The sequence below is a fragment of the Pseudooceanicola nanhaiensis DSM 18065 genome (assembly GCF_000688295.1).
Lineage (GTDB): Bacteria > Pseudomonadota > Alphaproteobacteria > Rhodobacterales > Rhodobacteraceae > Pseudooceanicola > Pseudooceanicola nanhaiensis.
On the sequence record NZ_JHZF01000019.1, the window covers coordinates 55956 to 111529 of the forward strand.

Below are 55574 nucleotides of genomic sequence, written 5' to 3' on the forward strand. Positions count from 1 at the left end.
ATGTCCAGCACCTCGCGGCCGGTCGCATTCATCAGCGCGGCAGCGGCGGCGCGGGCGCAGTCGGCGCGCGTGACGTAACTCGCCCGTCCGTCCCCTGCCGCGGCAATGAGCTGCCCCATGCCGATCGCCTGCGGTCCGCTCATAAGCAACATATCCGTATAAAGGTTGTTGCGAAGGATCGTGTAGCTGGCGCCGCTTTGCTCGATCAGCGTCTCGGTGTCCTGATGATCCTTGCTGAAAGTGATGGGGCTTTCGGGTACCGGGCTGGCAAGCGAGGTATAGACGATGTGGTCGATACCCGCCTCGCGTGCGGCGGCGATCGCATTGGAATGAGCCGCGAGCCGTTTGCCCGGCTCCAGATCGTCGGTGGAGATGATCAGGATCCGCTTGCCGCCCGCGATGGCCGGACCCAGTGTTTCGGGCGCGTTGAAATCGCCTTGGCGAACATCCACCCCTTTGTCCCTAAACTCGGCGAGTTTGTCGGCGTTGCGCGTGACCGCGATGATCGGATCGGCGCCCGCCTCGATCAGTTGATCGATTACCTGGCGTCCAAGCTGGCCGGAGGCGCCTGTGACGATAAATGGTCCGTTCTGAAAGCTTGCCATGGGCGTATTCCTGTTCCTTGAGAGAGAGTCAGCCGTGGATGTGAACCTGCGCGGGGTTGGCCAGCTTGCCGCGGGCGAAGTCCCAGCTCGTTGTCAGGATTTTGATCATGACGTCGACCTCTGACCTACCGCGCGGCGCATAGGCCATGACGGCATTTGCCGGGATGTGTCCGGCCGACGCCATCGGGTGCGGTTCGCCCCAGCCCTTGGCGATGAGTTCCTCGACCGCCGCCAGCGGCAGCATCATGTGCGACGAACCGTCATAGGAGGGATGCACATGGGCAAATTCGCGTCCGATCATGAAGGCTTCACGCGGGCCGCAGGCATGCGCCACCGGCAAGACCAGTGCTTCGGCGCCAGGCACCGAGATGCCCGACCGACAGCGCTCGACGAAGGGCAGGGCGAAGGCCTTCTCCTTGAAAAATGCGTGGATCTCTGCCGAGGAGTTCTGCGACACCTGCTCATGCGGGGCGCAATCGGTGGTGTCGGGGCGCGGGCCCTGCCGCAGGGGAAGTTCGAAGGTCATGGTTGGTCCTATCCAAATCTGAACGCGCTTTCGACCGCGCCCAAGACGTGATCCTCGAGGGACTTTTCCCCTCGATCCGCAAGCGCGGCCCCGGCCACGACGTGCAACGGGATCAGATGTTCCTCGCGCGGATTGGCGTCGCGTGCGCCGGGCGCCTGCTCCCACTCGGCCAGCATGGCATGGCGCACTGCGGGGTCTTCATGGGTCACCGCACTCGTGAGCCATCGGTCAAAGTCTCCGCCGTACACCGGGCCGTCCGGTCCGCCCCTCATCGCCCGCATCATCTTGCCCATGTTGTGATAGGTATTGCCGGATCCGATGATCAGCACCCCTTCGTCGCGCAAGGGCGCCAACGCGCGACCGACGGCAAGATGCGCCTCGGGGTCGAGATCGTCGCGCAGGCTCAATTGGACGGTGGGGATGTCGGCCTCAGGAAAAGCCACCTTTAGTGGAACGAATACCCCGTGATCGAAGCCACGCGCGGCATCGGCCCCGGTTTGGAACCCCGCGTCTTCTAAAAGTGCGCGTACGCGGGTCGCCAGCGCGGGCTCGCCCGGCGCGGGCCAGGCCAGCTGATAGGTATGCTGCGGAAATCCCTGATAGTCGAACAGCAGAGGCGGGGCGGGGTTGGTCTGCAAGGTAAAGATCCGCTCTTCCCAATGGCCCGAGATCACGAGCAGCGCCTTGGGCCTTGCCGGCAGGCTCGCAGGCAAGTCCTCAAGGAATCTGCGGTGGCGATCCCAGGCGTCAGGCGGGTTCCAGTCCATGAAGAAACAGGGGCCACCCCCATGGGGAACAAACACTGTCGGCTGTTTTTCAGTCATGTTGTCGTCCTTTTGTACCCCAAAGTCCGAGGCTATGGGCGGCGCCGTGGCAACTCCGCAGCAGATCAGGTTGGCGCTGCCGGAACTGCCGGTGCATAGGCCGACTTGACCGCACGCACGCGATTGGCGGTCAGCCACGAGACGATCAGGAGTACCCAGGTCGCCAGAGCCGGCGGCCAACCCGGATCGCCTGCGCCCACATGGGCCCCGAAGGCGAGCACCAGATGCCAGAACATTGCCGCATAGGCCCAATCTGCCAGCACCGCCGAAGGGCGCCAGAGGATCACAACCGCACCGACGATCTTCAAAATTGCGAGTGGCCAGATGATGTATGTGGGATAGCCCAACACCTCGCGATACATGCCCGCGACCATGTCGTGGGATGAGATGTAGAAGGCCGCCGCACCCAGATAGACCAGCGCCACAAGGCCGGTCGCGATCCAGTAGACATATTTTGCCACGTTGTCACTCACTGCCGCTCTCCCGGTTTTCGACGGTTGTTAGGCTGTCGGTTTCCATGTAGTATCATTAGGTGCCTTACTTCATCAGTTAAAGTAGGCACTTAAAAGTAACTTACTTTCGTGGGCTGCGAGGGCTATCCACAATGAAAAGCGTCCAACTAGCTTCCTGCCCGATGGAGGCGCTGCTGCGTGTCATCACGGGACCTTGGACGATCTATATCCTTTGGGTTCTGTCCGAACAGGGTCCACAGCGTTTCGGCGCGACCAAACGGCTGGTGCCTGGAATTTCCACCCGGGTCCTGACTGAGAGGCTGAGAATGCTGGAACATGCCGGCGTGGTCTGGCGCGAGCAGGCCATGACCATCCCGCCCGCTGTCACATACGGGCTGACTGAACGCGGCGCGGAGCTGCGCGGTGTGCTGGACACCCTTGGATCCATTGCACGCCGCTGGGAGGCGGAGGGTGCTTTCGACGGGACGGCACGCTCGGCGGAATGATGACGTCCGTCCTGTTCGCGGAATAATCCCGCGCCAGAAAGCGCCGCGAACGGAGCACGGCCCGAAGCTCATGACGAATTGAAAGCCGCGTTGGGTATGCCTGACAGGCGGCACTCACTCCGAACGATCCGCCCAGGTTTGCGGCTTGCCGCCACATAAAAATCAATCTACTGTACCGACTAGACGGTACAGTCAAGTTTGAAATCCCGCAATGCTGCACAGGACAGGAAGAACGAGATGCGCGAGAGAAAAATGGCCGAGGTTTTGTTCGGCGCGCGCGAGGTCTTCTTCCGGTGCGGTTATGAAGGCGCCACCGTCGATGCCATTGCCGCCGAAGGGAAAGTGTCGAAGGCAACAATGTATTCGTATTTCCCGACCAAGGAGCAGCTGTTTCTAAGCGTCGTGGAATCCGAATGCGGTCGGCTTGCGGAAGAGATCCTCCGACCCTTGTCCGCAGGTCCCGAGCCGCGCGCCCAGTTGGAAAAACTTGCCCTGCGCATGATCGATCTCGTTCTGGACGAAACCTACATCCGCCTTCTGCGGACGTGTATCGGTGCCACCGAGATGCTTCCCGAGGTCGGGGAGGTGTATTTTCGTGCCGGACCGAAACGGGCACGCGAACTCATCAGTAAAGTTCTGGAACGCCTTTCCCGGGAAGGCGCGCTTGAGATCGACAATCCCCCGCGTGTTGCGGATCACTTCATACATCTTTGCGTTTCTGGACTGTTGATGCCACGCCTGCTGGCGGTGCAAAGAACAGTCGAGCGGGACAAGCATGCGGCCGATGCAGTCACTGCATTCCTGCGACTCTACGGGAGCGGACATAGAGTAGAGCTCTGAACTGACCTTGCTTTCCGACAACGGGGCAATGCTCCAAATCTCTCAATAAAATTGCCGAATGGACGGTGAATAATGACCATACAATCCAGAATGCAGGCAAAGAATGCGTCTCCAAGGATCCTCGGCGCTGCGCGGGCAATTGCGCACAGAGAGGGCGCGGGAAAGATTACGATCGACGCCGTCGCGCGTGAGGCCGATCTCAGTAAAGGCGGGGTCTTATACAATTTTCCGACTAAGAGAGCGCTTCTTGCCGGGCTGCTTGATGAGATGCTCGCAGAACATCGCGAACGCCTGGCATCAGTCCCGGAAGATCGCAGATCCCGCACCTTGCGCGGGCACCTGGAAGCGATCGTGCAAGCCAGAGCCGTCGATGACGACCTCTCGATGGCGATTCTCGCGGCTGCCGCGTCAGATCCGCGGCTGCTCGATCCGCTACGGGTTGAACTGACCGGCGACCTTGAGCGTATCCTGTCCGACACACAAGACACTTCGTGTGCTATGGTTGTCGTCCTAGCGATCCAGGGACTTCGGTTCCAGAAACTTCTGGGCCTTCCCGACGGTGGCGCGGGTCTCAGGGGGCGCGTCATCGAGCAATTGAGGGCCATGATTAATGAACTCGAATAGAGAGACACGAAGTTTGAAGCGGATCGTTTTTGTTATTGCGGTAGCGGCCGTGTCGGCCGTTGCCGTGCCGTTTGTTTCGCCGTTCCTGACCGATGTGCTGGCCCAGACCGCGACGAACACCGTGGAGGCAGAAGTCGACACAAGGCCTGCAGCGAGCGTGGAGCGACCAGTCACGGTCGAAGTGACCCGTGCGCTCAATCGCGTCGTAAGTCAGTCTCGCACCTTTGCAGGCCGCGTTGAACCTGCTCGAACGGTGGACCTTGCGTTTCAGATACCCGGGCAGATCATTCGCCTTGAGGTTGAGCCCGGCGACACGATTCGCGAGGGCGAGGTGATCGCGGAGCTCGACCAAATCGATTTCGAACTCGCCGTCGACCGGGCTCAGGCGTCCTACGACCTGGCGAATTCCGAACTCGCGCGCGCCTCGGACCTCGCCGATCGTGGCGTGGCGTCCGACGCGCGCCTCGACACGGCCCGCGCGCAGTTCTTCCAGGCAGAAGTCGCGCTCCGCGAGGCCGAGCGGCGCCTGTCCCAAACGAAAATCGTCGCGCCATTCGACGCGATTGTGGCGCGCACCTTCGTTGAAGAATATGTCAACGTCACGTCGACCGCGCCTGTCGCGCGTCTACAGGATGTCAGCGAGATGCGGCTCGTGATCTCCCTGCCAGAGGAACTTGCGGCCATTGCGCGGTCGGCACCCGATGCCTTCGAGATCGTTGCAACTTTTCCGGCTGTTCCGGGTTACACCGCGCCTCTGGTGCTTCGCTCGTTTGCGACCGATGCCGACCGGACGGCGCAGACCTACGACGTGGAATTTGCGATCACGGGTGATATCGACCCGCGTCTTTTGCCCGGAATGACCGCGGATGTGCGCATCTCCATCGCCGCTGAGGAAGATCGCCGGCGCTCCGTGATCGTTCCGGTTTCGGCGGTGGACACGACCAGCCGAACCGAACCGTCCATCTGGATCTACGAAGAAACGTCCGGCCAGGTCGAGCGTCGGACGGTCCGTCTGGGCCTTCCGATCGACAACGAGATCGTCGTTCAGGATGGCGTGGAGGCCAATGAATTGGTTGTTTCCGGCGGCTGGTGGCGGCTCAGGGACAATCAGACCGTGACAGTTTCTGGGCTCTGACCCCGGTTTTCGGCAGGACAAGAATAAAAACATGGCACTCAGCATCACACGAGCGAGCATCGAGCGTCCTGTGGCGGTCTGGCTCACCATCATCTTCTGCGTTCTCGGCGGCTATTGGGGGCTGAATACGGTCGGCCGCCTTGAAGACCCGAGCTTCACCCTCAAGACCGCACTCATCTTCGTGCCGTATCCCGGCGCCACGGCAATGGAGGTTGAAGAGGAGGTCGCAGACGTCGTCGAAAACGCGCTGCAGCAGATGAAGCAGCTCGACCGGGTGGAATCGAAATCGATGCCGGGCATGGCGCAGATCACCGTCGAGATCGAGATGACCTATGGCCCGGACGAGATCCCGCAGGTTTGGGACGAGATGCGCCGCCGCATCAGTGATATCGAGGGGGATCTTCCGGCAGGGGCGCAACCGCCCATCATCAATGACGATTTCGGCGACGTCTATGGCATGTTCTATGCGGTGACGACCGAAGGTCTGAGCCCATCGGAGCAAAGGGACTTGGCCACGACGCTGCGGCTCGGGCTGGTCACTGTCGATGGCGTCGCCAAGGCCGAGGTTCAAGGCCTCTCCGAAGAGGTGATCACCCTCTCGATCCCGTCTGCACGCCTCGAGAAACTGGGCCTTCCGCCGACCCAGATCCTGGGAATTCTCGCAGACGAAAACCAGGTGTTCTTCAACGGCGAGATCACCGAGGGCCCCGCCCGCATCGGCCTGTCCGTTCCGCCGGGCTATATCAGCCCCGAAGGCATAGAGGAGTTGCGGCTGGGCACGGCCGGAAATGTCGGCCAGATCGCCGTCAGCGACATCGCCACCGTCACACGGGAGGCGGCCGAACAGCCCAGCCAGATCATCCGGCAGAACGGCAAGGCGGCCTTCACCCTTGGCGTTTCCGCGTTGACGGACCGAAACGTGGTCGCTGTCGGCCAGGAGGTTTCAGCGCGGCTGGAACGGCTCAAGTCGGAGCTTCCCGAAAGTGTCGAGATCATTCCGATCTACGAGCAGCATGTCGTGGTGGACGAAGCCGTTTCAAGCTTTCTCGTCAGTCTCGGACAGTCGGTCGCGATCGTGGTCGGTGCCCTGATGCTGACCATGGGGTGGCGCGCCGGCCTCGTGGTGGGCGCGACCCTCGGACTTACCGTTTTCTCCACGCTGTTCTTCATGTCGGTGTTCGGGATACAGATGGAACGGATCAGCCTTGGCGCCCTGATCATCGCGATGGGTATGCTGGTCGACAACGCCATCGTCATCACCGAAGGCATGGTGATCGGCATGGCGCGTGGCAAAAGCGCGGAAGACGCGGCGGCCGAGACGGAATCCTCGACGTCCATTCCCTTGCTGGGGGCAACCGTTATCGGGATCATGGCGTTTTCCGGTATCGGGCTGTCGCCCGATGCGACGGGCGAGTTCCTGTTTTCGCTTTTCGCCGTGATCGCCATTTCGCTGCTATCAAGCTGGGTTCTGGCAGTCACGGTCACGCCGTATCTTGGCAAGCTGCTGCTCAAGGCCCCCAAGAACACCTCGGACGATCCCTACAAGGGCCCGTTCTACGGGATTTACCGCGGGGTTGTGTGGACGGCGCTGCGCGCCCGCATCCCGGTCGTTCTGACGATCATCGGGATCACCGTCTGGTCGGTCATGGCTTTCGCCCAGGTCAAGCAGGCCTTCTTCCCCGCCTCGAACACGCCTATTTTCTACGTCGAGTTCCAGATGCCGCAGGGAACCGATATCAACACGACCGACGAAGAGATGCTGCGGCTTGAGCGGATACTTCTGGATGAGGATGCTGTGACCGGGGTAACGGCCCTCGTAGGGCGGGGGGCAAGCCGCTTCATGCTGACATACAATCCGGAACAGGCGGATGCCAGCTATGGCCAGCTCATCGTCCGGGTTGCGGACGCCGCAACGATCCCGGCGATCGCGAGCAGGCTCAACCGGGATTTGCCAGCCGAATTCCCCCACGCTCTGATCCGTGTCGAAGAAATCGTGTTCGGACCGCCGGCCGGTGCCGATGTTGCAGTTCGTTTCTCGGGCCCCGATCCGGTCGTCCTGCGCCAGCTCGCGGATGATGCGATCAGGATATACGAGGAGGCAGGAACCATCACCAATCCGCGCACCAATTGGCGGCAGCGTGAAATCCTTGTCGAACCCGTCGTCGACGAGGCACGAATGCGGCTGGCCGGCGCGACGCGCGGAGCGATTTCGGATACCATCCGCTATGGAACGTCCGGACTGCGCGTTGGCGACCTGCGCGAGGACGACGTGTTGATCCCGATCCAACTCCGGCTTCCCGAGAACGAACGCGACGGGGTCGACCGCCTTCGTGACCTGTCGGTATGGTCCGACGGGGCAGGGGCCTATGTCCCCATGGCCAACCTCGTCGAAAGGTTCGATCCCCGTCTTGTCGAGGCACTCCTTCACCGGCGCGACCGGGAGCGGACGATCACCGCCCTCGGCGGTGCCCGCAGCGATCTCACCGCGGATGAGGCATTCCGAAGCGTCCGCACCGAGATCGAATCCATCCCGCTTCCCGACGGTTCTGCAATGGAATGGGGCGGCGAATTCGAAAGTGCGCAGATGGCTCAGGAGTCGCTTGGCAAGCAGCTTCCCCTAGGCTTTCTGGTCATGTTGACGATTTCGATTTTGATGTTCAACAAAGTCCGCCAACCGCTCATCCTGTGGCTCGTGGTGCCAATGTCCGTGACGGGCATGGTCCTGGGGTTGCTGTTCACCGGGCTGCCCTTCACATTTACGGCCCTGCTCGGCTTCCTGTCGCTTTCGGGAATGTTGATGAAGAACGCAATCGTTCTCATCGAAGAGATCGACTTTCTACGTGCACAGGGTGTGCCCGATTACAAGGCGGTGATCGACGGCTCAGTCAGCCGTCTTCGCCCTGTGGTGCTCGCCGCCGGCACGACGATCTTTGGCATGATTCCGCTTCTGCCCGATGCGTTTTTCGCCTCGATGGCGGTGACAATCATGGGAGGTCTCGCTTTTGCCTCGGTCTTGACGCTCGTCGCGGTTCCGGTGCTCTATGCGCTCCTTTTCAGGATACGGCCATCAGGAGCGAAGTCACAAGAGGTTGCTCCGATCCAGGCCTAACCAGCTGATTCGTGGTTTGGAATTAAACGCCGAGTGCGGACGATTCCAAATGCACGACTGCACGCCAGAACACCCATGTTATCGACCGGCGCGAGCTTCATCAGCCCTACACCACCCTTACTTAGAGCCGCATAACCCCACGGTGTTGAACGGTCCAGAGTTTGGCCGCCCCTGCGATAGGGAAAATGACATCTTCAATACGGCCATCCGGATGATCCAACGCGGCCATGGCGATCTCGACAAGCAAACGTTCCTTGCCGTGAACCGCGCCAATATCGGCCGCTATACCTTGAATGACCTTGCGGCATGATCTTGTTCCCAAACGGTGAACCACCTCTAAAAGCAGGTCGATCAGGCCGTCGATCAGCTGTGTCGCGTAGCCCTTAATTGTGAGATGGGAAATCCAACGAAATCAACGGCTGAGCTTTGCCATTAAATATGAGATTTTGCCTTTAATTCTGATATTTTTTCCCTTAAACCTGAGACAGGGTTCACAGACATTTGCGGCAAATATCGATGAATGATGATGGCGAAGACTGCGTTGCTGTTGGTGCTGAAGAGGCGCGCAGGGCCGCGGTGCTGCGCCCTCTTGTTCAGGCATATCTCAATGGGACTGGCAGCCTGGAACGTGGCATCAATGACGCCGTTTGGGAGCTTGGTGTCAGCAGGGCGACGGTCTGGCGTTGGATAAAACGGTTGGCGGAAGAGGGTGGGCGCACCAGCGCTCTGGCTCCGCGGAAACGGGGCCGCCCGACCGGGACGATGTTAATATCCAGCAAAGTCGAAGCGGTAATCGAGGAGCACCTTCGCCGCTATTTCTTGCGCCGGGAGCGTTCGAGCTTGTCGCGCGTCGTGACAGAAATCCGCAGCGCTTGCTGGCAGGAGGGCTTGCAACCGCCGACACGGCGAACGGTTCAGCGTCGTCTGGATGCGATGGATGCCCGCGAAGTTGCGAAGGCACGAGAGGGCGCAAAGGCGGCCCGCCAGAAATTTGCGCCGGTCACAGGTGAGAACAAGGCCAGTATGCCACTGGAGATCGTCCAAATTGATCATACACCGGCGGACATCATTCTTGTCGACGGCTTTGAACGCAAACCAATTGGGCGGCCTTGGGTCACGCTGGCGATCGACGTCGCAACGCGGATGGTGACCGGATATTACACCTCTCTCGAGGCACCTTCGCGTCTGTCAGTGGCGCTTTGCCTGACACAGGCGGTGGCCCTCAAGGAGGAACTTCTTGCGGAATTGGCGTGCGATGTTCCTTGGCCGGCACAGGGCAAACCGCACAGCATCCACGTCGATAACGGTCGCGATTTCCGGTCGCGCGCCTTTCGGTCGGCCTGTGCGGATTGGGGGATCGATCTGGTCTATCGACCGCCAGCAAGTCCTCACTTCGGTGGTCACATCGAACGGTTGATCGGCACCATGATGGGGGCCGTTCACCTGTTGCCGGGAACAACGCAATCCTCGATCGCGGCAAAGGGCGACTATGACGCCGAAAGCAAGGCCACGATGACGTTGAGCGAATTCGATCGCTGGTTTGCTCTGGAAATCTGCCGTTACAACAACAGCATTCATTCAAGTCTTGGCTGCACGCCCGTTGCCAAATGGGAGGCGCTCTCAGAGCAAATGACAGGCGACATCCCCTTCGAGATGGAAGCCTTTCAGGTGAGCTTCCTGCCGAGTGAACTGCGCAAGATCAGGCGTGACGGCATCCATCTGTTCCAGATAAGGTACTGGTCAGATGCCCTTGCAGGCCACATTGGGCGCGGGGATGGAAAGGTGGTCGTTCGCTACGATCCTCGCGATATCTCAATGATCTGGGTCGAACTGGACGATGGCCGGTATGTTGAGGCGCGGTACAGAAACCTGGAAATTCCGCCCGTCTCGCTCTGGGAATATCGCGAAGCGATGAGGAAGGCCCGTGCCCTTGGCAAGTCCGGGTCTAATGAGCTGGTGCTGGCTGAGCTGATCCGACAGCAACGCCAGATCGAAGCTGAAAGCCGGGGCCTGACGAAGGCCGAACGCAGAACCCGTGAAAGAAAAGGGACATTGAAGGGCACGAACTCGGCCGTCTCGACAACCGAAGGGCTGCGCCCGATCGATACGGGTGATACATCGCGCCCATTGTTCAAGGTGGAGAGATGGTGAATTGAGGGCAGGGACAACTGAAGAAGACGGCCGGATCGCCCTCATTCAATCGGATATCTGGATCGGCTTTCCTCGGGCGGAACAGGTGTTGGACCGCTTGCAGGGCATGATCGAAGCGCCACGACAAACCCGTATGCCTGGGCTTCTTGTGCATGGCGCCTCCGGGATCGGAAAGACGATGATTGCCCGAAACCTGTCGCGCAAGTACGCACCAGAATACGATCCGGCGTCGGGCATCACCCGCACACCGCTTCTGCTGTTGCAAGCGCCGCCCGCACCTGATGAACGGCGGTTTTACCTGCACATCCTGGCCGCCGTCGGCGCCCCGGCGACGGCTCTTAGCGCCCGCGCTCAAAATGTGGCTTCCCTCGAAGTCCGTGTCATCGCGCTCTTACGCGACCTTGGCCTGCGGATGATCATGATCGACGAGGTTCACAACCTCTTGGCCGGGACCCACCGCGAACAGCGCCGATTTCTCAATGTCCTGCGGTATCTCAGCAATGAACTCGAGGTGTCACTGGTCTGCCTTGGGGTCAGCGAGGCCGTCGATGCTATTCGCGGTGATATCCAGCTTGCCCGACGGCTGGACGAACATCATCTGCCAACTGGCGCGACGATGCCGAGTTCTCGGACATGATCCAGACCCTTATTGCTGCCATGCCACTGGAAAAGAAGTCCAACCTGAAGGTCAAATCTCTCAAGCAGGTCTTGGCACTGACCGGTGGGGTGACCTCGCGCATCTTCGCTCTGGTCAAGGATCTTTCCATCGACGCCATTATCACAGGCGAGGAATGCATCACCGATGACGCAATCGCAAAATGGACGCCGGTTTGGTCGCGCCATGCGAACCCCCATCGGCGGCTCCAGAAGTCCCGGGTGTGAAGCCGCACCCGCTGCCCAAGACTGTCGCGCCGCTGCCAGACGAGTTGTTGTCAGGTTGGTTGTCTCGGCTGGCGGCGGCCAACTACTGTGATGATGCGGAACTACTGGCTCATCTCAGAATCGATACCGCGCATGGCACCGCCTTGGACTTCAACGTCGACGCGGCTGCGGCGGCGAAGATTGCCAACGCCGCACGGGTTAACCCAGATGTTGTTCGATCTTTGACCTTTCCGGCAATGACGCCACGAGAAGCCTCACTGACGGCTCAGATGCCATTCCAGCATTGCCTGCGATGCTCCAGAGAGGGTCTTTTGCTCAGGCATTGGAGGCGGGCCTGGGCATTTGACTGCCAAGTTTGCGGGACGAGACTTGTGCAGACCCTTGGCAAACTCCGTGAGGAACAAATATCTGGAAAACTGATATACCGAGCGCGCCGCGGGGCAGAGATGCTTGAGTGCGCCGCGCGCTCGCGCGGCCCCAAGCAACTTCGGCGCGCAATGCGCGCAGTCACCTTTGCCATGTCACTCAAAACCTTCCGCGGGGATCCGTCGTTCGCTGTCCAGAACCCCAGATCGGAAGTTAGGCTGTTCTGCCTCGCCGCAATCGCCGCCGCTCGATCTCATCCCTTGGCTAAGGCAGCCATCGTCAGCAAAAGCATCGACGACTATGCAAGGGTTGCTCTCTTGCGCGCCTTCGAGAAGGAGCCTCGATTGCTTGCCGCGGTTGATCACATCGCGCAAAGGTGCGCGAGAAACAGGGGCCCCATGACAGCCGTATCTCACAATTAAGGGCAAAAATTGTCGCCAAACGCGTCGCGTCTCAGATTAAAGGGCAACGCGACAGCAGCCTTTGCAGCCGCTATCTGGACTATATCAAGATCCCGCGCGTGGCGCTCGTCGAGACACTCTGTTTCGAGCTGCAGCGTGACCATGTGAAACCCATGCTGTTCCGTCAGCCGCCGATAGGCCCGGTTCAGCAGGTCCGCGGCCTCTGCGGGCTCACCATGGCGGATATGGGCAGAAAATGCGTGTTTGCCGCTGGTCAGCGTCCAGGCATGCACATGGTGAACGTCCAGAACCCCGTCCTGGCCGCGCAGGTCCGTCGTCACAGCCTCGAGATCCGTTCCCTCTGGCGTGCCTTCCATGAGGATGTGGACCGCTTCCTTGATGACGCCGACGGAGGCCCAGAGGAGAACCACCCCGAACGCCATGCCGAGGATCGGGTCAATCGCCAGAAAGCCGGTGAACTCGATCACTAGAGCGGTGACGATGATCAGGAGGCTGCCGACAAAGGTCTGGATGATGTGCCAGAGCGCACCACGGGCATTCAGATCGTCCTTGCTCGATTGCCACATCAGCCCCAGCGAGATCACTTCGGTGACCAGGCCTCCGAAGGCGACCCAGAGCATGGGACCCGTGGCCAGGTGAATCGGATTCCCGAGCCGCATCGCGCCCATCCAGATCACCAGAAGCGCCATACCGAGAAGAAAGCCGCCATTCACCAGTGCCCCGATGATCTCGGCGCGGTACCAGCCGAAACTCCGCGCCGAATCCGCCGGGCGGCGCGCAATGCGCTGCGCGATGATGGCCACCAGAACGCCGCCAACCGCCGACAGGGTGTGAAACGCATCCGACAGGACGGCAATCGAGCCAGTCCAGAGCCCGACGGCCAGTTCAATCACGAAGTAGACGCCGGTGAGCCAGGCCGAAATCACAAGGGCCTTGCCGGAACTCGGCATATGCCCGGCGTGGGAATGACTGGCCATATCAGCTCTCCTTCCGTTTCGTACCGGTCTTTCGCGTCGCGGCGAAGAGAACCGACAGGCCGGTAAAGCCACCCAGCGCAAGTGCGGTCCATGTGGCAGTGCGGGCATCGCCGTTCATCGCCTGGCTGCCCATGTGAGCGAGCAAGAAACTCGCTGGAATAATCCCGGCCATCGTGGCCAGCGCGAACCTCCAAAGATGCAGCTTGCTCAGACCTGCGGCGTAACTGATCATATCGAAGGACAGAAACGGCAGCAGGCGACTGCCGAAGACCAGGAAGGTCAGAGTGTTCTGGGACCCGAACAGGCCTGCGTTAATCTTCTGACCGAGATGACGCTCAACGAAGGGACGACCCAAGCCGCGGGCCAGACCAAAGGCGGCAAGCGCACCGAGTTCCGCACCTAGAACGACGAAGAGCGTCCCGTACGTGTGTCCATAAGCCGCTCCGGCGGCGAGTGCGATTGGCGCCGAGGGCAGGGGGCTTGCGACAATAGCGATTGTCATGAGCGCCACGATGACAATTGGTCCGGCAAGACCTGCCGCCTCGATCCAGCGGTCAATTTCCGCGCGATCCGGCAGGCGAATGTCAACGCCAAGGACGTCCGGGAAGGCCAATGCGACGACTCCCATCAGGAACACCGCCATAAGAAGGATGCGCATCATCATGGATCAAAACACGGCATAGAGCAGAACGAAGAACGTCGCTGCCAAAAGGTCAAAGGCCACGCAGAATGGAATATACCAGTTCGGAATCCGGGCGAGACGATAAGAATTGTGGTGTGACATGTCCCAAAGGGCGTGAAGGGCCAAGCCCAAGGGGAAGAAGGCCCACTGCCATATCAGCCCCAGGAACGCTGCTAAGCCGAACAAAAGGGCGACCGCGAGCTCTGCCCAGAACACGCGCGCTCTGCCGTCCGCAGCGCCAAAGCCGATATAGGCACCGCCAATCAAAGCAAGCGTGATCGAAGCAAGAGCTATCGAGCTTTGCTCATCCAAAAAAAGGTGAGCCGGCAATGTGAGAACGACAAGCAACACGCCAACCCATACGGGAGATTTCAAGATATCCCCGTGTCGATGGTGCGATACGTGATCGCCTGTCTTTTCGAAAATCTGTGCCATGGCTTTGTACCTAGGGATTCCAGCAACTGGAAGGTCAAGGGCTATTCATCCACGCGCGCAACGCAGCGCTCACTCAACCGTTCCACGGTGAGGTCAAAGGACCGATATCAGGACGTATTTGACGCTGACGCCAAGCTCATGTCCGACGCGCGTGGCGATTTTCAGTCATCTTTCGCCTTCTGCCAGACTTGCTGGCAGGCTGAGTAAAGAAACGTCGCTGACCAGGTCAGCAACATGAAGCCCAAAAGCGATTGCAGCATCAGCAATAGTCGAAAGGGCCCGACCACCTCTATGGACGAATAGCCAAGGGTCGAGAACGAGATGCCCGTAACATAGAGAACATCCTGAAACATCGGAGGGCTGTTGCTGAACGATTGCGGCAGAACGCTTGCCACCACCATCGTGTTGAACACGGCGAGCGTCACAAGTTCCAAGACATGCAGCAACAGCAACGTGGAAAACGTCAGGATGATCCGAAAGCCGGAGCCATCCGACCGCTGCGGGGAAAACTTCAGAATGCCCGACAACGCATAATGATGGACAATTCCCATCACGATCGCCGCGCATATTCCGACAAACATAGCCATCAACTCGGTCATACACCCAAACCCGTCTTCCTGTTCAAACAGGTCAATTTGACCATACATCAGGCTTTTAGCACAACGGGACCAATTGATTCTTCACTGGTCAGGCCAACGCGGGGGGCAACCCGTTCAGGGCGACATCCACCGGAACGGTCGGCAAGTTCGATGCGATCCAGCCAGGCCCTTCGCCTGATCCCAACATCCCTTCCGAGATATCGGCGTAGCCCGAATAACCAGCTTGTCTCAACGCTCGAAGCAGCGATGCGGAGCGTCCGCCAGTGGCGCAGATCAGTCCAACAGTGCGATCACCGCTCAGTTCCTTGGCCCTGAACAATCGGTCCGGAAAACCGGACGCGTGCATGCTTATCGGCCATACACCAGCACCTACGCCGGTTTCTTGCCACTCTTTGTGCGTTCTGACATCGATGATCCGCGCCGTATCCGATAGAAGCGCGTCAAAGGCATTCTCTGCCGACCAGACAGATCGGCTCTGCGCCAACAGCGGTGACGCCGCGACGGTCAGCACCGTCATATGAGCACCCAGAACGAAACGGCGCCGGTTCAAATCAAGAGCCATATTCGAAAACCTCATCCTTTGATCGGTTGCGATCCCAAAGGTCACATAACATACGCGCGACGCTACCCGGGAGCACGACACGGTGCAGGCACAGATTTGTATCCATCTGTAGCAAGGGACTGACCTGATACAAACGGCTACAATTCTGCCCATGAAACAGAATGCAACGATGATCTAGGAAGGACGCCATGGGACCGCCACCTCATATCCTTATCGTGGACGACCACGCTCAGATACGCGAAAGCGTCGCGCGCTTCCTGGAGAAGAACGGAATGCGCACGACCGTCGCCAGGGATGCCGTGGAGATGGATGCCAAGCTGGCCACTGGTCACTTCGACCTCCTCGTGCTCGATGTCATGATGCCGGGCGAGGACGGTTTGTCGGTTTGCCGCAGACTTGCGCCAGAGGGTGATCTTCCGATCATCATGCTGACGGCGCTTGGTGAGGAAACGGATCGGATCGTGGGTCTGGAAATCGGTGCGGACGATTATCTCGCCAAGCCGTTCAATCCACGAGAACTGCTCGCCCGCATCAAGTCGGTTCTTCGGAGAAGCAACCGCGACGAACCTGTGGCCGGAAGCCTCGCTGGGAGGAAAGTCTCTTTTGCGCACTGGATACTGGATACCGACCGGCAGGTGCTGATTGACGAGTCCACCACCGAGACCCCATTGACGACCTCCGAGTTCAAATTGCTGGCGGTCCTGCTGGAACGCGCGAGGATGGTGCTCAGCCGTGACCAGTTGCTTGACCTGACCGCTGGTCGGACGGCAGGCCCGATGGATCGCACCATCGACAATCAGATCAGCCGTCTCCGCCGCAAAATCGAGCCGGATGTACTTAGGCCCAGTGTCATCAAAACGGTGCGGAACGGCGGATACTGTCTGGCTGCCGATGTCGAGGATGCGCCGTGATGCGCCGTGCGATGAGATCTCTGAGCGGCCAATTGATCCTGCTTGTGGTCGCGGCACTTGTCGTGGCCCAGGTGATCAGCCTGTTCCTGTTCGCCGACGAGCGCAGCCTTGCGATCCGTGCAGCTTTAGGATTCGAGGCCGCGGGTCGCGCAGCGAATGTCGCGCGGTTGATCGAAGAGGCCCCGCTGGATCTGCAGGACTCGATCCTTCGCGCGGCAAATTCGCCTCTGATCCGGTTCGATCTGTCGGACGCTCCGATCGTGGATCACACCGGTCATTCGGACGGCGGCATCGTGGAAGCGCGCATACGCGCCCTGATGGATGACAGCTACAGCCGGGATATTCGCGTTGAATTGCACGAGGTCGAGGGCGAGTTGCGGCCTCTTCCCAATCTCTCGAACGAGATGACAGAAATGCATCTCGCGATGATGCGCGGAGAGTTGACAGCGGTTGAAATGAACCTGTCCATCGCCATCAAGGGAGCGCGTTGGCTGAATGTCGGAACGCGGTTCGAGCGACCGCCGATCCAATGGCCTTTCTATTCGATGCTGACCTTCGGGATTTCCGCCGGACTGCTTCTGGTGGCGATCTTCTGGTTTGTAATGACGCGCCTGACGCGTCCTTTGCGGCACCTGTCGAAGGCCGCGGACCATCTTGGCCGGGGCGAAGATGTGGGCGAATTGGCGGTCACAGGGCCGACCGAGGTCAGAGATCTGACCGTCGCATTCAACCGCATGCAACGACGGCTGACCCGGTTTGTCAGTGATCGTACACGTATGCTCGCAGCCCTTGGCCACGATTTACGCTCGCCGTTGACTGCCATGCGTGTCCGCGCGGAGCTGGTTGACGAAGAAGAGACGCGGGACAGCCTCATCGCATCGGTCGAAGAGATGCAGAGTATGGTCGAAGCGACGCTCACCTTTGCACGCGGCCTTACCGGATCCGAAGGTGCCGAAGTGGTCGATCTGCGCAATTTTCTGGACAGCTTGTGCAGCGATATGGCGGCACACTGCACCTTTGCCCCGAGTGATGATGTTGCCGTGCGGCTTCGACCCAACGCGTTCCGAAGGGCACTGAGGAACTTGCTTGAGAACGCCGTTCGCTACGGTGGTGCCGCAAAAGTCAGCTGGGCGACCCACGGTTCGAACCTCGTACTCAACATCGATGACAATGGGCCCGGCATTCCCGTCGACCAGTTGGAAAAGGTCTTCGATCCGTTCTATCGCCTCGAGCAATCGAGGTCTCTGGAAACGGGCGGTTATGGGCTTGGGCTCTCAATCGCGAGGACAATCGTCCAATCCCATGGCGGCGATATCCAGCTGGTCAATCAGAACAGCGCGGGTTTGCGCGCTGTTGTCACCATCCCGTTGGATGAAACCGAACTGATCGAAGGAGAAACAGATGAAACTGAACGCGTTGATCCTGCCGTTGCTGGCCAGCTTGCCCGCCAGCATGGCGCAGGCTGATGGACCAGGCTCCTGGACGGGGCACATGTGGGGCAGTGGCTATGGCTTTATGGGCGGCTTCATGATGCTCGCCTTCTGGGGTGCGCTGATCGCATTGGTGGTGTTTCTGGTGTTCAGGCTGCGGGACAATGGCACCCGTCCCCCGGACTCGGACGCGCAGGAAGCGCTCAGGCGCCGCTTTGCAAATGGGGAAATCGACGAAGAAGAGTTCCGTCGCCGCAAAGCAACGCTCGACGAATAGACCCCGCCGCGGACGCCAAAGCCGTCCGACGCGACGCCCACCGACGCTGAATAGGAAAGAACGCCATGGTCCCGGAAATTGGTCACTTCGCACTGGCCCTCGCACTGGCGCTTGCGCTTGTTCAGAGTGTTCTACCGATTGCAGGTGCGTCGCGTAGAAATGCCGTCTGGATGAAATCCGCCCAGGCGACGGCAATAGGACAAGTGCTGTTTGTGGCCATCGCCTTCGCAGCGCTGATGCAGGCTTTCATCGTCAGCGATTTTACCGTCAGGAACGTCGTCGAGAACTCCCATTCGCTCAAGCCAATGCTCTACAAGGTGGCCGGGACCTGGGGCAGCCATGAGGGTTCGCTGCTGCTCTGGATCCTGATACTCGCGGTGTTCGGCGCGGGCGTCGCCTGGTTCGGATCGAACATCCCCGCCGAGACCAAGGCGCGCACCTTGTCGGTGCAGGCGTGGATCAGCGTCGGCTTCCTGTCCTTCCTGCTGCTGACGTCGAACCCCTTCGAGCGGGTGTTTCCGCCGCCGCTCGACGGCAATGACCTCAACCCGTTGCTTCAGGACATGGGTCTCGCCATGCACCCGCCGCTCTTGTATTTCGGGTATGTCGGCTTCTCCATCGTGTTTTCCTTTGCCGTTGCGGCTCTTCTGGAAGGGCGCGTCGATCCGGCCTGGGCCAGATGGGTCCGCCCGTGGACATTGGCCGCGTGGGTCAGCCTTACGGCAGGTATCGCTCTTGGATCGTGGTGGGCCTATTATGAACTGGGCTGGGGCGGCTGGTGGTTCTGGGACCCGGTCGAGAACGTGAGCTTCATGCCCTGGCTTCTGGGCACGGCGCTGCTGCATTCCGCCATCGTCACCGAAAAGCGCGACGCGTTCAAAAGCTGGACCATCCTACTTGCCATCCTGACTTTCTCGCTTTCGCTGCTCGGGACGTTCATCGTCCGGTCAGGCCTGCTTACATCCGTGCATGCCTTCGCCGTCGATCCAGAGCGCGGGCTTTACATTCTGGGTCTGCTGGCCGTGTCCATCGGTGGGTCGCTGGCGCTCTACGCCTGGCGGGCGCCCGAAATGGAGCCGGGTGGTCTGTTTCGCCCGATCAGCCGCGAGGCCGGGCTGCTCGTGAACAACCTCATTCTGGCCGCCGCTACGGGAACGGTCCTGTTCGGGACGCTTTATCCACTGATCCTGGAGGCTGTCACCGGGGACAAGATCTCGGTCGGTCCACCTTTCTTCAACGCGGCCTTCATTCCGATGATGCTGGCACTGGTCGTGTTCATGGGTCTTGGTCCATTCCTGTCGTGGAAGCGGGCTGATATCGCCGGTTTGCTCGATCGCATCCAATTCGTGGCCGTGCTGGCGGTCATTGCAGCCTTGGCCGCATGGTATCTTCTGAACGGTGGGCCGATCATGGCCTATCTTGCCATCCTCGGCGCAGCGTGGCTGCTTTTTGCGACCCTGCGGGAATGGGCGCTACGCATCCGTCTGTTCGAGGTTTCCCTTGCAGAGAGCGCGAGACGCGTGCGCAACCTGCCACGCGCCTCTCACGGTATGACGCTTGCCCATGCCGGCGTCGCTGTGTTGATGATGGGGATGATCGGCTCGACCGGATGGAAGAGTGAGGAGATCGTCTTTGCCGCCCCCGGGACCGAAGTCACGATCGCCGGGTTCGACATCACCTTCGAAGGGGCCGCAAAGGTTCAAGGGCCGAACTACATCGCGGATCGCGGCACCCTTGTGGTGCGTCGGGATGGCGAATTGGTCACGACACTTTTCCCGGAACGGCGGTATTACCCGGTCGCGGAAAGCCAGACGACGGAGTCGGCCATCCGCTCCACATTGGCGGGTGATCTCTATACGTCGATTGCAACGCCAGCCTCCGATCAAGTGAACAACGCCGGAGCATGGACCCTTCGGATCCTCTATGAACCGCTCGTCAACCTGATCTGGATCGGCTCGATCCTGCTGGTGATCGGTGGCTGTTTGTCCTTGTCGGATCGCCGTTTGAGGGTCGGGGCGCCGCGCCGTGCCAAACAGCCAGCCACCGATGCCGTTCCTGCCGAGTAGGAGAGAAGATGAAACGTCTCATTGCCGGGCTGCCGTTTATTGCGGCGGTCATATTCGGTGGGTTTTTTCTCTGGGGGCTCAATCCCGACCGGGATCCCAACGAGATCCCTTCCGTCCTGATCTCGCAACCGGCCCCGGCGTTCGACCTCGATCCCGTGCCGGGGTTGGAGACACCCGGCCTGGCCCGAAGCGATCTTGTCGGCAACGAACGACCGGTCGTGGTCAATGTCTTTGCGTCCTGGTGCGTGCCCTGCCGCGCGGAACATGCCGTGTTGACAAGATTTGTCGAACGAGACGGCATGCGGTTGTTCGGAATAAACTACAAAGACAAACCTGAGGATGCCGTGAAGTGGCTCAATGACCTCGGCAATCCCTACGAGCGGATCGGGTCCGACCTGTCGGGCCGGACCGGGATCGAATGGGGCCTGTCGGGCGTGCCGGAAACCTTCATCGTCGATAGCGATGGCACCGTTTTGTTTCGCTATGTCGGGCCGGTCGTGGGTCCGGACGCCGTCGAACGGTTCACGCAAGCCCTGAAGCAGGCAGGCGCACTGCCAAATGGAGCAGGTTCATGAGACAGTTGATTTTCGCGTTTTGCATCGGGCTCCTTCCCTTTGCCGCCAATGCGGTGGAACCGGACGAAATGCTGACCGACCCGGTATTGGAACAGCGTGCGCGGGAGATTTCCAAGGATCTACGATGCGTCGTCTGTCAGAACCAGGACATCGACAGTTCGAACGCGGGTGTGGCGCGGGACTTGCGTCTGCTCGTACGCGAGCGCCTGGTCGTTGGAGACAGCGACGCGGAGGTGATCGAATACATACGGGCGCGGTACGGGGATTACGTGCTGCTGAAACCGCCTCTGGAGCCTGCGACCTACGCGCTTTGGTTCGCTCCGATCGCTTTCGTTCTGATCGGGGTTTTCGTTGGTGGCGGGCTACTGATGAGTCGGCGAAAGCAAGAGGCATTTGAAGACTTGGGCTCGGAGGATGAGAACACCGTGTCCGAAATTCTCAGGCAAAACGAAGCGGGGGATGCGTCATGATCTGGGGTATTTTCGTTCTTTTGACGCTGGTCGCAATCGGAATTGTCCTCTACCCGCTGCTGCTGTCCAAATCGAACACTCTCACCAGAGGGGATGCGGTACCGGCGATCCTCGCCGATCAGATGCGGGAAATCCAACGAGACATGGACCGCGGTTTGATTTCTGAACAGGAAGCTCAAGCGGCCAGACTCGAGATCAAGAAACGGATCCTCGCGACGACCCGCAATTCGGAAGAAAAAGCCGGATCATCCCGTAATGGTGGCAGAGTCACTCTCGTTGTCGCGGCGGTCCTCGCGCCGGTTATTGCCGCGGGCTACTATCTGACGATGGGATCGCCGGAGGTTCCTTCAATGGCCTTCGCTGCCCGTGCAGAGGAGCGGGCACAGACTGATGAAGTGACGGCGCTGGCAATACAACTTCGCGAAAGGCTTGTATCCGATCCGACCGGCGGCCCTAGCGAAGGGTGGATGCTGTTGGGCCAGACCTATCAGCGCATGGGCAGAGCAGCCGATGCCGTCGAAGCCTTCGAAGTCGTTGCCGAACGGGAGGATGCCACCTCCGCGACATTCTCCATGCTGGCAGAGGCTGTCGCGGTTGCCAATGACGGCGTTGTTATTCCACGGGCGAAATTGGCCATTGATCGCGCTTTGGACCTTGACCCATCCAATCCTGCGGCAACCTACTTCGAGTCTCTGTATTACTTTCAGCAAGAAGAGACGCGTAAGGCCTACGATCTGCTTGTTTCACGACTGAATCAGGAAGAGGCTTACGTTCCCTGGATGGAGACCTATGCAGCGCAGATCAACCGGATTGCAGCGGCAGCTGACCTTCCGGTCGTCAATCTACCCAGCGGGCCGACGTCGCAACCAGGCCCGAGTGCCGCAGATGTCGCGGCGGCGTCGGAGATGAATGACGCGGATCGCGCGGAGTTCATCCGATCGATGGTCTCGCGGCTGGCCGAGCGTCTTGAGGATGAACCGGACGATCTGGATGGTTGGATGCGGCTGGCAAATGCCTATACCGTCCTTCAGGAGCCCGATCGCGCCGTTGAGGCCTACCGCAAGGCTGAAGCGCTGTTGGAGCAGCAGCCCGCCAGTGATCCTCGGCGTGCGGCGGTCCGTGCCGCGCTTGAGCGGCTCGGCGGCTGACTACTGCTCGGTGTCCCGGTCGAGCAGGTCACTCCTGTCCGGCAACCTTTGCGGAAACATCCCGACCACTGGCTTGCGCCAAGGCGTTCATCACGTCCTCGGTTTTTAGCAATTCGGACAGCACAATGCCGTTCGGTGCCGATGGTCCGTAGACGGCATTGAAGGGGATGCCGTATCTGCCGAAACTCTCAAGGTAGCGGGAAATGCGCGTGTCCGGGCGTGTCCAATCTGCCTGCATCGCCGTGACTCCAGGCGCTTCAAGCGCGCTCCGGACTGGCTCCCGATCGATGATAAGTGTCTTGTTCGCTTTGCAAGTCAGACACCAGTCAGCGGTCACATCGACAAAAACGACCTCTCCTGCGGACACGCGTTTCGCTATTTCCGAACGATCAAATGCGATCCAAGCCATTGCCAACTGCGGCGTCGAACGCGCAGGTGCTGATTGCTGCAAGAGAGGACCTGCGGCAATGGCCAGGACAAGGCTGGCTATGGCAATAGACCACCTGAATTGGGACTGCACATTCGGGAGAGATAGTATCAGAACGGCGAGACCGGACAACGCCGCGACCGCGATGACAGACGCAAGCCCGGCGACACCGTCGAGCACCCAGAACAGCCACACGGCGGTTGCAAGCAACAAAACCCCCATGACGCTTTTGATGATCAGCATCCATCGACCAGGCTTGGGCATGAATGCGACCAGACGCGGGAACGCGGCGATGACGAGATAGGGCAGGGCGAGGCCGAGCCCGAGGCTCGTAAAGACGATGAGGATGTCCACGCCACGCCCGGCCAAAGCAAAGGCCACCGCGGTGCCGAGGAACGGTGCCGAACAAGGCGTCGCCATGACGGCACCGAACATGCCAGTGAAAAAGTCGGCGGAATACCCGTTGCGTCCTCCGGCCCCTGCAAGCCGCGTCTGCATGCCGTGTGGAAGGGCGAACTCGAACGCTCCGAACAGATTTGCCGAAAAGACGAGCAGGACAGCGATCATCGCCGCAAGAAACAGCGGGCTTTGAAACTGCAAACCCCACCCGACGCTGAGGCCTGCCGTCTGGAGCGCCCAGAGGACGAGCGCCAGACCCCACATGAACGTCATGATGCCGGCGCTGGCAGCGACGAAACCGAACCGGACACGGGTTGTGTCGTGATCGGTGTGTTTGAGCACAGACGACACCTTGATGGACAGCACCGGCAGCACGCAGGGCATCACATTCAGGATCAATCCGCCCAGCAGCGCGATCGCGGCAATCCAGATCAGTTCCATCATGTCCGGTGTCGTGGCGGCCAGTTCAAAGGGTGGTGCTATTCCTTGCGCCACGCGATCCGCGATGATCGTGAAGGCCCGGTTCTCGCCGTCGGTGACGGTAATCGACGGAGCCACTGTCACATCCGTATTCGACGAGAGGATCGGCAAGCGCGCCCAAAGCAAACGATCCTCTTCTCCCAAACGGATATCGGGTTTGCCAAGCGCAACACCCATACCCAGTTCGGGAAACACATCCGGCGACTGGAGTGGTTCATCGACGCGAAGGCTGACGATCAACTCCGTGAGGTCTTCGTCGATGAAGGCATTTGCCTCGCTGACGCCGCTCGTCTTGGCCCCTTCGGGGACGCGCTCGGAAAACGTACCGATCAGCCCAGCCGAAGTGCTGTCGATGACGTTGCCCCGTCCGAGGCGAAGTGACAGGTCAAACTCTTCCGGGACACAGACATTGGAGCACACCAGCAGTTTGACCTGCGCGGAAAGAGTCACAGGTGCGCCGGGATCTTTGAGCGTTATGCGCAGCGGAAAGACGACTTCACCCGCATAACCAAAATTTTCGATGCCGAAGGCGGTGAAGCGCGTCGGGGCGGGCCACATGAATTCGACATCTGCGACGTTTTCGGAACCGCTCCATTCGACCGAAGGCGGTATTCCCACCTCGCCCGCCGACCGCCAATAGGTCTTCCAGTTTTCGTTCAGTTGAAGGTGAAGCCCGGCTGACAGAGTCTGTGTGTTCTCGGGAACGCCGTCCTGTACACTAATGAGATGCGCGGTGAGTGGCGCGCTCTGGTATTCAGCAGAGGTTGCTGCCGCGACACTTCCAGAGACAACGGCCAGGAGCACGAAGGGAATAAGCAAAACCCGTCGCAGGATCAAAAGGCAATCGATCAAGATACCTGCTTCCTTCCCATATTTTCCGCAGATTTCGCCAGGACGGCGGAAATTGCGTCAAAGTCCACCTGTGGCAAAACCCTGACGACCGTCCGCACAGACAATTCGCGCAACGCCAGTCGCAGAAGATGAAAGGGTTCGACACCCATCCGGCAGAAGGTCTGACGCTTGCTTCGTGGACACGATAGCCTTCAGATCTAGGCAGTCTGCAAGGCTTCCCGCGCAACCTCCAAGTAATGTAACCATCAACAGCAATACGAATACCTTTGCTTTCCCTCGCACATCACTGCCTGTTGCGGGCGACGCTAGGAATCACGGAACTTATGGGCTCGGGCGCTTCCTCGATAGTATCGTTTGCCTTGTCGGAATGGCACGATTTCCCCATGAATCTATGCATCACAAGATGCGCTCCAACGCACAACAGGAGCGGGGCGAAAGCCGATGCATTGCCCCACATACCCGCAAGCGTTCCGCCAGCGAGAAAAAAACCGATCACGGGCAACAGCATCACAATGCAACACGCCATCATTCCGTAATGCATGAGCTTGTCTGTAATCGGCTTATTCTTGGGATTTTCGTCGTCCATGACACCCTCTTTGTCTCGTTCCTGGCGTCATTTGCGACCCTCCAGCAGGGTAAGGTCAAGGATACAAATGGATACACTTCTCGCGGCCTTGTCAGGTTGCCTGATGCCGGGTCTCCCGTAAAAGACATGTACAAACCGTAGGCTAGGAGTGTGTCATGACGACATCGCGAAACAACAAGATCAATCGACGAAGCCTGTTGGGGTATGCGGCTGTCGCTTTGGTTGCACCAAGCGTGGTTCGAGCCGAAACCATTCGCCGCAACATTTCTTCTTTCCGAGTTCATGACTGGCAAGACCATTTCGACACGCTCGGCAAAGGGATCATCATCTCAGACACCGTGACGATGGCGCTACAGCACTGGACAGCGGACGGCGAGATGCGGATTTACCCGACATCCGTTCCGCTGACCGACGAACTCACCAAACGCGGTTACACTGAAGTGGTGGAAAAACGCAAAAACCCCAGTTGGGCGCCGACGCCCTCCATGCGGGAACGCAATCCGGAATGGCCGGCACGTATCGAGGGGGGTGATCCGGACAACCCCTTGGGTACTCGCGCACTGTACCTGTCGTGGCAGTACTACCGTATTCACGGGACACAGGACACGCGCAAGATCGGCCGCCGGTCGTCAAACGGCTGCATCGGTTTGTTCAACGAACAGATCGAGGAAGTCTACGAGCGAGCGCCTGTCGGCACTCAAGTCAAACTCATCTGACCCAACGGGCAAGGCGGAAGATACAGGCATGGACAAATTAACTGCGCTGATTGGTGCCGTTTTTGTTATCGGCGGGGGTTTTGCCGTTTGGCAGTTCGTTGGAGCCGAAGATTTAGCGGTTGGCCACTCCATGACGCCACCTGACACAAGCGAGATTGCCGAAGGCGATCCGATCGTCCAGGTCCAGCTGCCTGACGCACTCTCGCAGCAGGCGGCGCTTGGGAAGAACATATTCGAGGCAAAATGTTCCGAGTGTCACGGCGAAAATGCCGCCGGTCGCAACGGTGTTGCGCCGCCTCTCGTGCACAAGATCTACGAACCGAGCCACCATTCGGACATGGCTTTTGTTCTGGCAGCTCAAAACGGCGTCCGTGCACATCACTGGAATTTCGGTAATATGCCTAAGATCGAGGGATTGACCCAAGGAGACGTCAAGATGGTGGCCGCCTATGTCCGCGAATTGCAGCGGGCCAACGGGATCAACTGATGCGTTGGTCGAAGACGAACCGATGGATTCTGTCGGCCGTTTTCGGCCTTTTCCTTGTAGTACTCGGGGTGCCAGAGGCGCCGGTATATCATGGTGAAACGTCGTTGGGGCAGGAATACCATGGTCACGAAGACGCAGGGCCATCGACCGAGGCCTCTGGCCACTGCCATCCAGGCCTCGATTGTTCTGTCCCGGCAGCGTTATTGCTTCAGCCGAACATGGCGTACGAGCCTTCTTTTCTGAAAGCCGTCATGCAAGACGGCGCGATCCAACGAACCGAATTGCGCCCGATCAGCGATCCTCCACCGCCCCGACGGTGGGTCTGATTTCACATCGCTCGAAAAGCAGACCCAAAGAAGGATCGAAGACATGAAAAAGACGACTATCGTAGCGGCAGTGTTGATTGCAGGTACTGCGGTCACGGCATTCGCGCATAGCGGTGCCACCGGCATCGTGAAAGAGCGCATGGATGCCATGCTTGCAATGGGGAAGGCGGTCAAGACCGTGGCCCCGATGATGCGGGGCGAAACGGCCTATGACGCAGAAACAGTGCGCGATGCCGCGCGCCTGTTCCAGCAGCACGCCGGTGAGAGCATGACAAAGCTGTTCCCAGAGGGCACAGGGGGCATGCCCTCGGAAGCCAAGGACGAGGTGTGGACCGACTGGGAGCGCTTCGCGGCATTGGCAAGTCAGCTGGAAGAATACTCTGAGGGCCTGGAACGCGCAGCCGACAATGGATTGGGCGGCATGAGCGGCAATACCTCCATGGATGGCGCCTCGATGATGGGCGGCGGGTCAATGATGGGAGGCGATACAACCATGATGGGCGGGAGCACGATGATGGGCCGAGGCGACATGATGGATGCGGCCGCCATTGCCGAAATGCCCGCCGACGCAGCATTCGCGATGACGACCCAGGTCTGTTCCGCATGCCATGAACGCTTCCGGGCGGAAGAAGACTGACCATGCGCCGGTTCTTGACACTCGTCAGCGGGGCCGCCGTGCTGGGCGCGGCCAGCCTCGGCGTCGTGATTGCATGGCCTGTCGGCAGTGCAGTGACTCCGATTGCAATAGAGGGCAATGTCGACCGGGGCGCATATCTGGCGCGCGCCAGTGGGTGCATTGCCTGTCATACCAATTTTGAAGCGGGCGGCGCACCACTTGCCGGAGGGGCGCCGCTCGAAACCCCGTTCGGAACGTTCTACCCGCCCAACCTGACGACAGACCCGGAACATGGCATGGGCGAATGGACGGCAGAACAGTTCGCAAAAGCCGTGCGGCAAGGCATCGGCCCCGATGGAACGCCGTACTATCCGTCTTTCCCGTACACCTTCTATGCGGATTTTTCTGATCAGGATATCGCTGACCTCTGGGCGGCGTTTCAAACCGTGCCGCCCGTGGACGAGCCTGCACCAGAAAATGATGTCAGCTTCCCATTCGACCAACGATGGGGGCTGAAGCTCTGGCGAGCGGCGTTCTTCTACGATCCGGATACCGAACCGATTGAAGGGCGAAGCGACGCATGGAATCGAGGACGGGAATTGGTGCGCGGTGCGGCACATTGCGGAGCCTGCCATACGCCGCGCAATCTTGCGGGAGGCCGCGATATCGGTGCTTCCTTTGCAGGCAACGCCCAGCTTCCCGGTGGCAGCAAGGCCCCCGCGATACGGCCAAAAGACCTGGTCAAAAATGACTGGACGGTTTCAAACCTCGCTTATGCGCTCCAGACCGGCATCACCCCTTCGGGCGATGCTTTCGGCGGCAGCATGGCGGAAGTGGTTCGCGAGGGAACTCGGTTTCTGACACCTGCCGATCGCGAAGCGATGGCGCTTTTCCTGCTGAACAAGGACACGGTCGAGGCGGAGAACCCCGCGTCGAACTAACACCACGCGGGGGCAACACGCCCCCGCTTTCTCGAGGATCGAAATGAGACAAACACGTCGGGATTTCTTGCGCCATGCAACACTGGCGGCCTGCGCGGCGGCCATCCCGCAGTCGGCTTTTGCCGCGACCCCGTTCGAGGACCTGATTGCCAAGGTTGCACGTCGACAGCTTCTTCCGGACACCTACCCGGAAACAGAGATCTGGGGCTATGACGGCCTCGTTCCGGCCCCGGAAATCAGGGTCACACAAGGCGATCGGGTGCGTCGCAGGTTTCGCAACGAGGTACCCGATCCCAGTTCGGTTCACTGGCACGGAATCCGGATCGACAACGCGATGGATGGCGTTTCAGGGCTGACCCAAGAGGCCGTAGCGCCGGGTGGAACCTTTGACTACGACTTCGTCGTACCGGACGCGGGCACCTATTGGTATCACGCGCATAATCGCTCATACGAGCAAGTCGCGCGTGGTCTGCGCGGTGCCTTGATCGTCGAAGAGGTCGATGGACCGGACATCGACCGCGAGGAAGTCATCGTTCTGGAGGACTGGTTGCTCGACCCTGAGAGCGGGCAGCTGTTCGACAATTTCGAACAGCCCATGATGATGAGCCACGGTGGACGTACCGGCAACTTTATCACGACCAACGGGCGCTATGACCTGACCTTGCCCGCGCAGCGCAACGAGCGCATTCGCTTGCGGATCATCAACGCAGCAAGCGCTCGAATTTTCCCGCTGAGGCTCTCTGGATTCAGTGGCTGGACGGTGGCCGTGGATGGAATGCCAACCGGCCAACCCCAGTCGGTTGACGGCGAGTTGATCCTCGGCCCGGCACAGCGCGTCGACTTAATTGTGGATGTGACCGAAGACGAAGGCGGCACCGCCCAATTGCTTCGCATCGGCGATGATGATCAACTGACCCCGTTGGTGAGTTTTCTGGTCAACGGCACAGCCAGTTCAGTACCAAGAGGCAAGCCACTGCCGTTGCCGCCGAACCCCGCGGCACACGCCCCGGACCTTGCCGATGCGCGTGATTTGCGACTGGTCATGTCCGGCGGGGCAATGGGGCGAATGCAGTCCGCATTGCTTGGCGGGGAACGTCTTGGATTCCGTCAGCTTGCCCAAGCGGGCAAATTCTGGGCCCTGAATGATGTCGCCGAAATGACCTACACGCCACTGGCCGATCTATCCCTGAACGAGCCGGTGCGCCTGAAGATCGAGAACCAGACCGTTTTCCCACATGCGATGCACCTGCACGGGATGCATTTCCGCGAGCTGCGCCCCGACGGCGCGTTCGGGCCGATGCGGGACACGATCCTGTTGGCCGGCAACGAGTCCCGGGAGATCGCCTTTACGGCAGACAATCCCGGCAAGTGGCTGTTCCATTGCCACATGCTCAGCCACGCCGCATCTGGCATGACAACCTGGATACGGGTCACATGAGATATCTCGTTTGGTCCCTTCCGATCACTGTCGCAGCAGCCGCCTTCACGTATTGGCTCTCGACCAGTGCATCCTCGGATGTCGGCAGCGCGTCCAGGGCGGAGAGCTACGACATCGAAGAAGGCGCGTTGCTCTACGCAGAAAACTGTGCGTCTTGTCATGGCGCGGGTCTGGAAGGCCAGCCGGAATGGCGAACGCCCGGCGCGGATGGGCGCCTGCCAGCACCACCACATGATGAGACGGGTCACACCTGGCATCATCCTGACAGCCTGCTCTTCGATTACACAAAACTGGGGGGTGCGGCGCTTCTGGCGCGTCAGGGCGTCGAATTCGACAGTGGCATGCCCGGTTTCGCAGACGTGCTGACCGACCAGCAAATTCACAACATCCTGGCCTTCATCCGGTCCACCTGGCCAGACCGCATCCGCGAAGTCCAGGCCGCGCGGACAGAAGCCGACGAACAACGGGGAGAGAACTAAAATGCGTTTCAGACAAGCCTTCACGACGGTCGCGATAGCTGCCTTGCTTCCGATACCGGCACTCGCGGACGAACTGTCAGAGTCCCGGGTCAAGGAACTTGTGCTCGAGGCAATCCGCGAGAACCCGGAGATTGTCATGGAGGCCGTGGCGATCCTCGAACAAAGGCAGGCGCAAGCGCAGGAGCTCAGTCAGGCCCAAGTTCTGAATGACCAGCGCGATCTGATCGAGAACGATCCGAATGCGCCGGTTCTCGGCAACCTGGAAGGGGACGTCACTGTTGTGGAATTTTTCGACTACAACTGTCCCTATTGTCGGCGGGTCAAACCCGAGGTGCGGGCTTTGATCGAAGACGATCCCAACATTCGCCTCGTCTATCGTGAATGGCCCATTCTCGGAGACGGATCGGTGTTTGCCGCGAAAGCGGCCTTGGCAGCGCGCAAGCAGGACAAATACGAAGAGTTTCACTGGGCAATGATGGGGCTGGAAGGCCGCGCGGAAGAGGCCTCCGTGCTGCGCGTGGCCGAGGAGATCGGCCTGGATATCGCGCAGTTGCGCAAGGACATGGAGGCCCCCGAGGTCGAAGAGCACATTGCGACCTCCATGCAACTGACCCAAGCTCTGGGCTTTAACGGCACGCCGTCTTTCGTGATCGGGGATGCGCTGGTCCCGGGCTTCGTCGAAAAGGCGCAGCTTGCCGACTTGGTCGAGGAAGCCCGCAAAGTCGAAGACTGAAATTCTGTGCCCGGACCACCCTTGGGTGGTCCAGGCACTGCATCAAGCGGCCGCAGGTTCCACGTTGTAGCCCGCATCCCGAATGATCGCTTGGACCTGATCGGCTGGTAACACGCTGTCGACATGCACCTGTCGGGCAGAAAGGTCACATTCTACGCCTGCATTCGGATCTGCGCTCTTCACCGCGCTTTCGATTGCTGCGGTGCAATGCCCACAGCTCATGTCCGGAACGCTGAACTTCATCGGAACCACTCCTTGATCTGATTTCTATCGGTGACATGGGGCTTCCCCCCGCTGGAAGGTCAAGTGAAGAAATTTATTTGGCGCCCTCCCATTGACCCTCCAGTAACTGGAAGCCTCATATTCCACTTCGAATGGAAAAACAGGTGACACATATGCCCGAACCCAAACAGATCAGCCTGCCGATCGAAGGCATGTCATGCGCGTCCTGCGTTGGCAGGGTCGATCGCGCATTGAATGCAATCGACGGCGTAGAGGATGTGTCGGTGAACCTTGCCTCGGAAACTGCTCGCATGAGCGTGGACGCGCTCAAGCGCATTCCCGACATCATCGAATCCCTTCGCGAGCTGGGCTACCCCGCGCGGAAGGCCAGGGCCGAACTCACGATTGCAGCGATGTCCTGTGCCTCTTGCGTCGGGCGGGTCGATAAGGCGCTTGCCGCGGTGCCCGGGGTGGTCGAGGTGAACGTCAACCTCGCCTCAGAGACGGCGACGGTCATTTACGTCGAAGGTCTTGTCACGACATCCGATCTGATCGAATCAAGCGGCGCGGCAGGGTATCCAGCAACCGTGGCAACGGCCCAGGCCGGTGACGACAGAGTTGCGCGCAAGGAGGAAGAGGCTCAGGCGCTTGCCAAACGGGTCACCTTTGCGGCCATCCTCGCCTTGCCGGTCTTCCTGATCGAAATGGGTGGCCACGTCATTCCGGCCGTTCATATGCTGATCGAGACCACGATTGGCCAGCAGACGAGTTGGCTTCTTCAGTTCGTGCTGACGACAATCGTTCTCTTCGGCCCGGGCCGGACGTTTTACACCAAGGGTTTCCCGGCCTTGTTCCGGGGTGCCCCCGACATGAACAGCCTCGTCGCGGTCGGCACCGGGGCGGCTTACCTTTATTCCGTGGTTGCGACATTCGTACCGTCGGTCCTGCCTGACACGCTGCGCACCGTCTATTTCGAGGCGGCAGCGGTCATCGTCGTTCTGATCCTTCTGGGGCGGTTTCTTGAAGCGCGCGCCAAGGGGAGAACGGGCGCGGCCATCCAGAAGCTATTAGGGCTTCAGGCGCGGACTGCACGCGTGATGCGGGACGGAGAAAGCGTCGAGATCGAGATCGATGCGCTGGTTCAGGGTGACATCGTCATCGTGCGCCCTGGTGAACGCATCGCGGTCGATGGCGAGGTCATCGAGGGGACCAGCCGCGTCGACGAAAGCATGCTGACAGGCGAGCCGATCCCCGCTGAAAAAGGTGCCGGAGATACGGTGACCGGCGGGACGGTCAACGGCGCCGGAAGCCTACAGTTCCTCGCCACGCGGGTCGGCGCCGACACGACCCTGGCGCAGATTATTCGCATGGTCGAAGAGGCCCAGGGCGCCAAACTGCCGATCCAGGGATTGGTCGACCGGATCACCTTGTGGTTCGTGCCTGCCGTGATGGCGATCGCGGCGGCGACCGTGCTGGTCTGGCTGTTTTTCGGGCCTGATCCGGCCCTGACGATGGCGCTGGTCGCCGGTGTGTCGGTGCTCATCATCGCGTGCCCCTGCGCGATGGGGCTTGCGACGCCGACCTCGATCATGGTCGGGACGGGACGTGCTGCGGAAATGGGTGTCCTGTTCCGTAAAGGTGACGCCTTGCAGCAACTTGATTCCGTTGATGTGGTCGCCCTCGACAAAACAGGCACGGTGACCGAGGGGCGACCCGCACTGACTGACCTTGTGCTGGCGGAAGGGTTCGATCGCCCAACAACGCTCTCGAAGATCGCTGCCGTGGAGTCGCTCTCCGAGCATCCTGTCGCGGACGCCATCGTGCGGGCCGCGCGGGCCGAGGGCGCACCTCTTGTGGCGGCCGAAGGCTTTCAATCGGTCACAGGTTACGGCGTGCGCGCCGTGGTCGAAGACGTGGAGGTGTTGGTTGGGGCCGACCGCTACATGGCGCGCGAAGGCATTGACGTCTCGGCATTGGCTCCAGAGGAAACGAAGATCGCAAGCAAGGGTCGCACGGCGCTTTACGCTGCCATAGATGGGCGTGTCGCCGCCGTGATCGGCGTGGCCGATCCGGTCAAACCGGCAAGCCGCGCAGCCATCGCAGCGCTGCACGAAAAGGGTCTTGCGGTTGCGATGATCACCGGCGACAAACGCGAAACCGCCGAAGCCATCGCCCGCGAAACCGGTATCGACCACGTCATCGCCGGCGTCCTGCCGGACGGCAAGGTTGCGGCGCTCGACAGTTTGCGCCAAGGGAACAAGCGCATCGCCTTTGTCGGCGACGGGATCAACGACGCCCCGGCGCTGGCGCATGCCGATGTGGGCATCGCCATTGGAACCGGCACCGATGTGGCCATCGAATCTGCGGATGTCGTCCTGATGTCGGGCGATTTGCGCGGCGTGGTGAACGCCTTCGAAGTATCGCGGCGGACCATGCGCAACATCCGGCAGAACCTGTTCTGGGCCTTTGCCTACAACGTGGCACTTATTCCGGTCGCTGCCGGGGTGCTTTATCCCGCCTTTGGGTTGCTCCTGTCACCAATCCTTGCGGCGGGTGCGATGGCGTTGTCCTCGGTGTTTGTCCTGACCAATGCCCTGCGGCTGCGGCGCATCGCGCCTGCGATGGACGAGCAGCGCGCAATCCCGGCAGAGCTGGCAGCCGCCACTCCTGCTCCAGCAGAATAACGGAGGTTCGACATGAACATCGGAGACGTTGCCCGACAATCGGGTGTGCCCCCAAAAACAATCCGCTACTACGAGGACATCGGGCTGATCCGCCCGAACCGTAGCGAGAACGGCTACCGCGCGTTCACCGAGAGCCACATTCACAAGCTGGCGTTTCTGGGTCGCGCACGGGCCTTGGGGTTCACCATCGAAGATTGCAGGACGCTCCTGTCGCTCTACGAGGATGAAAACCGCGAAAGCATGCAAGTGAAGGCGGTTGCGGAAGACCATCTGCGCCAGATCGAGGAAAAGATCGCGAAACTGCAATCCATGCGCGCGACGCTCGCCGAACTGGTGGAAAAATGTGCCGGGGATCACCGGCCCGACTGCCCCATCATCGAGGATCTGTCGCCGGAGCGGTTGGCCAAGTGACAGGCAAGAAGGGGCTGTACCTCAGAACCAGATCGCGCGGACCGGCATCCAGATACCCATGAAGATCATCATCAGGTTTTCCGTCAGCGAAATGAACCCCAGCGGGACGGAACTGTCACCGCCGACGCAGGCGCATTTCAGCTCTCTCTTGTCGATATAAACAGCCTTGAACACGCTGACAGCGCCGACCGTGCCGATAAACAGGGCGACAGGCGCCGAGAGCCACAGCAGCGCGCCGGCAGTCATCAGGACACCTGCCAACGCTTCGCCGAACGGGTAGACCTTGCCGTATCGCACCCATTTGCGCGCCAGCAGATCGTAGTTGAGGAACATCGTCGAAAACCCTTCGACATCCTGCAATTTCTGGATCGCGAGAATGGTCATGGACAGCGAAATGAACCATTCGAACCCCCGCAAGGTAAGGACCGACCCGTACTGGTGCCAAGACAGGCCCAATGCCAACAGCGCGGCAACGGAAAAGATCGCGATGACCGGCTGGTAGGTCGTGTCGCTTTGCTCTTCCTCGGGTGGGTCAATGTCGAAAAACACCCTGAGATCGTCGTAACCGCCGATCCGTTCGTCCCCGATGAAAGTCTGCGGCGTCGTCTCGACCCCGTGCTTCTCCATGAAAGCATCGGTGTCTTCACGGGTGTCAAGCGGATGGTCTTCCACCTCGAAGCCTTGCCGCTCCAGCAGGTCTTTCGATTTCAGACCGTAGGGGCAGACATGGCCCGGCATGACCATGCGATAAAGCTGCGCGGATTTACTGTCTGTGTCGCGGGGCATGTCCTTTCCTCCTTATCCGCTGCACGTAAGTTGACCACGGAACCCGGCTTCGTAGTCGGTTCCCGCGCTGACGATCAGATCGGTCAGGTCACCGTTCGTCTCTGCGATCTCGGCCGACAGCGGGCCTTCAGAAAATGCATTTTCGCCCTGCGCATTCAGGCGCACCAGATCACCGCTGATCTTCATTGCGGCGGCAGACCCTTCGCCGGTTTCACCAGTCACCAGTACAGCCGGACTGTCCGAGGTGTAAGCAAAGCGGCAATTTCCGCCATTCGGGAACACCGCAGCGATTTCGTCTTCCGTCAGAAACTCAGGATCGACCTTCGACACGACCTCCGTTTGAAGCGCCTGTTGCGCATCCACAACCTGCGCCGGCGTTTCGCTTCGCGTGGCCGATGCTTCGCCGTTTGCTCCAATGTCAGCAATAAGGTAGCGCATTTCGGCGATTTCCTTGTCCTGCGCATAGATAATGTCGTCTGCGAGCCCCCGGACGCGCGGGTCGGTGATCTCGGCACGAGTCGACGTCATGATGGCGATCGAGTGGTGCGGGATCATGGCGCGCATGTAGGACCTGTCCTGCACCGTGAATTGCCCGCGAACCAGCCAGAGGCTCGCCGCGAAAAGGACTATTGCGCCAACGAAAATCGCGATGTTGGCTTTGGTGTTCTGATACATGGACAACATGTACGCCAACATGATCACGGCCATGGTCGCCCCCATCAGGATGGCCATGTAAAGGCGTGTCTCCGAAAAGAAGATATGGCCCCAAAGATAGGTGTTCAGGTACATCAGAACGAACATGACCACGGTCGATGTTCCGATCATCATAAAGAATCGTGAGTAGTGCATTTCCAGTCACCTCCTTGCAGTTCTCTGTAAAACAACAACATTCCAGCGCTGGAGAGTTCCAAAAGCACGAATTTTCGTAGTTTCAAGGCAACAAAGGCGCGTCGTTTGCCCCGGTTCACGGCTTCTTTTCTTTGCCCCTGACGCGCACTGAATTTTCATGGGTCCGAGGAGATCGCGCCATGCAGAATTTCACGAGACGAGAATTGATTTGTGCCGGAGCGATGGGTTGCTTTCTGCCCACAACTGCCTGGGCCCACAAAGTCAAATTGCCCGAACGGTTCGAACCACAATTGGTAAACACCCGTCGTGGTGACTGGGTTAAAGGCGATGTCCACGTCGTTCCCGACGATTTTTTCCTTTATTTCATGCTCGAGGACGGGATGGCGATCCGCTACGGGGTCGGGGTAGGGCGCAAAGGTTTGTACGAACCCGGAGAGTTCACGGTAGCGCGCAAGGCCAAATGGCCATGGTGGCGGCCAACGAACGCCATGATCCGGCGCGAGCCACGCAAATACGCAAAGTACAAGGATGGACTGAAAGGCGGGCCAAACAACCCGCTCGGGGCCCGCGCGCTCTATCTCTACGATGCCGAGGGACGCGATACCTATCTTCGCATTCATGGAACGAACGCCCCGGAGACAATTGGGTCTGCCGTGTCGAATGGATGCGCGCGGTTGACGAATGAACATGTGAAGGATCTGTACGAACGCGTTGAAATCGGCGCCCGCGTCTTCCTGTATCCCAAAGTGACAACGGCGTGAGGAGTGTTCTGTCGCCTTGAAGTTCCTCTTCCGGAAATGGCACAAGTGCGGCAGTTGGCGAAAGCCAGTCTATCATTCATGAGGTGACGGAATTGTCTTTGAGCCGGAGGTCTTTCCTTGGCGGGATGACCGTTGCGCTGGCTGGTACCCGCTTGCCAGCAGCGACACACGAGTTGATCCTCGCGCCCCAATCGATCAAGGCGCACCTTGCTGGGTACGACGTGTCGATGTTGGGCTTCAACGGTGGTCTGCCGGGCCCAGAAGTCAGAATGCGACAAGGACAAACCGCCCGCATTACCCTCGATAACCGATTGGAGGAGGGCGCTCTCGTGCACTGGCATGGGTTGCGGGTTCCAAATCGGATGGATGGTGTCAACGTCCTCACTCAGGATGTGGTCATTCCGGGCGACTCGTATCGTTATCAATTCGGCGTCCCGGATGCCGGCACGTATTGGTATCACTCGCATTACCTGTCTTACGATCAGGTCAGCCGCGGTCTTTTCGGCGCCTTCATCGTCGAGGAGCAAAATGCGCCGGCTGTCGACCATGACATCGTTGTTCAGTTCTTCGATGTCTTGCTGGATCAGTCCGGGCAGTACGACGAAGCGTTCAACCCGGCCCACTTCGCAACCGAGGGCCGTATCGGCAATACGGTCACGGCACTTGTTTTCAATGGAACCGGCAAGACTGTGAAACGAGGCGACCGTCTGCGACTGCGTCTCATAAATCCCTCTATCGACAGGGTGTACCGTGTCGGCCTGGATGGTTTGATAGGCAAGATCGTTGCACTGGATGGCATGCCTCTGGCGCATCCTCGGACGCTCGAACCGATCCTTCTCGCTCCGGGGCAAAGATGCGATGTGATTGGTGATGCGACCGGGCCTATTAGATTCGACGACAGCTTTGGAGAACAGACGTTGAGCCTTGGCGAAATCGCTGTTTCCGGTTCCCGTGAGCCCGCGAAAGCGCCCATCACCGCATTGCCCGCCAACCGAATGCCCGCCCCGAAAGACCCCGGCCAAACCGCGGAGCTGGTGCTCCAGGGAGGTGCGGGAAGCGCGTCCCACAACGGCACAGGGACATGGGCGCTCAATGACGTATCCGGCCTGCCTCGAAGGCCTTTCCTATCCGCCGCGCAGGGGACGACCGCGCGCATTTCGATCCGCAACGAAACCGGGTTCCCACACGTCATGCATCTGCATGGCCACCATTTCTGGGAACTCGATGCGGCGGGTGAAGCCGGTCCATACCGGGACTCGACCTATCTGGATACCGGCGAGACGCGGGATATTCTCGTCGTCCTGGACAATCCGGGATCGTGGATGCTGCATTGCCACATGTTGAGCCACCAAGCCGACGGTATGGCAACGTGGATCAGAGTCGGCTGAGGGTCGAGACGGATACATACCGTTACAAATCTCTGAATGATAACAGGCCTTTCGCCGTTTACGTAACCTGACAAGCGAGAAACAGGTCCATCGACTGCCAATGGGAGCGTTCATTGACCCTGACACCAAAATCTCTCGGCATGACTGCGGCGGCAGGATCAGCCGCCTTGCTGTTGGGGGCCTTCGTTTTCCAGGCTCTTGGGTACGCGCCGTGCGCAATGTGCATCTGGCAACGCTACCCACACGCAATCGCCATTGGAATGGGCGCTCTGTTGCTCTTTGCTCTGCCGATTTTGCCAATCCTGATAATCGGTGCCCTGTCGGTACTCAGCACATCCGCGTTGGGAGTGTTTCATACCGGTGTCGAGCGCGGCTGGTGGGAGGGACCGACTTCTTGCACGGGATCCGGCCTCGATGTTTCCCAAATGTCGGTATCGGAATTGCTGCCCTCTGCCAGTTCAAATACGTCCAATCTTGTTCTGTGCAGTGAGGTTGTCTGGGAATTTCTGACGTTGTCCATGGCCAGTTGGAACGCGATCCTAAGCGGTGTCCTTGCTTGCCTCTGGTTGGTCGCGATCGCAAGACATCAAAAGGTTCGGTGGCATGGGGTCGCGGACGTTTCTTGAATCGTCCCGCATTCATCGAAAACAAACAAAGGGCTTCGCTTCATGGTTACAAGACGACACTTCCTTGCACTTTCCGGCTCGCTGTTTTCAGCGTCTCTGAGTTCGCCAGCATTCGCTAAGACCTGGCCGTCAACAGCCGAAAAAGCAGCTTGGGATGCGCAGATCACGCCCGCCAACTATGACCCGGCAACAACCAACCCATGGGGGCTGCATCCCAGGCTGCTGCCGCAACGCGTTTTGGCGAATGACGGTTTGCGCCCGGGTGACATTCACGTCGATGCGATCGCGCGCTATCTGTACCATATCGAGGAAGGTGGCACCGCGATGCGATACGGGGTGGCGATTGCCAAGGGCGATCTCTATGAACCCGGCACCTATACGATCCGCCGAAAGGTCGAATGGCCGCACTGGACGCCAACGCAGTCAATGATCGAACGCGATCCGGAGGCTTACGAGCGGTTTGCCGACGGTATGGAGCCCGGCCCCAACAATGCCTTGGGCAGCAGGGCTTTGTATCTATTCGTCGGAGATCGGGATACGTACCTTCGAATTCACGGAACGCCGAGCCCTCGCAGCATTGGCGGCCGGGCCAGTTCGGGATGCGTGCGCATGGTGATGGCCCACATCAATGATCTCTATCCGAATGTCGCTGTCGGATCGACGGCGTTCCTTTACTCGGCCGAAGACAGCGTTACCGCTCGAAGCTAACCTATTGCATCTTTGGCTCACACGCCGAGGACTGCGTCGTGCAGGGACATCTTCCAATGAATTGTTGGACGAACACTCACGGCTGTGTCGCAAGTGAACTTTCGAACTGTGCGATCGCTACGGATTTGTCGTCCTCATCGTTCTCGAACAGCTTTGTGGTTCGCACGCCCGGCAACTTGCCAAAATCCGCCATCAGGCGCTTTGGAAAAAATGTGCGTCCGATGGATTCAAATCCTGGTAATTGTCTGAGTACCGCGGAGGTACTGGCACTACAAAAACCGGAAGCGGCTGGGCCGCTGGCAATTGCAAGGCGCAAAGCCTGCTCCGCGACTTCGGGAGACACATCGATCTCTTGTATGACGACATGGTAGGTCTCGCGAGCATGAGCCCGCGCATAAAAATCGGCCACTTGTGGAGTAATGCCATAAAGCACATCTCCCCGTTCCGGTACAGCGCTCAGCCGGACCGTTCCTGCCGGATCGAAGATAACACGCTGCGACCCATTAATCATGACGCTGCTATGCGCACCCGCCCCGGACCTGTTGTTGATCATGGTGTACAACGTCAGCGCGGCCGGTCCATCGTGACGGTAGGATGCGCTACTGATGACTTCGGCTGAAGCATCCGGGCGCATGTCGTTTCCTGCACCGCACCCCGCCAAAATTACCAAGGTTAGAACTGAGAAAATGCGGTTCAAAAAGAGCACCCTGCAGCCTCCTGCCATGGGTTGAATGATTGAATTTTCGGGATATTCAGGGCCTCTAGCAATCTCGACATCAACTCTTCCGGATTTCACCTCTACCGAAACATGGGTTCGGTTTCGGTTGGTATACGGATCCTCGACACCTTTTTTTCTGGATATCGCATGTTTCAGATGAAGAGGAGCGTTCGCCCCGAATTGATTTGTCGCAATTTGTAACAGACCCCGCCTTTGTGACCTCGCGATACAAAACACCGGCTCGCGTGGCATTCCGCATCTGCAGGTGCCCCCCATATGCTGGGTATCGCAACACTGACACGAGGTGATCGAAATGAAACGCAACACTTTACTCGCTGCAATGACCCTGGCTGCAACCGCCCTTGGCGGTGCCGCATTCGCGGACGCCAACCACGGGCGTGGGGGACAATTTGGCGCCCAGAGCGGACCAGGCATGATGCAGAACGGTGGTCCCGGTATGATGGGGAACATGGGCGGAATGATGGACATGATGAAGCGCATGCACGGAAACATGATGGGCGCAGGCATGATGGGCGCAGGCATGGGCAGTGGTATGATGAGCCCAGGCATGGCTGGCGGCATGATGCAAATGTTCGACACTGATGGAGACGGCACAACGACGCCGGAAGAAATGCGCACGCAGCTGCAGGCCAAGCTTTCCGAGTTTGACAGCGACGGGGATGGAAGCCTCTCGATTACCGAGTTTGAAGCTCTCCACAGCGCGATGATCCGCGAAATGATGGTGGATCGCTTCCAACACCTCGATGCCGATGGCGACGGCGCGGTGACGCCGGAAGAGATGGCCGCTCCTGCCGATAGGATGGAGCGGATGCAGATGATGCGGTCGAATATGGCAGATGCGCCTGCGCGGCCTGGCAACGGTCAGGGCATGGGCAACGGCTCCATGATGCAGGACAACTGAGCCAATGGGTGCCGGTTTTTTTCCGGCACCCGTCCTCACAACCCCAAAACCATTCGCGGTCGGGACATTGAACCGAACCGCGACCTGAACCGTTTAGCCTCGGTATGCCAACAAATAGAGACACGGAAAGGAAAATTCCCATGGCCTATACCTATGATCGCGTCCTGAAAGACACCAAAATCGATGACGCAGAGATGCGTGTTCGGGATGCTTTGGCAGACAAGGGCTTCGGCGTTCTGACTGAGATTGACGTCAAAGCGACGATGAAAAAGAAACTTGATGCGGACATGCCGCCTTACCGCATCTTGGGGGCCTGTAATCCGGGCATGGCGCACAAAGCCATCGAGATCGAGCCTCGCATCGGTGCGATGCTTCCCTGCAATGTTATCCTGCGGCAACTGGACGGCGACACCGAGGTCAGCGCGGTCGATCCTGTCGCTTCGATGCAGGCGGTGCAGAACCAAGACCTGGACGCGGTCGCCGGCGAAGTCCGCGATCTCCTTCGGGACGCCCTCGACACCGCGTGATGGCGGGATGGGCGTTGGATGCCCTGTCGCAGATCGAGCGCCTTTAGCGGTGCTCGATCAATGCCATCTAATCCCCACGTAAATTCCTGATGAGGAACTCACCCAGTGCTGCCAGCGGGATTGCCATTTCCGGATATTGGAACCGACCTCTTCTCCTTCGACATCGGGGGGGTCACATTCGCACTCCGCTGGTACGCGCTAGCCTATATCTTCGGTATCCTGATTGGCTGGCGCATTTGTTCGAGTGCCATAAGCCGTCCCGCGCTCTGGACGTCAGCTGGACCGCCGCTTGACCGAACGCAGATCGAAGATCTTCTGACGTGGATCATCATCGGCGTGATTGCTGGTGGTCGCCTGGGCTTTGTACTGTTCTACCAGCCCGCATATTATCTCGCCAATCCCTTGGAAATTCTGATGGTCTGGCAAGGCGGCATGTCTTTCCACGGGGGGTTCGCGGGAGTTGTCATCGCGGCCTTGCTGTTCTGCCTTAGACAGAACGCGTCATTGCTCAGCACTGGCGACTTGCTGGCTTTGGCAACACCACCAGGCTTGTTTCTTGGAAGGCTGGCGAACTTCACCAACAATGAGTTGTGGGGGCGTCCAACGGACGTTCCCTGGGCGGTGATCTTTCCCGGCGAAGTCGCGCAGGCCTGCCCAGGGGTTAGCGGCCTCTGCGCCCGACACCCGTCCCAGCTGTACGAGGCGGTATTGGAGGGGCTCATTCTTGGAATACTGCTCATTTATCTCGCTTGGGGCCGGGGCTGGCTGAAAATGCCCGGTGCCTTGGCTGGCGTGTTTCTGACCGGCTATGGTCTTGCCCGAAGTTTCGTCGAGATGTTCCGGCAACCGGACCAACAATTTGTGACGGCGGACAACCCGATCGGCCATGCGCTTCATTTTGGTGAGTGGGGTTTGACCATGGGCCAGTTGCTCTCCATGCCAATGGCGCTGGTCGGGCTGGCGTTGATCGTGTTCGCCCGGCGGGAACGGGGCCGGACAGCGCCACCCCGCAGAGCCGCAATGTAATCGCCGTACTGATCTCTCTTGACCCTCCCGCGGATGGAAGCCCTAGGCAAGAGAAGCATTCTCGGAAAGGACCGCAAAATGAGCACTCCCGACAGTTCTGAAACCACAGCAGCTTCTTCGGTATTCGTTTGCCCCATGCACCCTGAGGTGCGGCAGGACGAGCCCGGCAATTGTCCGAAATGCGGGATGCACCTCGTGCCGGAATCGGAGCTCGAGGTCCATTCAGCACATGATCATCACGAACACCACGCGGGTGCCACGCCGGCCGATGGCCGATATGATCTGGTTCCTACAGGACATGATGGTCCCATTTTCACCTGCCCGATGCACCCTCAGGTGCGGCAGCCTGATCCGGGCGCGTGTCCGATCTGTGGTATGGGATTGGAACTGGAATCCGGTGTGCCGGGCGATGAAGGTCCAAATCCCGAACTGGTGGATTTCACACGGCGGTTCTGGGTCGGCACAGTCCTGACGATCCCGCTCCTTGTCCTCACGATGGGGCCATTCGTCGGTTTCCCCGCAGTCCGGACTTTTTTTGGCGAAAGCACCACACAATGGATCGAATTGATCCTGGCAACGCCAGTGGTCTTGTGGTGCGGCTGGCCGTTTCTGGAACGCGGATGGATTTCGTTCCGCACATTGAACCTCAACATGTTCTCCCTGATCGGCATGGGCGTTCTTGCCGCCTGGCTCTTCAGCGTCGTTGCCGTTCTCGCACCGGACATATTCCCTGATGGGTTCCGAGACTCCGAAGGCCATGTCGGCGTCTATTTCGAGGCGGCGGCGGTGATCGTGACGCTGGTGCTGCTCGGCCAGGTGATGGAACTACGCGCCCGCGAGGGGACCGGCAAGGCGATCCGCGCGCTTCTCGACATGGCGGCAAAGACCGCGCGGGTCATCCGGGACGACGGATCCGAGGAGGAAATCCCGCTGGAGGACGTGCAAGTCGGGGACCGGCTGCGCGTGCGGCCCGGTGACAAGGTGCCGGTCGATGGCGTGGTTCTGGACGGCCGGTCCTCGGTCGACGAAAGCATGATCTCCGGTGAACCCGTGCCGGTCGAGAAGACCGAGGGCGACCCGCTGACCGGCGCGACGATCAATGGCACCGGCAGTCTGGTGATGGAGGCGACGCGTGTCGGGTCCGACACGATGCTGGCTCAAATTGTCGAGATGGTGTCGAACGCGCAGCGCTCGCGCGCCCCGATCCAGAAATACGCCGACAAGGTGGCGGGATATTTCGTTCCGGCCGTCATCGGTATCGCGGTCCTGTCCTTCATCGCCTGGGCGATCTGGGGGCCCGCGCCTGCGCTTTCCTACGCATTGATTTCGGCGGTGGCGGTTCTGATCATCGCCTGTCCTTGTGCGCTTGGCCTGGCGACACCGATGTCGATCATGACAGCGACAGGACGGGGCGCTCAGGCAGGGGTGCTGATCAAGAACGCCGAGGCGCTGGAGCGGTTCGAGAAAGTCGATACCCTGATCGTCGACAAGACCGGCACGTTGACCGAAGGCAAGCCGCGGCTTGTCGACGTACTCCCGCAACCCGGCCACGACGAAGCCGAGGTCTTGCGTCTCGCCGCATCGCTTGAGCGCGGATCGGAGCACCCCTTGGCCGAAGCGATCGTCAGGGGTGCGGAGGAGCGAGATGTCAAAATGGACGAGGCACGGGACTTCGAGGCGGTCACTGGCAAGGGCGTCAAGGGGGTCGTTGACGGCAAAGCGGTCGCGCTCGGCAATTTGGCGATGATCCGCGAATTGGGGCTCGAGGCGGGCGCGTTGACCGCCAAGGCCAATGCCCGCCGCGACGAAGGCGAGACGGTCATGTTCGTTGTGCTGGATGGCGAGATCGCCGGTCTAGTTGCTGTCGCCGACCCAGTGAAGGAGACCACGCCAGAAGCCATCGAGGATCTGCATGAACTGGGGTTCCGCGTCATCATGGCGACCGGCGACAACGAACGCACGGCCAAGGCCATCGGCACGCGGCTCGGAATCGATGAGATCCGGGCCGACGTGCTGCCGGAGGACAAGGCGCGGATCATCCTTGAGTTGCAAGAGGCGGGCCACAAGGTCGCCATGGCCGGGGATGGCGTCAACGACGCCCCCGCGCTCGCGCAGGCCGATGTCGGCATCGCCATGGGCACCGGCGCCGATGTGGCCATCGAAAGCGCGGGCGTCACGCTGGTCAAGGGCAACCTTGATGGTATCGTGCGTGCGCGGCGGCTCGCCCGGGCCACGATGCGCAACATCCGCCAGAACCTGTTCTTCGCGCTGATCTACAACGCCTCCGGCGTGCCGGTCGCGGCGGGAGTTCTGTTTCCCTTCTTTGGCATCCTCATCAGTCCGATGTTTGCTGCCTTCGCCATGAGCGCGTCGTCAATCTCGGTGGTGCTCAATTCGCTGCGCCTTCGCGGCGTTCGTATCTAGAAGCGCGCAACAGCGTTCGGATGAACCAAAATTAAAAGGGGGCCATTTATGCAGAGCGAAAAAGAAACGTACCGCGAAAATTCCATCAGTCTGGGCGGAGCCGTTGCGATGGGGACAGGCGTGATGATCGGCGCTGGAATCTTTGCGTTGACGGGGCAAATCGCGCAGCTCGCCGGCCCGCTTTTCCCGCTTGCATTCATCGCCGGCGCGGTCGTCACAAGCTTCAGCGCCTACAGCTACATCAGGATGTCGAACAAATGGCCGTCCTCGGGTGGCATCGCCATGATCCTGCAGAAATGCTATGGCCCCGGAGCCATCGCGGGCGGGGCCGCACTGCTGATGGCGCTCAGCATGGTGATCGCGGAAAGCCTCGTCGCGCGAACCTTCGCCACCTATGTCCTGCGCCCTTTCGATATCGAAGGTGGCCCATTGGTCCCCGCTCTGGCTGTGGCCGTGATCGTTTTCGCCTTTTTGGTGAACATGGCCGGAAACCGCTCGGTCGGGCTGTTCTCGTTGATCATGGCCGCGATCAAGATCGGAGGCATAGCTCTGTTTGGCATCGCGGCCCTGTGGTCCAGTGGTTTTGCGTTCGCCGCGGCGTCCGAGACCTCACAATCCTACGGGCTCACGGGGTTCATCGCCTCTACGGCGCTGGCCATCCTTGCGTTCAAGGGATTCACCACGATCACCAACAGCGGAGCCGAGATCACTGAACCAAATCGCAATGTTGGCCGAGCGATCATGTTCTCTATCGGAATCTGCGTCGTCGTCTACCTGTTGGTCGCCTACGGGGTCGGTTCGAGTCTCACGATCGAGGAGATCATCTCAGCGCGTGACTATTCGCTGGCACAAGCGGCGCAGCCCGCCCTTGGACAAACCGGCTTCATACTCACGGTGATCCTGGCCGCTGTCGCAACGGCGTCCGGCGTTCTGGCCAGCGTCTTCGCGGTGTCGCGTATGCTGGCGATGCTGACCGACATGGAAATGATCCCGCACAGCCACTTCGGTATGCCAGGTCCCATCCAACGCCACACCCTGGTCTATACTGTCGTCATCGCCGCGACGTTGGCCGTGCTCTTTGATTTAGGCCGGATCGCATCCCTCGGTGCTTTCTTTTACCTCGTCATGGACATGATCATACATTGGGGCGTGTTCCGCTATCGTCGAGCAGACGTCGGCGCCTTCGGTATCGTGCTTTTGACTGCCCTGGCGCTCGATGCGATAGTACTGGCAGCTTTCACCGTGATGAAGCTTCAAAGCGACCCGATGATCGTTCTCTACGCCGCTGTCGGGATGATCGCTGTGTTCGCCTTCGAGCGCGTTTACTTGTCGCAATGGGTGGCACCGCAAGTCGCCCCCGCCCCCGCCCACGCCCACGGTGATTAGCCTGCCATCACCTGGCCTGAAGAGATGCGATGCCTTGTGCGCCGATCGTGATCAGCCCGACCGACAAGGCAAACGCAGCCAGGGCAAGCAGCATCACGCCCGTGTTCATGGGCAAGCGACGTACAACCGGTCCAAGAAATTCCGACCGCCCGAAAGCCGAGACGTAGAGCGGCAACGCGCTTATCATAGTCGCATAGAGGTAAACGCCGGAGATGTTCTCGAAAAACGCCGAACGCGCAAGAGTCGGGGATACAACCGCCAAAGCGGTTGAACGATTGCCGCCGAATGACCCGAACCAGTCGGCAGATAGAACGTATATCAGCACGTGGAGACCTGGAAAGAGAAGGGCTCTGAGCAAGACATCGACCAGCACGAAAAACGCCGTGTCTCTTGAGCCCGCCTTTGGTTGCTTTGTCATAGCGAAAAGGAAAAAACTGACATAGTTGACGGCAAAAACCACGGGCAAACCGTTGGTCGCAACCTGCCTTAGTAAGCGCATGAGTGCCGGTCCGCCGGCAGCAAGAGCCGGAGCAAAGCCCGGAGCCAGTAAGACGTAGAACAACAGGACCGGCAGTAATGCAGCGAAGCTGAACAGCAGGACATTTCTAACAAACTGAGCCGCGGGCATACTGATAGAGAAAAATCTATCCATTGAAATAGCCTGCCATGTGGGCACCACTAGGTCGATGATACGGGGCGTTGTTGCACAAGTCTGACGCCTCAGGATTCCCTTCGCGAACCCATGCTGTTAGCCGCATTCCATGAGCAACCCATCTCCCGCCCGCTATCGTACGACCAACTGGTCCAGCTACAACGCATCGCTGCGCAAGCGGGGGTCCCTGCTGATCTGGGTCGACGAAGACATCACTTGGCGCGCGCCCTCACCGCCGCCCTCCTAGCCGGCACGATATCATTTCTGTCCCCCTGCGTGCTACCTCTTGTGCCAGGTTATGTCTCCTACGTAACCGGGCGCACAGCCGCTGAGGGCGGGGTGGTCGGCGCTTCGCCGTCGCGCGCGGTCTGGCTGAGCCTGTGTTTTGTCCTCGGCTTCTCCACCATCTTCATGGGACTTGGCGCATCCGCGACTGCAATGGGTCAGGCCCTGCTTCGGTGGCGGTATGAACTCAACCTCGTTGGGGGCGGCATCATCATTTTCTTCGGGCTCTTCATGATAGGAGCCGCGCGTGTTTCGGTCATGGAACGCGACTTCCGATTCAATCTCAACATCCCCGGGGGCCAACCCGCTGCGTCCTATGTCCTCGGTCTTGCCTTCGGTTTCGGCTGGACTCCGTGCATCGGCCCGATCCTCGGCGCGATCCTGACAGCCAGTGCGGCGAGTGCCACGATGGGCGAAGGTATCATGCTGCTTGCCGTCTATTCCGCCGGCCTTGGAATACCGTTTCTGATCGTGGCCGGATTCACCGACCAGATCGCGGGACGGTTGCGGGCCATCGGCCGGGTTGGCCGCCGCCTCCACCAGCTTGCGGGCATAGTGATGATCTTGATGGGGCTGGCGATGATGACAGGGCAGTTGAGCGCGCTGTCATACTGGATGCTCGACGTATTTCCGGTTCTGGGACGGATCGGATAGCTCCATTAGTAGCAGCGTCTATTGATAACAGAAAATTTTCTTGAACCTCTAGTAGCTTTAGGAGTTAAGCCACCGACAAAGAACGGCACCATGGAGCAAGTTGCCAATAACGCCTCACTCCTTCCCGGGCGAACAACACTGCGTTCGGGGTAAGGTTCGGTTTGCCGTCCAATGCGTGAACGGAGCAATCTATATGCTGACAAGACGACATTTCATCCAGACGACCACCGCGCTGTTTTCGGCATCGATATCCAGCCCGCTCCTTGCAGACACGTGGCCTACCGATGCGCAGAAGGCAGCTTGGGACGCACAGGTTACACCTCCCGGCTACGACCCGGCCACGTCCAACCCTTGGGGCCTTCACCCTCGCTTCCTGCCACAGCGGGTCCTCGCGAAGGACGGACTTGTACCCGGTGATATCCATGTCGATGCTGTTGCGCGCTATCTCTACCACATCGAAGAAGGCGGCACGGCGATGCGCTATGGCGTGGCGATCGCGCGCGGTAAACTTTACGAACCGGGCACCTATACGATCAAGCGCAAGGTCAGGTGGCCGCATTGGCAGCCGACACAAAACATGATCGACCGCGACCCAGAGCTTTACGCCGATATCGCTGACGGTATGGAACCCGGACCTGAAAACGCGCTCGGATCGCGAGCCCTCTATCTCTTCGTCGGCGACCGAGACACCTATCTAAGGATTCACGGGACACCGTATCCAAGAAGCATTGGCGGCCGTGCGAGTTCCGGCTGCGTCCGAATGGTCATGGCACACATCAATGATCTCTATCCCAACGTCGAGATTGGCTCGACGGCATTCCTGTACTCGGCGGAAGACAGCGTCACCCCGAGAAGTTGACTGGCGCATCATGTGTTACGCGTGGGCTTGACGCATCTATGGGCTGATCAGGACTGGCGCGAAGTGCAGATGGGGTTGCCACCTGCCGAGCGTAGCGGAACCAAGGTGTTTTCCACCGGACCGCTGTGTTCATACCAATAACAGCCATCCTCGGGACGAAGCCGCGCCGTGGTGAGATCCTGACCAGGCGCAGCAAGGGCAATGACGGCCTCGGGAACACTTCCCACTTCGTTGCGAGCGCCGCCGTCGTCCAGCGTTGGCACCGCGCAGCCAGCAAGCACCAATGTCGCTGCGATAATCGGCGCGTTTCGTTTCTGCATGTCTACCTCACTCATTCTGATCGCTTCGTACCGGCAAGCGTTGCTCCAACCGCGTCGTTTCAAGGGGGCGGCTAGCTTCAAGCCTCCGCAGGGCGCCTTTCTTGCTGGACGAATATCCACTTGTTGCCCTTGAAGCTCTAGTTACTGTAGGGGCTATGTCAATGTGGAATCAATGAATCCTGAGGTCAATCCATGTCTTCCGACGGCAACCGCAACGATCACGGCCATCCGGGTGATCAAGAGCATTCTGACCCAAGAGGCAACTCCTGTTGCGACGCCAGCAAGGACGTCGCGTCCACGGCGCCAGCGCCGTCTGGCGGAAGGAGCTTTCAGGTCTCCGGGCTCGATTGCGCCGAAGAGGTGGCGATCCTGAACCGGGTTGTCGGGCCGAAAGTGGGCGGAACCGAACACCTGGCATTCGACGTGATCAACGGGCGAATGACCATCCTCGATAGCGCCGAGAGGATACCAGACGACGAAGTCACGCAGTTGGTCGCAACGACCGGCATGAGCGCCAAGCCATGGGATGCCGACAACGCAGCAGAGGACCAGGCGGCGCATCTGGCACGTCAGAAGCGCTTTACCTCGTTGAGCGGCGGCTTCTGGGCGGCGGGATTCCTTTTTCACATTGTCGAGACCGGCATGGGCGGCGCGCTCGGGCTCTTTGCGGGCCATGGCGAGGTGCCTATGCCTATGGTGGAAGCAGGGATCTTCGCCGTCGCGATTCTTTTTGGCGTCTGGCTTGTCGCGCCCAAGGCCTGGTCTTCGGCGCGGAGGCTTAGCCCCGACATGAACCTGCTCATGGTGGTGGCCGTCGCGGGCGCCATCGGCCTCGGCGAGTTTTTTGAGGCCGCGACGGTCGCCTTCTTCTTCTCGCTTTCGCTTTATCTTGAGAGCTGGAGCGTGGGGCGGGCGCGTAATGCGGTTTCCGCGCTCCTCGATCTGGCGCCGCCAACGGCGCGGGTTCTTTACGACGACGGATCTGAATCCGACGTTCCGGCCGCGGCCGTGGCAGTCAATGCAAGGTTTATCGTGCGCGGCGGCGACCGGATCCCCCTCGACGGTGAGGTCGTGGACGGGGCAGGGGCCGTCGATCAGGCCCCAATTACTGGGGAAAGCGCGCTAGTGCCCAAGGAACCAGGCGACGAGGTCTATGCCGGCACGATCAACGGCGAGGGCACACTGACGGTGCGGGCGACGAAGGCCGCCTCGGACACGGTGCTCGCGAAAATCATTCGCATGGTGGGCGATGCCCATGCCCGCCGCGCGCCGGTCGAACAGTGGGTGGCCAAGTTCGCGCGCATCTACACACCCATCGTGATGGCTTTGGCGATCGCCATCGCGCTGGTGCCGCCACTGCTGCTCGGCGGCGCCTGGGACTACTGGTTCTACAATGCTCTGGTCCTTCTGGTCATCGCATGTCCTTGCGCGCTGGTCATTTCTACGCCGGTCTCCATCGTGGCAGCGCTGACCGCGTCGGCACGGGCGGGGGTGCTCATCAAGGGCGGCGCCTATGTCGAGGCGCCGGGGCGGACCACGGCACTGGCGATGGACAAGACCGGGACGATCACCATGGGCGAGCCTGAGGTGGCGGCGGTTCACCCACTGGTCGGCGTTTCCGCACGCGATCTCATGGCGCTGGCAGCAAGCCTGGAGGCGCGGTCTTCACACCCGCTGGCACGCGCCATCCTCTCGCGCGCCGAAGCCGATGGTGTTTCCGTGTCTGCCGCAGAGGACACCCGTACCGTGCCCGGGCGCGGTCTGGAAGGACGCGCCGACGGGCGCGCTATCTGGCTCGGCTCGGATCGCTTCGCCGAAGAGAAGGGGTTCGGCAATGCCATTCCGGCGGATCTGCGGGATCGGATCGAAGGGGCAGGGAGCACCCTCGTTGCCGTGGGTGACGAGACCGGCGTGACCGGCGTACTGGAGCTTCGCGACCGCATCCGCCCAGATGCAAAGGGGATCGTTGCGCGTCTGCATGCGCAGGGTGTGAAGACCATCGTGATGTTGACGGGCGACAACGAACGCACCGCGCGCGCGGTGGCAGCCGAAGTCGGCATCGACGAGGTGCGCGCCGAACTTTTGCCAGAAGACAAGGTGACGGCCATTGAGGAACTCGTCGAAAGCCACGACATGGTGGCGATGATCGGCGACGGTGTGAATGACGCACCGGCCATGGCGCGGGCGCATTATGCCATCGCCATGGGCGCTGTCGGATCGGATGCCGCGATCGAGACGGCCGACATCGCGCTGATGACCGACGACATCGGCAAGGTACCCTGGCTTATCGGCCATTCGCGCCGTGCCATGACGATCATCCACCAGAATATCGGCATATCGCTGGCGACCAAGGCGCTGTTCGTCGGGCTGACCGCGTTCGGTATGGCCTCAATGTGGGGCGCCATTGCTGCGGATGTAGGCGTGTCTCTGCTGGTGGTCGCCAACGCACTTCGGCTCCTGAACGGCCATCAGGTTGAGGCCGGGCCTTCAGGCGGAGAACCGGTGGGCGAGCAGATGGCGAAAGGAGCACTGGCGCACGGTCATTGATCCGGCGGTTTCGGTAGCTCGATATCGCTTTTGCGGTCCAGCCACGCCAGCGCCCCGACAGAGAATTCCGAACCCCGGTAGGGTTCCGTCCAGGCGGTCTCGATGTCGTCCCAGGGCAGAGGCTCGAGATTTCCAAGAAAGAGCGTCAGACGGTAGGCCGCTGCCTCGGGAAGCCAAGGCGCCTCCTTGGCCGGCGTCGCGGCGACAGGTCCGGACAGGAGGAGCGCACTTGCGAGTGTGGCGAGCAGCACTCTCATAATATTTCGCATCACCACGGCCTCCAAAGTAAAAAGTTAGACATGGCTAACTTATCTACCCGAAGCAAACAAGTTGTCAATCCCGCTGTTTCGCTGCAAAGTCCCGAGTATGACAAAGCTACAATCACAAGGGCGTGAGCCATTCGAAGCGGTCGACCGGGCTCCCGAGGCGCAGGCCGATGGCTTTGCGACCGTGCGTCAGGCACATGAAAGCGAGATGGCGGAGGATTACGTCGAACTGATCGCGGAACTGATCGAGACGCGCGGGGAGGCCAGACCGGTCGAGATCGCCGAGCGGCTTGGCGTGAAGCCGCCGACCGTGACCAAGAACATCTCGCGGCTCAAGGCTGCTGGTCTGGTCCGGCGGGAGCCATACCGCGCGATATTCCTCACCGATGCCGGGCAGGACCTCGCGGAGATCTGTCGACGCCGCCACAGGGTCGTCGTCGCCTTTCTTCTGAGCCTGGGAATCGACGAAGAGACCGCGGAACGCGATGCGGAAGGGATCGAGCATCACGTCAGCGGGACGACATTGGAGGCGTTCGAGCGACGGCTCAATCAGAAATGAGCTCGCCTAGATGCACATTCGCGCGATTCTCTATCGGGACCTCGAGCTATCAGGTCTTCAAGCCGCTGACACGTTTGCGCAATTTCGAAGCTCGCTAGCCGAGAACCCGCGACAGCACGATGGTTGCAAACAGGGCGACAAGTCCGAAGGCGATCGCAGACGCTACCGCATATTGGAGGATATATAGGTGATTCCCCCTCCTCCGTCGTGCCAGATAGCCACCCCAGATCGCGCCTCCGATAGCGCTCACGATCACAAGCATCAGGATACCTCCGTTCCAAAATGCCGCGCATCGGGATCTCGTCCGAGCAAACTGGCCAGCCAGCCGAAGACCCAGCACCCAAAAACAAGAACCAACAAGGTCCAGTCGCCGAACCGCGCATAGGGCGTTGGAGTACGCGCGCCCGGCAGGCCGGCATCAATGGTGCCTGTTTCCCCGGTATCAAGACGCGCGACGACATTTCCATTGGCGTCGATGATCGCGGATATCCCAGTGTTGGCCGCCCGGACCACGGGAAGTCCCTCCTCGACCGCGCGCATCCGCGCGGAGGCGAGGTGCTGCTCGGGTCCGATGCTGGTTCCGAACCAGGCATCATTTGTGGCGTTGAATATCCAGTCGGGGCGGAAAAGGTCATCGACCACGTGGCCCGGAAAGATGATCTCGTAACAGATCGCCACCGCGACCAGAGGCGCGCCAGGGATCGCCAGCGTGCGCGGCCCTGGTCCCGGCGTGAAATCGCCCAACCCTTCGGTCAGCCGCTCGATGGGCAGCCAGCCTTTCAGGGGCACATATTCCCCGAACGGAACAAGATGATGTTTTGCATACCCCGTCAGAACCTCGCCGCTGCCGTCATAGGCCTGAACCGTGTTGAAATATCTGGTTCCCCCATCGCCCTCCACTCGGTCAGGCGCACCTGTCAGTAGGATCCTGCCGTCTGGCAAAGCTGCAGATATCCGCGCGCGTGCCGCAGCATCTTCGTCCAGAAAGCCGGGGAAGGCCGTTTCCGGCCAAAGCAGCAAATCGAAACGTCCGGGTTGCGCGGACAAGCCCAGGTATTTTTCCAAGGTTCGCTGGCGGCTGCCCGGTACCCACTTCTCGACTTGTGGCACATTGCCTTGGACGATGCGCAAAGCAACGTCTGTCGGCGGCACGTCCTGCCCTGACCGAAGCGCACCGCCAACCCAGAAACCCGCCACAGCAACGGCGAAGAGCACGAGAACAGGCGCGCGTCTCTTTGGCGCCGCCACAGTCAACACACCTGGCAATATGCCGATGAAGACCGTGAGAAAGCCCAAACCGTAGCTTCCGACCCAGGCGGCGGGTTGGCGCAGGGCGGCATAGTCGACAAGGGCATAAGCGGCAAGGTTCCAGGGAAACCCTGTCAGGACATGACCCCGCAGCCATTCCGTGGCCACCCAGCAGGTTGCAAACAGCAGGCCCGCCGCAATGCCGCCGACAGCTCGGCGCTGCATGATGGCGGCAAAAAGCATCGCCGCCATGCCCGGGAAGATGGCAAGTCCGGCGGACAGACCCGCGACCGCCGGAATCGCCAGTGCGCCGAAACGTTCGGCATCGACGTAAAAGCTCTCGGCGATCCAGGAAATTCCAATCCCGAATTGGCCCAGTCCGAAAGCCCAACCGACAAGGAAAGCGCGCGAGGTTGAGATGTTCCGGAGAACGATAAAGAGCACGGAGAAGGCGACAGGGACCGCGATGAGCCAAGAAAACGGCGGAAGAGTCAAAACCGTCAATCCGCCGGCAGCAAGGGCAAGACCCATGCGCTGGAACAGGTTCAGGTCCTCACTAACGAACTGCGGCAATCCCGGCTTCATGAATCGGTCTGAAGTCGAGCGCCAACCCACGGCGCAATGAGCAGCAGCATCACGCCGCCAACCACAAAAACATCGGCCATGTTGAAGGCAGGCCAGTGCGCCGTCCCGATGTAGAAATCGAGGAAATCCGTCACCGCACGATAGCGCAGGCGGTCCAGAATATTGCCGAGTGCACCGCCGATGATCGCACCATAGGCAATGGCCTCGACCCGGCTGCTGGTACGGACCAGCATGAACGCCAGCCAGACGCAGATGCCAAGCGCCAGTAAGACAAGGCTCCACCACGGCGCGCCGCCGAGAAGCCCGAAGGTCACTCCGTCATTGCGCAGGTAGATGAGATTGAAGCCGGGAAAGACCGATACGCCGGAACTAAGAACAGTCGCATTGGACACAACGATTGCCTTCGTTGCCTGATCGACAAGAAAGGCGATCAGCGCAGCAAGCAGACCGACGAAGAGGCAAGTTCTCATCAGCTTATCCCAGCCAGACGTCGAGGAACAACATGATCACAAGACCAACGGCGAGGCCGAGCGTCGCCCTGTTCTGATGGCCGGATCGGTGGGTTTCCGGAATGATCTCGTGGCTGATGACGTAGAGCATCGCACCTGCTGCGAAGGCGAGACCCCAGGGCAGCAGCGGTTGCGAAAGACTGATAATCCCTGCGCCGAGAAGTCCACCGACGGGCTCGACGAGACCGGTCAGAGCGGCGATGCCCCAGGCGCGAAGCCTGGAATAGCCCTCGCCGAGCAACGAAACCGCCACCGCCAGACCTTCGGGGGCATTCTGTAATCCAATACCGATCGCAAGTGGCAACCCGCCCGACAAACCGTCAGCCCCGAACCCGACGCCGACGGCAAGCCCTTCGGGAAAATTGTGGATAGTGATCGCGATGATGAAAAGCCAGACGCGCCGCAGCGATGCGGCGTCGGGACCTTCCCGCCCCGTCTTGAAATGTTCATGCGGTAGCCGTTCGTTCATCAGAGCGATCGCGCCCATGCCAAGCAGGATCGCAACACATACGATGGCCGCCGGGAGAGCACCGTTGTCGAACTGTCCTTCAGCTGCGTCGAGAGCCGGGATGATCAGCGAGAAGAACGAAGCCGCGAG

General features: G+C 59.9%; 60 protein-coding genes and 1 pseudogene (2 of these 61 cut by a window edge). 40 read left to right on the top strand and 21 right to left on the bottom strand.

Features of this window, described 5'->3' with window-relative positions; all coding sequences use genetic code 11:
* The 4 genes from Q344_RS0121745 to Q344_RS0121760 form a co-directional block, all read right to left on the bottom strand.
* Nucleotides 1–605, bottom strand: partial view of an NAD(P)H-binding protein gene (locus tag Q344_RS0121745; protein ID WP_028288633.1) — the 5' portion only. It extends 292 nt beyond the left edge of the window; the window shows 605 of its 897 coding nt (coding positions 1–605); the start codon lies at nucleotides 603–605; the stop codon falls past the left edge of the window.
* Nucleotides 606–633: 28 nt separating this feature from the next.
* Nucleotides 634–1131, bottom strand: a complete 498-nt coding sequence (locus Q344_RS24725) for a luciferase domain-containing protein (RefSeq protein WP_036540313.1) — start codon at nucleotides 1129–1131, stop codon at nucleotides 634–636.
* An 8-nt stretch (nucleotides 1132–1139) separates the two neighbouring features.
* Nucleotides 1140–1955, bottom strand: a complete 816-nt coding sequence (locus Q344_RS0121755; RefSeq protein ID WP_028288634.1) for a DODA-type extradiol aromatic ring-opening family dioxygenase — start codon at nucleotides 1953–1955, stop codon at nucleotides 1140–1142.
* Nucleotides 1956–2020: 65 nt separating this feature from the next.
* Nucleotides 2021–2428 (bottom strand): DoxX family protein, encoded by a 408-nt coding sequence (locus tag Q344_RS0121760; protein WP_084178541.1) that lies wholly within the window; start codon nucleotides 2426–2428, stop codon nucleotides 2021–2023.
* A 131-nt stretch (nucleotides 2429–2559) separates the two neighbouring features.
* On the opposite strand from Q344_RS0121760, the gene Q344_RS0121765 reads away from it, so the two are divergent.
* The 10 genes from Q344_RS0121765 to Q344_RS25825 all read left to right on the top strand — a co-directional run bounded on the left by Q344_RS0121765 (nucleotide 2560) and on the right by Q344_RS25825 (nucleotide 12442).
* On the top strand, nucleotides 2560–2913 hold the full coding sequence (locus Q344_RS0121765; protein WP_232237129.1) for a winged helix-turn-helix transcriptional regulator: 354 nt from the start codon (nucleotides 2560–2562) through the stop codon (nucleotides 2911–2913).
* Nucleotides 2914–3150: 237 nt separating this feature from the next.
* Nucleotides 3151–3753, top strand: coding sequence for a TetR/AcrR family transcriptional regulator (locus Q344_RS0121770; RefSeq protein WP_036540318.1), 603 nt, complete (start codon nucleotides 3151–3153; stop codon nucleotides 3751–3753).
* Between the two features lie 72 nt (nucleotides 3754–3825).
* Complete coding sequence (locus Q344_RS0121775) at nucleotides 3826–4377, top strand: TetR/AcrR family transcriptional regulator (RefSeq protein WP_036540321.1); 552 nt, start codon at nucleotides 3826–3828, stop codon at nucleotides 4375–4377.
* A gap of 13 nt (nucleotides 4378–4390) precedes the next feature.
* Entirely contained in the window at nucleotides 4391–5512 is a 1122-nt protein-coding gene (locus tag Q344_RS0121780; RefSeq protein WP_229669258.1) for an efflux RND transporter periplasmic adaptor subunit, read from the top strand.
* Between the two features lie 31 nt (nucleotides 5513–5543).
* Complete coding sequence (locus Q344_RS0121785; protein ID WP_028288639.1) at nucleotides 5544–8621, top strand: efflux RND transporter permease subunit; 3078 nt, start codon at nucleotides 5544–5546, stop codon at nucleotides 8619–8621.
* Between the two features lie 49 nt (nucleotides 8622–8670).
* Complete coding sequence (locus Q344_RS26230; protein WP_156954783.1) at nucleotides 8671–8931, top strand: hypothetical protein; 261 nt, start codon at nucleotides 8671–8673, stop codon at nucleotides 8929–8931.
* 206 nt (nucleotides 8932–9137) lie between these two features.
* On the top strand, nucleotides 9138–10772 hold the full coding sequence (locus Q344_RS24730) for a Mu transposase C-terminal domain-containing protein (RefSeq protein ID WP_028288640.1): 1635 nt from the start codon (nucleotides 9138–9140) through the stop codon (nucleotides 10770–10772).
* Nucleotide 10773: 1 nt separating this feature from the next.
* Nucleotides 10774–11409 (top strand): TniB family NTP-binding protein, encoded by a 636-nt coding sequence (locus Q344_RS24735; protein ID WP_229669260.1) that lies wholly within the window; start codon nucleotides 10774–10776, stop codon nucleotides 11407–11409.
* Nucleotides 11406–11654 (top strand): hypothetical protein, encoded by a 249-nt coding sequence (locus Q344_RS26620; RefSeq protein WP_229669261.1) that lies wholly within the window; start codon nucleotides 11406–11408, stop codon nucleotides 11652–11654. Before Q344_RS24735 ends, Q344_RS26620 begins: the two co-directional genes overlap by 4 nt.
* Complete coding sequence (locus Q344_RS25825; RefSeq protein ID WP_207287098.1) at nucleotides 11591–12442, top strand: TniQ family protein; 852 nt, start codon at nucleotides 11591–11593, stop codon at nucleotides 12440–12442. Before Q344_RS26620 ends, Q344_RS25825 begins: the two co-directional genes overlap by 64 nt.
* Here the strand turns inward: Q344_RS25825 and Q344_RS0121805 are convergent.
* From Q344_RS0121805 to Q344_RS25830, 5 genes are all read right to left on the bottom strand, one after another.
* Nucleotides 12439–13419: a cation diffusion facilitator family transporter gene (locus tag Q344_RS0121805; protein WP_009807478.1), complete on the bottom strand. Its 981-nt coding sequence runs from the start codon at nucleotides 13417–13419 to the stop codon at nucleotides 12439–12441. The two genes, Q344_RS25825 and Q344_RS0121805, sit on opposite strands and share 4 nt — an antisense overlap.
* Before the next feature lies 1 nt (nucleotide 13420).
* On the bottom strand, nucleotides 13421–14083 hold the full coding sequence (locus tag Q344_RS0121810; protein WP_008327266.1) for a TVP38/TMEM64 family protein: 663 nt from the start codon (nucleotides 14081–14083) through the stop codon (nucleotides 13421–13423).
* A 3-nt stretch (nucleotides 14084–14086) separates the two neighbouring features.
* On the bottom strand, nucleotides 14087–14536 hold the full coding sequence (locus tag Q344_RS0121815) for a DUF6010 family protein (RefSeq protein ID WP_028288641.1): 450 nt from the start codon (nucleotides 14534–14536) through the stop codon (nucleotides 14087–14089).
* Between the two features lie 161 nt (nucleotides 14537–14697).
* Nucleotides 14698–15135 carry an ion channel gene (locus Q344_RS0121820; RefSeq protein ID WP_222481193.1) on the bottom strand — a complete coding sequence of 146 codons (438 nt, stop codon included), beginning with the start codon at nucleotides 15133–15135 and terminating at the stop codon, nucleotides 14698–14700.
* Between the two features lie 88 nt (nucleotides 15136–15223).
* Nucleotides 15224–15697, bottom strand: a complete 474-nt coding sequence (locus Q344_RS25830; RefSeq protein WP_008327269.1) for a rhodanese-like domain-containing protein — start codon at nucleotides 15695–15697, stop codon at nucleotides 15224–15226.
* Between the two features lie 188 nt (nucleotides 15698–15885).
* Here Q344_RS25830 and Q344_RS0121825 point away from each other — a divergent pair, with 188 nt between their 5' ends.
* From Q344_RS0121825 to ccmI, 7 genes are all read left to right on the top strand, one after another.
* The gene (locus Q344_RS0121825) at nucleotides 15886–16608 is read left to right on the top strand and encodes a response regulator (protein ID WP_007803380.1); all 723 of its coding nucleotides are present in this window, start codon (nucleotides 15886–15888) and stop codon (nucleotides 16606–16608) included.
* On the top strand, nucleotides 16608–18074 hold the full coding sequence (locus Q344_RS0121830) for an ATP-binding protein (protein WP_028288642.1): 1467 nt from the start codon (nucleotides 16608–16610) through the stop codon (nucleotides 18072–18074). Before Q344_RS0121825 ends, Q344_RS0121830 begins: the two co-directional genes overlap by 1 nt.
* A complete protein-coding gene (locus tag Q344_RS26625; protein ID WP_222481198.1) occupies nucleotides 18010–18315 on the top strand; it encodes an SHOCT domain-containing protein in 306 nt (101 codons plus the stop codon). The genes Q344_RS0121830 and Q344_RS26625 overlap by 65 nt, the downstream gene beginning before the upstream one ends.
* 65 nt (nucleotides 18316–18380) lie before the next feature.
* Nucleotides 18381–20381: a heme lyase CcmF/NrfE family subunit gene (locus Q344_RS0121840; protein ID WP_012187039.1), complete on the top strand. Its 2001-nt coding sequence runs from the start codon at nucleotides 18381–18383 to the stop codon at nucleotides 20379–20381.
* 8 nt (nucleotides 20382–20389) lie between these two features.
* Entirely contained in the window at nucleotides 20390–20956 is a 567-nt protein-coding gene (locus Q344_RS0121845) for a DsbE family thiol:disulfide interchange protein (RefSeq protein WP_009807483.1), read from the top strand.
* Nucleotides 20953–21426 carry a cytochrome c-type biogenesis protein gene (locus tag Q344_RS0121850; protein WP_009807484.1) on the top strand — a complete coding sequence of 158 codons (474 nt, stop codon included), beginning with the start codon at nucleotides 20953–20955 and terminating at the stop codon, nucleotides 21424–21426. The genes Q344_RS0121845 and Q344_RS0121850 overlap by 4 nt, the downstream gene beginning before the upstream one ends.
* Nucleotides 21423–22574 carry a c-type cytochrome biogenesis protein CcmI gene (gene ccmI / locus Q344_RS0121855; RefSeq protein WP_008327282.1) on the top strand — a complete coding sequence of 384 codons (1152 nt, stop codon included), beginning with the start codon at nucleotides 21423–21425 and terminating at the stop codon, nucleotides 22572–22574. The genes Q344_RS0121850 and ccmI overlap by 4 nt, the downstream gene beginning before the upstream one ends.
* 28 nt (nucleotides 22575–22602) lie before the next feature.
* Here the strand turns inward: ccmI and Q344_RS0121860 are convergent, their stop codons facing one another.
* On the bottom strand, nucleotides 22603–24732 hold the full coding sequence (locus tag Q344_RS0121860; protein WP_009807485.1) for a protein-disulfide reductase DsbD family protein: 2130 nt from the start codon (nucleotides 24730–24732) through the stop codon (nucleotides 22603–22605).
* A gap of 283 nt (nucleotides 24733–25015) precedes the next feature.
* A complete protein-coding gene (locus Q344_RS0121865) occupies nucleotides 25016–25318 on the bottom strand; it encodes a DUF2933 domain-containing protein (protein ID WP_007803398.1) in 303 nt (100 codons plus the stop codon).
* A 155-nt stretch (nucleotides 25319–25473) separates the two neighbouring features.
* Here Q344_RS0121865 and Q344_RS25835 point away from each other — a divergent pair, with 155 nt between their 5' ends.
* From Q344_RS25835 to Q344_RS0121895, 7 genes are all read left to right on the top strand, one after another.
* A complete protein-coding gene (locus Q344_RS25835; protein WP_009807486.1) occupies nucleotides 25474–26034 on the top strand; it encodes a L,D-transpeptidase in 561 nt (186 codons plus the stop codon).
* Between the two features lie 28 nt (nucleotides 26035–26062).
* Nucleotides 26063–26521 carry a c-type cytochrome gene (locus Q344_RS0121875; protein ID WP_007803401.1) on the top strand — a complete coding sequence of 153 codons (459 nt, stop codon included), beginning with the start codon at nucleotides 26063–26065 and terminating at the stop codon, nucleotides 26519–26521.
* 369 nt (nucleotides 26522–26890) lie between these two features.
* The gene (locus Q344_RS0121880) at nucleotides 26891–27484 is read left to right on the top strand and encodes a c-type cytochrome (protein ID WP_007803403.1); all 594 of its coding nucleotides are present in this window, start codon (nucleotides 26891–26893) and stop codon (nucleotides 27482–27484) included.
* Between the two features lie 2 nt (nucleotides 27485–27486).
* Complete coding sequence (locus Q344_RS25840; RefSeq protein ID WP_007803405.1) at nucleotides 27487–28404, top strand: c-type cytochrome; 918 nt, start codon at nucleotides 27487–27489, stop codon at nucleotides 28402–28404.
* A gap of 43 nt (nucleotides 28405–28447) precedes the next feature.
* Entirely contained in the window at nucleotides 28448–29842 is a 1395-nt protein-coding gene (locus Q344_RS0121885) for a multicopper oxidase family protein (RefSeq protein ID WP_007803406.1), read from the top strand.
* Nucleotides 29839–30321, top strand: a complete 483-nt coding sequence (locus tag Q344_RS24740; protein WP_007803408.1) for a c-type cytochrome — start codon at nucleotides 29839–29841, stop codon at nucleotides 30319–30321. Before Q344_RS0121885 ends, Q344_RS24740 begins: the two co-directional genes overlap by 4 nt.
* A gap of 1 nt (nucleotide 30322) precedes the next feature.
* Complete coding sequence (locus Q344_RS0121895; protein ID WP_009807488.1) at nucleotides 30323–31054, top strand: DsbA family protein; 732 nt, start codon at nucleotides 30323–30325, stop codon at nucleotides 31052–31054.
* A 42-nt stretch (nucleotides 31055–31096) separates the two neighbouring features.
* Here the strand turns inward: Q344_RS0121895 and Q344_RS25845 are convergent, their stop codons facing one another.
* Entirely contained in the window at nucleotides 31097–31297 is a 201-nt protein-coding gene (locus tag Q344_RS25845) for a heavy-metal-associated domain-containing protein (protein WP_007803412.1), read from the bottom strand.
* A 152-nt stretch (nucleotides 31298–31449) separates the two neighbouring features.
* Here Q344_RS25845 and Q344_RS0121900 point away from each other — a divergent pair, with 152 nt between their 5' ends.
* Both Q344_RS0121900 and cueR read left to right on the top strand, forming a co-directional pair.
* The gene (locus tag Q344_RS0121900) at nucleotides 31450–33960 is read left to right on the top strand and encodes a heavy metal translocating P-type ATPase (protein ID WP_007803414.1); all 2511 of its coding nucleotides are present in this window, start codon (nucleotides 31450–31452) and stop codon (nucleotides 33958–33960) included.
* Nucleotides 33961–33972: 12 nt separating this feature from the next.
* Complete coding sequence (cueR, locus tag Q344_RS0121905; RefSeq protein ID WP_007803416.1) at nucleotides 33973–34371, top strand: Cu(I)-responsive transcriptional regulator; 399 nt, start codon at nucleotides 33973–33975, stop codon at nucleotides 34369–34371.
* Nucleotides 34372–34392: 21 nt separating this feature from the next.
* Here the strand turns inward: cueR and Q344_RS0121910 are convergent, their stop codons facing one another.
* Together Q344_RS0121910 and Q344_RS0121915 are read right to left on the bottom strand one after the other, a co-directional pair.
* The gene (locus Q344_RS0121910) at nucleotides 34393–35157 is read right to left on the bottom strand and encodes a MauE/DoxX family redox-associated membrane protein (RefSeq protein ID WP_012187037.1); all 765 of its coding nucleotides are present in this window, start codon (nucleotides 35155–35157) and stop codon (nucleotides 34393–34395) included.
* 12 nt (nucleotides 35158–35169) lie between these two features.
* On the bottom strand, nucleotides 35170–36006 hold the full coding sequence (locus Q344_RS0121915; RefSeq protein ID WP_012187184.1) for a DUF305 domain-containing protein: 837 nt from the start codon (nucleotides 36004–36006) through the stop codon (nucleotides 35170–35172).
* Between the two features lie 179 nt (nucleotides 36007–36185).
* Here Q344_RS0121915 and Q344_RS26735 point away from each other — a divergent pair, with 179 nt between their 5' ends.
* From Q344_RS26735 to Q344_RS0121925, 4 genes are all read left to right on the top strand, one after another.
* Nucleotides 36186–36767, top strand: a complete 582-nt coding sequence (locus tag Q344_RS26735; RefSeq protein ID WP_012187183.1) for a L,D-transpeptidase — start codon at nucleotides 36186–36188, stop codon at nucleotides 36765–36767.
* Between the two features lie 125 nt (nucleotides 36768–36892).
* Nucleotides 36893–38155 (top strand): multicopper oxidase family protein, encoded by a 1263-nt coding sequence (locus Q344_RS0121920; RefSeq protein WP_007803424.1) that lies wholly within the window; start codon nucleotides 36893–36895, stop codon nucleotides 38153–38155.
* 113 nt (nucleotides 38156–38268) lie between these two features.
* Complete coding sequence (locus Q344_RS25855) at nucleotides 38269–38781, top strand: disulfide bond formation protein B (RefSeq protein ID WP_012187181.1); 513 nt, start codon at nucleotides 38269–38271, stop codon at nucleotides 38779–38781.
* A 42-nt stretch (nucleotides 38782–38823) separates the two neighbouring features.
* The gene (locus Q344_RS0121925; RefSeq protein WP_012187180.1) at nucleotides 38824–39489 is read left to right on the top strand and encodes a L,D-transpeptidase; all 666 of its coding nucleotides are present in this window, start codon (nucleotides 38824–38826) and stop codon (nucleotides 39487–39489) included.
* 76 nt (nucleotides 39490–39565) lie between these two features.
* On the opposite strand, the gene Q344_RS25860 is transcribed toward Q344_RS0121925, so the two are convergent.
* On the bottom strand, nucleotides 39566–40123 hold the full coding sequence (locus tag Q344_RS25860; protein WP_012187179.1) for a hypothetical protein: 558 nt from the start codon (nucleotides 40121–40123) through the stop codon (nucleotides 39566–39568).
* A 397-nt stretch (nucleotides 40124–40520) separates the two neighbouring features.
* On the opposite strand from Q344_RS25860, the gene Q344_RS24745 reads away from it, so the two are divergent.
* The 5 genes from Q344_RS24745 to Q344_RS0121950 all read left to right on the top strand — a co-directional run bounded on the left by Q344_RS24745 (nucleotide 40521) and on the right by Q344_RS0121950 (nucleotide 46492).
* Nucleotides 40521–41129: an EF-hand domain-containing protein gene (locus Q344_RS24745; protein ID WP_012187178.1), complete on the top strand. Its 609-nt coding sequence runs from the start codon at nucleotides 40521–40523 to the stop codon at nucleotides 41127–41129.
* 140 nt (nucleotides 41130–41269) lie between these two features.
* Nucleotides 41270–41656 carry a DUF302 domain-containing protein gene (locus Q344_RS0121935; protein ID WP_007803435.1) on the top strand — a complete coding sequence of 129 codons (387 nt, stop codon included), beginning with the start codon at nucleotides 41270–41272 and terminating at the stop codon, nucleotides 41654–41656.
* A gap of 105 nt (nucleotides 41657–41761) precedes the next feature.
* A complete protein-coding gene (gene lgt, locus Q344_RS0121940) occupies nucleotides 41762–42682 on the top strand; it encodes a prolipoprotein diacylglyceryl transferase (protein WP_007803438.1) in 921 nt (306 codons plus the stop codon).
* A gap of 78 nt (nucleotides 42683–42760) precedes the next feature.
* Nucleotides 42761–45106, top strand: a complete 2346-nt coding sequence (locus tag Q344_RS0121945) for a copper-transporting P-type ATPase (RefSeq protein WP_012187177.1) — start codon at nucleotides 42761–42763, stop codon at nucleotides 45104–45106.
* Nucleotides 45107–45154: 48 nt separating this feature from the next.
* Nucleotides 45155–46492 (top strand): APC family permease, encoded by a 1338-nt coding sequence (locus Q344_RS0121950; protein ID WP_007803442.1) that lies wholly within the window; start codon nucleotides 45155–45157, stop codon nucleotides 46490–46492.
* Between the two features lie 7 nt (nucleotides 46493–46499).
* On the opposite strand, the gene Q344_RS0121955 is transcribed toward Q344_RS0121950, so the two are convergent.
* A complete protein-coding gene (locus Q344_RS0121955) occupies nucleotides 46500–47144 on the bottom strand; it encodes a hypothetical protein (RefSeq protein WP_007803445.1) in 645 nt (214 codons plus the stop codon).
* Between the two features lie 109 nt (nucleotides 47145–47253).
* Here Q344_RS0121955 and Q344_RS26235 point away from each other — a divergent pair.
* From Q344_RS26235 to Q344_RS0121965, 3 genes and pseudogenes are all read left to right on the top strand, one after another.
* Nucleotides 47254–47373: pseudogene (locus tag Q344_RS26235) on the top strand (IS5/IS1182 family transposase); the annotation flags it as partial.
* Nucleotides 47361–48083, top strand: a complete 723-nt coding sequence (locus Q344_RS0121960; RefSeq protein WP_007803446.1) for a cytochrome c biogenesis CcdA family protein — start codon at nucleotides 47361–47363, stop codon at nucleotides 48081–48083. The pseudogene Q344_RS26235 and the gene Q344_RS0121960, both read left to right, overlap by 13 nt.
* A gap of 193 nt (nucleotides 48084–48276) precedes the next feature.
* On the top strand, nucleotides 48277–48942 hold the full coding sequence (locus Q344_RS0121965) for a L,D-transpeptidase (RefSeq protein WP_007803448.1): 666 nt from the start codon (nucleotides 48277–48279) through the stop codon (nucleotides 48940–48942).
* A gap of 47 nt (nucleotides 48943–48989) precedes the next feature.
* Here Q344_RS0121965 and Q344_RS25865 read toward each other — a convergent pair whose 3' ends face one another.
* On the bottom strand, nucleotides 48990–49277 hold the full coding sequence (locus tag Q344_RS25865) for a hypothetical protein (RefSeq protein WP_369817429.1): 288 nt from the start codon (nucleotides 49275–49277) through the stop codon (nucleotides 48990–48992).
* A 177-nt stretch (nucleotides 49278–49454) separates the two neighbouring features.
* Between Q344_RS25865 and Q344_RS0121970 the strand changes: the two genes are divergently transcribed.
* Nucleotides 49455–51809 carry a heavy metal translocating P-type ATPase gene (locus Q344_RS0121970; RefSeq protein WP_207287124.1) on the top strand — a complete coding sequence of 785 codons (2355 nt, stop codon included), beginning with the start codon at nucleotides 49455–49457 and terminating at the stop codon, nucleotides 51807–51809.
* Here the strand turns inward: Q344_RS0121970 and Q344_RS0121975 are convergent.
* Nucleotides 51803–52078 (bottom strand): hypothetical protein, encoded by a 276-nt coding sequence (locus Q344_RS0121975; protein WP_012187175.1) that lies wholly within the window; start codon nucleotides 52076–52078, stop codon nucleotides 51803–51805. The two genes, Q344_RS0121970 and Q344_RS0121975, sit on opposite strands and share 7 nt — an antisense overlap.
* 97 nt (nucleotides 52079–52175) lie before the next feature.
* Between Q344_RS0121975 and mntR the strand changes: the two genes are divergently transcribed.
* Complete coding sequence (mntR, locus tag Q344_RS0121980; protein ID WP_008327326.1) at nucleotides 52176–52634, top strand: manganese-binding transcriptional regulator MntR; 459 nt, start codon at nucleotides 52176–52178, stop codon at nucleotides 52632–52634.
* 261 nt (nucleotides 52635–52895) lie between these two features.
* Here mntR and lnt read toward each other — a convergent pair whose 3' ends face one another.
* The 3 genes in view from lnt to Q344_RS0122000 are tightly spaced (at most 4 nt apart) and all read right to left on the bottom strand, a layout consistent with a single transcriptional unit that may run on beyond the window.
* Nucleotides 52896–54467, bottom strand: coding sequence for an apolipoprotein N-acyltransferase (gene lnt / locus Q344_RS0121990; protein ID WP_009807490.1), 1572 nt, complete (start codon nucleotides 54465–54467; stop codon nucleotides 52896–52898).
* Nucleotides 54464–54937, bottom strand: coding sequence for a signal peptidase II (gene lspA, locus Q344_RS0121995; RefSeq protein ID WP_007803461.1), 474 nt, complete (start codon nucleotides 54935–54937; stop codon nucleotides 54464–54466). The genes lnt and lspA overlap by 4 nt, the downstream gene beginning before the upstream one ends.
* A gap of 4 nt (nucleotides 54938–54941) precedes the next feature.
* On the bottom strand, nucleotides 54942–55574 hold the 3' portion of the coding sequence (locus Q344_RS0122000; RefSeq protein ID WP_007803463.1) for a ZIP family metal transporter. 150 nt of this gene lie beyond the right edge of the window; only the last 633 of its 783 coding nucleotides appear in the window; the start codon falls outside the window, past its right edge; its stop codon occupies nucleotides 54942–54944.

Excerpts from the sequence above, each read along its gene's own strand:
- Q344_RS24725 (WP_036540313.1), bottom strand. The coding sequence starts at position 1,131 with ATGACCTTCGAACTTCCCCTGCGGCAGGGCCCGCGCCCCGACACCACC.
- Q344_RS0121755 (WP_028288634.1), bottom strand. The coding sequence starts at position 1,955 with ATGACTGAAAAACAGCCGACAGTGTTTGTTCCCCATGGGGGTGGCCCC.
- Q344_RS0121765 (WP_232237129.1), top strand. The coding sequence starts at position 2,560 with ATGAAAAGCGTCCAACTAGCTTCCTGCCCGATGGAGGCGCTGCTGCGT.
- Q344_RS0121770 (WP_036540318.1), top strand. The coding sequence starts at position 3,151 with ATGCGCGAGAGAAAAATGGCCGAGGTTTTGTTCGGCGCGCGCGAGGTC.
- Q344_RS0121775 (WP_036540321.1), top strand. The coding sequence starts at position 3,826 with ATGACCATACAATCCAGAATGCAGGCAAAGAATGCGTCTCCAAGGATC.
- Q344_RS0121785 (WP_028288639.1), top strand. The coding sequence starts at position 5,544 with ATGGCACTCAGCATCACACGAGCGAGCATCGAGCGTCCTGTGGCGGTC.
- Q344_RS26230 (WP_156954783.1), top strand. The coding sequence starts at position 8,671 with ATGCACGACTGCACGCCAGAACACCCATGTTATCGACCGGCGCGAGCT.
- Q344_RS24730 (WP_028288640.1), top strand. The coding sequence starts at position 9,138 with ATGAATGATGATGGCGAAGACTGCGTTGCTGTTGGTGCTGAAGAGGCG.
- Q344_RS26620 (WP_229669261.1), top strand. The coding sequence starts at position 11,406 with ATGATCCAGACCCTTATTGCTGCCATGCCACTGGAAAAGAAGTCCAAC.
- Q344_RS25825 (WP_207287098.1), top strand. The coding sequence starts at position 11,591 with ATGGACGCCGGTTTGGTCGCGCCATGCGAACCCCCATCGGCGGCTCCA.
- Q344_RS0121805 (WP_009807478.1), bottom strand. The coding sequence starts at position 13,419 with ATGGCCAGTCATTCCCACGCCGGGCATATGCCGAGTTCCGGCAAGGCC.
- Q344_RS0121810 (WP_008327266.1), bottom strand. The coding sequence starts at position 14,083 with ATGATGATGCGCATCCTTCTTATGGCGGTGTTCCTGATGGGAGTCGTC.
- Q344_RS0121815 (WP_028288641.1), bottom strand. The coding sequence starts at position 14,536 with ATGGCACAGATTTTCGAAAAGACAGGCGATCACGTATCGCACCATCGA.
- Q344_RS0121820 (WP_222481193.1), bottom strand. The coding sequence starts at position 15,135 with ATGACCGAGTTGATGGCTATGTTTGTCGGAATATGCGCGGCGATCGTG.
- Q344_RS25830 (WP_008327269.1), bottom strand. The coding sequence starts at position 15,697 with ATGGCTCTTGATTTGAACCGGCGCCGTTTCGTTCTGGGTGCTCATATG.
- Q344_RS0121825 (WP_007803380.1), top strand. The coding sequence starts at position 15,886 with ATGGGACCGCCACCTCATATCCTTATCGTGGACGACCACGCTCAGATA.
- Q344_RS0121830 (WP_028288642.1), top strand. The coding sequence starts at position 16,608 with ATGCGCCGTGCGATGAGATCTCTGAGCGGCCAATTGATCCTGCTTGTG.
- Q344_RS26625 (WP_222481198.1), top strand. The coding sequence starts at position 18,010 with ATGAAACTGAACGCGTTGATCCTGCCGTTGCTGGCCAGCTTGCCCGCC.
- Q344_RS0121840 (WP_012187039.1), top strand. The coding sequence starts at position 18,381 with ATGGTCCCGGAAATTGGTCACTTCGCACTGGCCCTCGCACTGGCGCTT.
- Q344_RS0121845 (WP_009807483.1), top strand. The coding sequence starts at position 20,390 with ATGAAACGTCTCATTGCCGGGCTGCCGTTTATTGCGGCGGTCATATTC.
- Q344_RS0121850 (WP_009807484.1), top strand. The coding sequence starts at position 20,953 with ATGAGACAGTTGATTTTCGCGTTTTGCATCGGGCTCCTTCCCTTTGCC.
- ccmI (WP_008327282.1), top strand. The coding sequence starts at position 21,423 with ATGATCTGGGGTATTTTCGTTCTTTTGACGCTGGTCGCAATCGGAATT.
- Q344_RS0121865 (WP_007803398.1), bottom strand. The coding sequence starts at position 25,318 with ATGGACGACGAAAATCCCAAGAATAAGCCGATTACAGACAAGCTCATG.
- Q344_RS25835 (WP_009807486.1), top strand. The coding sequence starts at position 25,474 with ATGACGACATCGCGAAACAACAAGATCAATCGACGAAGCCTGTTGGGG.
- Q344_RS0121875 (WP_007803401.1), top strand. The coding sequence starts at position 26,063 with ATGGACAAATTAACTGCGCTGATTGGTGCCGTTTTTGTTATCGGCGGG.
- Q344_RS0121880 (WP_007803403.1), top strand. The coding sequence starts at position 26,891 with ATGAAAAAGACGACTATCGTAGCGGCAGTGTTGATTGCAGGTACTGCG.
- Q344_RS25840 (WP_007803405.1), top strand. The coding sequence starts at position 27,487 with ATGCGCCGGTTCTTGACACTCGTCAGCGGGGCCGCCGTGCTGGGCGCG.
- Q344_RS0121885 (WP_007803406.1), top strand. The coding sequence starts at position 28,448 with ATGAGACAAACACGTCGGGATTTCTTGCGCCATGCAACACTGGCGGCC.
- Q344_RS24740 (WP_007803408.1), top strand. The coding sequence starts at position 29,839 with ATGAGATATCTCGTTTGGTCCCTTCCGATCACTGTCGCAGCAGCCGCC.
- Q344_RS0121895 (WP_009807488.1), top strand. The coding sequence starts at position 30,323 with ATGCGTTTCAGACAAGCCTTCACGACGGTCGCGATAGCTGCCTTGCTT.
- Q344_RS25845 (WP_007803412.1), bottom strand. The coding sequence starts at position 31,297 with ATGAAGTTCAGCGTTCCGGACATGAGCTGTGGGCATTGCACCGCAGCA.
- Q344_RS0121900 (WP_007803414.1), top strand. The coding sequence starts at position 31,450 with ATGCCCGAACCCAAACAGATCAGCCTGCCGATCGAAGGCATGTCATGC.
- cueR (WP_007803416.1), top strand. The coding sequence starts at position 33,973 with ATGAACATCGGAGACGTTGCCCGACAATCGGGTGTGCCCCCAAAAACA.
- Q344_RS0121910 (WP_012187037.1), bottom strand. The coding sequence starts at position 35,157 with ATGCCCCGCGACACAGACAGTAAATCCGCGCAGCTTTATCGCATGGTC.
- Q344_RS0121915 (WP_012187184.1), bottom strand. The coding sequence starts at position 36,006 with ATGCACTACTCACGATTCTTTATGATGATCGGAACATCGACCGTGGTC.
- Q344_RS26735 (WP_012187183.1), top strand. The coding sequence starts at position 36,186 with ATGCAGAATTTCACGAGACGAGAATTGATTTGTGCCGGAGCGATGGGT.
- Q344_RS0121920 (WP_007803424.1), top strand. The coding sequence starts at position 36,893 with ATGACCGTTGCGCTGGCTGGTACCCGCTTGCCAGCAGCGACACACGAG.
- Q344_RS0121925 (WP_012187180.1), top strand. The coding sequence starts at position 38,824 with ATGGTTACAAGACGACACTTCCTTGCACTTTCCGGCTCGCTGTTTTCA.
- Q344_RS25860 (WP_012187179.1), bottom strand. The coding sequence starts at position 40,123 with ATGCGCCCGGATGCTTCAGCCGAAGTCATCAGTAGCGCATCCTACCGT.
- Q344_RS24745 (WP_012187178.1), top strand. The coding sequence starts at position 40,521 with ATGAAACGCAACACTTTACTCGCTGCAATGACCCTGGCTGCAACCGCC.
- Q344_RS0121935 (WP_007803435.1), top strand. The coding sequence starts at position 41,270 with ATGGCCTATACCTATGATCGCGTCCTGAAAGACACCAAAATCGATGAC.
- Q344_RS0121945 (WP_012187177.1), top strand. The coding sequence starts at position 42,761 with ATGAGCACTCCCGACAGTTCTGAAACCACAGCAGCTTCTTCGGTATTC.
- Q344_RS0121950 (WP_007803442.1), top strand. The coding sequence starts at position 45,155 with ATGCAGAGCGAAAAAGAAACGTACCGCGAAAATTCCATCAGTCTGGGC.
- Q344_RS0121955 (WP_007803445.1), bottom strand. The coding sequence starts at position 47,144 with ATGGATAGATTTTTCTCTATCAGTATGCCCGCGGCTCAGTTTGTTAGA.
- Q344_RS0121965 (WP_007803448.1), top strand. The coding sequence starts at position 48,277 with ATGCTGACAAGACGACATTTCATCCAGACGACCACCGCGCTGTTTTCG.
- Q344_RS25865 (WP_369817429.1), bottom strand. The coding sequence starts at position 49,277 with ATGAGTGAGGTAGACATGCAGAAACGAAACGCGCCGATTATCGCAGCG.
- Q344_RS0121970 (WP_207287124.1), top strand. The coding sequence starts at position 49,455 with ATGTCTTCCGACGGCAACCGCAACGATCACGGCCATCCGGGTGATCAA.
- Q344_RS0121975 (WP_012187175.1), bottom strand. The coding sequence starts at position 52,078 with ATGCGAAATATTATGAGAGTGCTGCTCGCCACACTCGCAAGTGCGCTC.
- mntR (WP_008327326.1), top strand. The coding sequence starts at position 52,176 with ATGACAAAGCTACAATCACAAGGGCGTGAGCCATTCGAAGCGGTCGAC.
- lnt (WP_009807490.1), bottom strand. The coding sequence starts at position 54,467 with ATGAAGCCGGGATTGCCGCAGTTCGTTAGTGAGGACCTGAACCTGTTC.
- lspA (WP_007803461.1), bottom strand. The coding sequence starts at position 54,937 with ATGAGAACTTGCCTCTTCGTCGGTCTGCTTGCTGCGCTGATCGCCTTT.